This window comes from Isoptericola sp. NPDC055881, from assembly GCF_053615895.1.
In genome coordinates this window covers 1-48,325 of sequence record NZ_JBSHCR010000032.1, presented here as the reverse complement: position 1 = coordinate 48,325, position 48,325 = coordinate 1, and the positions used below count along the sequence as shown (strand labels likewise).

Annotated in this window: 40 protein-coding genes and 1 tRNA gene; 6 read left to right on the top strand and 35 right to left on the bottom strand. The window is 72.4% G+C overall.

What is annotated here, in order from left to right; translation table 11 throughout:
- Positions 1-70: 70 nt before the first annotated feature.
- The 10 genes from nrdF to ACWGKI_RS11630 form a co-directional block, all read right to left on the bottom strand.
- Complete coding sequence (nrdF, locus tag ACWGKI_RS11675) at positions 71-1,051, bottom strand: class 1b ribonucleoside-diphosphate reductase subunit beta (protein WP_380245519.1); 981 nt, start codon at positions 1,049-1,051, stop codon at positions 71-73.
- Between the two features lie 41 nt (positions 1,052-1,092).
- Positions 1,093-3,225 (bottom strand): class 1b ribonucleoside-diphosphate reductase subunit alpha, encoded by a 2,133-nt coding sequence (nrdE, locus tag ACWGKI_RS11670; protein ID WP_452187123.1) that lies wholly within the window; start codon positions 3,223-3,225, stop codon positions 1,093-1,095.
- Positions 3,226-3,257: 32 nt separating this feature from the next.
- Positions 3,258-3,689: a class Ib ribonucleoside-diphosphate reductase assembly flavoprotein NrdI gene (gene nrdI / locus ACWGKI_RS11665; RefSeq protein ID WP_380245521.1), complete on the bottom strand. Its 432-nt coding sequence runs from the start codon at positions 3,687-3,689 to the stop codon at positions 3,258-3,260.
- Positions 3,690-3,834: 145 nt separating this feature from the next.
- Complete coding sequence (nrdH, locus tag ACWGKI_RS11660) at positions 3,835-4,077, bottom strand: glutaredoxin-like protein NrdH (protein WP_380243423.1); 243 nt, start codon at positions 4,075-4,077, stop codon at positions 3,835-3,837.
- Between the two features lie 583 nt (positions 4,078-4,660).
- The gene (locus ACWGKI_RS11655; protein ID WP_452187118.1) at positions 4,661-6,100 is read right to left on the bottom strand and encodes a serine hydrolase domain-containing protein; all 1,440 of its coding nucleotides are present in this window, start codon (positions 6,098-6,100) and stop codon (positions 4,661-4,663) included.
- A 9-nt stretch (positions 6,101-6,109) separates the two neighbouring features.
- Positions 6,110-7,555, bottom strand: a complete 1,446-nt coding sequence (locus ACWGKI_RS11650; protein WP_452187116.1) for a GH1 family beta-glucosidase — start codon at positions 7,553-7,555, stop codon at positions 6,110-6,112.
- Positions 7,552-9,858 carry an alpha-xylosidase gene (yicI, locus tag ACWGKI_RS11645; RefSeq protein WP_452187115.1) on the bottom strand — a complete coding sequence of 769 codons (2,307 nt, stop codon included), beginning with the start codon at positions 9,856-9,858 and terminating at the stop codon, positions 7,552-7,554. Before yicI ends, ACWGKI_RS11650 begins: the two co-directional genes overlap by 4 nt.
- Positions 9,859-9,937: 79 nt before the next feature.
- Positions 9,938-10,846: a carbohydrate ABC transporter permease gene (locus ACWGKI_RS11640; protein ID WP_380243427.1), complete on the bottom strand. Its 909-nt coding sequence runs from the start codon at positions 10,844-10,846 to the stop codon at positions 9,938-9,940.
- A complete protein-coding gene (locus ACWGKI_RS11635; RefSeq protein ID WP_380243428.1) occupies positions 10,846-11,802 on the bottom strand; it encodes a carbohydrate ABC transporter permease in 957 nt (318 codons plus the stop codon). Before ACWGKI_RS11635 ends, ACWGKI_RS11640 begins: the two co-directional genes overlap by 1 nt.
- Before the next feature lie 4 nt (positions 11,803-11,806).
- Positions 11,807-13,135: an ABC transporter substrate-binding protein gene (locus ACWGKI_RS11630; protein WP_380243429.1), complete on the bottom strand. Its 1,329-nt coding sequence runs from the start codon at positions 13,133-13,135 to the stop codon at positions 11,807-11,809.
- A gap of 222 nt (positions 13,136-13,357) precedes the next feature.
- On the opposite strand from ACWGKI_RS11630, the gene ACWGKI_RS11625 reads away from it, so the two are divergent.
- The 5 genes from ACWGKI_RS11625 (at position 13,358) to ACWGKI_RS11605 (ending at position 20,820) form a co-directional block, all read left to right on the top strand.
- Positions 13,358-15,856, top strand: coding sequence for a glycosyl hydrolase family 95 catalytic domain-containing protein (locus ACWGKI_RS11625; RefSeq protein ID WP_452187112.1), 2,499 nt, complete (start codon positions 13,358-13,360; stop codon positions 15,854-15,856).
- Positions 15,857-15,858: 2 nt separating this feature from the next.
- On the top strand, positions 15,859-16,869 hold the full coding sequence (locus tag ACWGKI_RS11620) for a LacI family DNA-binding transcriptional regulator (RefSeq protein ID WP_380243431.1): 1,011 nt from the start codon (positions 15,859-15,861) through the stop codon (positions 16,867-16,869).
- A 215-nt stretch (positions 16,870-17,084) separates the two neighbouring features.
- A complete protein-coding gene (locus tag ACWGKI_RS11615) occupies positions 17,085-18,104 on the top strand; it encodes an ABC transporter permease (RefSeq protein ID WP_380243432.1) in 1,020 nt (339 codons plus the stop codon).
- 14 nt (positions 18,105-18,118) lie between these two features.
- Entirely contained in the window at positions 18,119-19,036 is a 918-nt protein-coding gene (locus ACWGKI_RS11610) for a carbohydrate ABC transporter permease (RefSeq protein ID WP_380243433.1), read from the top strand.
- Positions 19,037-19,065: 29 nt separating this feature from the next.
- Positions 19,066-20,820 carry an ABC transporter substrate-binding protein gene (locus ACWGKI_RS11605; RefSeq protein ID WP_452187109.1) on the top strand — a complete coding sequence of 585 codons (1,755 nt, stop codon included), beginning with the start codon at positions 19,066-19,068 and terminating at the stop codon, positions 20,818-20,820.
- Between the two features lie 83 nt (positions 20,821-20,903).
- On the opposite strand, the gene ACWGKI_RS11600 is transcribed toward ACWGKI_RS11605, so the two are convergent.
- The 25 genes from ACWGKI_RS11600 to argS all read right to left on the bottom strand — a co-directional run bounded on the left by ACWGKI_RS11600 (position 20,904) and on the right by argS (position 48,052).
- Positions 20,904-21,551, bottom strand: coding sequence for a DUF624 domain-containing protein (locus tag ACWGKI_RS11600; protein WP_452187107.1), 648 nt, complete (start codon positions 21,549-21,551; stop codon positions 20,904-20,906).
- Entirely contained in the window at positions 21,548-24,064 is a 2,517-nt protein-coding gene (locus ACWGKI_RS11595; protein ID WP_452187105.1) for a beta-glucosidase, read from the bottom strand. Before ACWGKI_RS11595 ends, ACWGKI_RS11600 begins: the two co-directional genes overlap by 4 nt.
- Positions 24,065-24,186: 122 nt before the next feature.
- Positions 24,187-25,470, bottom strand: coding sequence for an N-acetylglucosamine-6-phosphate deacetylase (locus ACWGKI_RS11590; RefSeq protein ID WP_452187103.1), 1,284 nt, complete (start codon positions 25,468-25,470; stop codon positions 24,187-24,189).
- Positions 25,471-25,535: 65 nt separating this feature from the next.
- A complete protein-coding gene (gene nucS, locus ACWGKI_RS11585) occupies positions 25,536-26,231 on the bottom strand; it encodes an endonuclease NucS (RefSeq protein ID WP_380243439.1) in 696 nt (231 codons plus the stop codon).
- Between the two features lie 42 nt (positions 26,232-26,273).
- The gene (locus tag ACWGKI_RS11580) at positions 26,274-26,693 is read right to left on the bottom strand and encodes a DUF2550 domain-containing protein (protein ID WP_452187101.1); all 420 of its coding nucleotides are present in this window, start codon (positions 26,691-26,693) and stop codon (positions 26,274-26,276) included.
- Positions 26,694-26,704: 11 nt separating this feature from the next.
- A complete protein-coding gene (locus ACWGKI_RS11575; protein WP_380243441.1) occupies positions 26,705-26,989 on the bottom strand; it encodes a F0F1 ATP synthase subunit epsilon in 285 nt (94 codons plus the stop codon).
- A 100-nt stretch (positions 26,990-27,089) separates the two neighbouring features.
- Complete coding sequence (gene atpD / locus ACWGKI_RS11570) at positions 27,090-28,571, bottom strand: F0F1 ATP synthase subunit beta (RefSeq protein WP_452187098.1); 1,482 nt, start codon at positions 28,569-28,571, stop codon at positions 27,090-27,092.
- A 79-nt stretch (positions 28,572-28,650) separates the two neighbouring features.
- Entirely contained in the window at positions 28,651-29,550 is a 900-nt protein-coding gene (locus ACWGKI_RS11565; protein ID WP_380244595.1) for a F0F1 ATP synthase subunit gamma, read from the bottom strand.
- Between the two features lie 2 nt (positions 29,551-29,552).
- Positions 29,553-31,181 (bottom strand): F0F1 ATP synthase subunit alpha, encoded by a 1,629-nt coding sequence (gene atpA, locus ACWGKI_RS11560; RefSeq protein WP_380244594.1) that lies wholly within the window; start codon positions 31,179-31,181, stop codon positions 29,553-29,555.
- A gap of 82 nt (positions 31,182-31,263) precedes the next feature.
- Positions 31,264-32,079 carry a F0F1 ATP synthase subunit delta gene (locus tag ACWGKI_RS11555; protein ID WP_452187096.1) on the bottom strand — a complete coding sequence of 272 codons (816 nt, stop codon included), beginning with the start codon at positions 32,077-32,079 and terminating at the stop codon, positions 31,264-31,266.
- Complete coding sequence (locus ACWGKI_RS11550) at positions 32,079-32,675, bottom strand: F0F1 ATP synthase subunit B (protein WP_380244598.1); 597 nt, start codon at positions 32,673-32,675, stop codon at positions 32,079-32,081. Before ACWGKI_RS11550 ends, ACWGKI_RS11555 begins: the two co-directional genes overlap by 1 nt.
- A 2-nt stretch (positions 32,676-32,677) precedes the next feature.
- The gene (locus ACWGKI_RS11545; protein ID WP_452187094.1) at positions 32,678-32,908 is read right to left on the bottom strand and encodes an ATP synthase F0 subunit C; all 231 of its coding nucleotides are present in this window, start codon (positions 32,906-32,908) and stop codon (positions 32,678-32,680) included.
- Between the two features lie 104 nt (positions 32,909-33,012).
- Positions 33,013-33,882: a F0F1 ATP synthase subunit A gene (atpB, locus tag ACWGKI_RS11540; protein ID WP_452187092.1), complete on the bottom strand. Its 870-nt coding sequence runs from the start codon at positions 33,880-33,882 to the stop codon at positions 33,013-33,015.
- A gap of 168 nt (positions 33,883-34,050) precedes the next feature.
- Complete coding sequence (locus tag ACWGKI_RS11535) at positions 34,051-34,536, bottom strand: hypothetical protein (RefSeq protein WP_452187090.1); 486 nt, start codon at positions 34,534-34,536, stop codon at positions 34,051-34,053.
- Positions 34,533-35,795: a glycosyltransferase family 4 protein gene (locus ACWGKI_RS11530; protein WP_452187088.1), complete on the bottom strand. Its 1,263-nt coding sequence runs from the start codon at positions 35,793-35,795 to the stop codon at positions 34,533-34,535. Before ACWGKI_RS11530 ends, ACWGKI_RS11535 begins: the two co-directional genes overlap by 4 nt.
- Complete coding sequence (locus ACWGKI_RS11525; RefSeq protein WP_452187121.1) at positions 35,792-36,586, bottom strand: L-threonylcarbamoyladenylate synthase; 795 nt, start codon at positions 36,584-36,586, stop codon at positions 35,792-35,794. Before ACWGKI_RS11525 ends, ACWGKI_RS11530 begins: the two co-directional genes overlap by 4 nt.
- 13 nt (positions 36,587-36,599) lie before the next feature.
- The gene (prmC, locus tag ACWGKI_RS11520) at positions 36,600-37,568 is read right to left on the bottom strand and encodes a peptide chain release factor N(5)-glutamine methyltransferase (protein WP_452187086.1); all 969 of its coding nucleotides are present in this window, start codon (positions 37,566-37,568) and stop codon (positions 36,600-36,602) included.
- Positions 37,561-38,652, bottom strand: coding sequence for a peptide chain release factor 1 (prfA, locus tag ACWGKI_RS11515; protein ID WP_380244588.1), 1,092 nt, complete (start codon positions 38,650-38,652; stop codon positions 37,561-37,563). The genes prmC and prfA overlap by 8 nt, the downstream gene beginning before the upstream one ends.
- A 126-nt stretch (positions 38,653-38,778) precedes the next feature.
- Positions 38,779-38,988 carry a 50S ribosomal protein L31 gene (gene rpmE / locus ACWGKI_RS11510; RefSeq protein WP_380244846.1) on the bottom strand — a complete coding sequence of 70 codons (210 nt, stop codon included), beginning with the start codon at positions 38,986-38,988 and terminating at the stop codon, positions 38,779-38,781.
- A 164-nt stretch (positions 38,989-39,152) separates the two neighbouring features.
- A complete protein-coding gene (rho, locus tag ACWGKI_RS11505) occupies positions 39,153-41,183 on the bottom strand; it encodes a transcription termination factor Rho (protein ID WP_380244845.1) in 2,031 nt (676 codons plus the stop codon).
- A gap of 281 nt (positions 41,184-41,464) precedes the next feature.
- The gene (thrB, locus tag ACWGKI_RS11500; protein WP_380244844.1) at positions 41,465-42,436 is read right to left on the bottom strand and encodes a homoserine kinase; all 972 of its coding nucleotides are present in this window, start codon (positions 42,434-42,436) and stop codon (positions 41,465-41,467) included.
- Positions 42,437-42,469: 33 nt separating this feature from the next.
- Positions 42,470-43,576, bottom strand: a complete 1,107-nt coding sequence (thrC, locus tag ACWGKI_RS11495; RefSeq protein ID WP_452187082.1) for a threonine synthase — start codon at positions 43,574-43,576, stop codon at positions 42,470-42,472.
- 1 nt (position 43,577) lies between these two features.
- Positions 43,578-44,930 (bottom strand): homoserine dehydrogenase, encoded by a 1,353-nt coding sequence (locus ACWGKI_RS11490; protein ID WP_380244842.1) that lies wholly within the window; start codon positions 44,928-44,930, stop codon positions 43,578-43,580.
- 93 nt (positions 44,931-45,023) lie between these two features.
- Positions 45,024-46,388, bottom strand: a complete 1,365-nt coding sequence (gene lysA / locus ACWGKI_RS11485; RefSeq protein WP_452187080.1) for a diaminopimelate decarboxylase — start codon at positions 46,386-46,388, stop codon at positions 45,024-45,026.
- Positions 46,385-48,052, bottom strand: coding sequence for an arginine--tRNA ligase (argS, locus tag ACWGKI_RS11480; protein WP_452187078.1), 1,668 nt, complete (start codon positions 48,050-48,052; stop codon positions 46,385-46,387). Before argS ends, lysA begins: the two co-directional genes overlap by 4 nt.
- Before the next feature lie 120 nt (positions 48,053-48,172).
- Here argS and ACWGKI_RS11475 point away from each other — a divergent pair.
- A tRNA-Arg gene (locus ACWGKI_RS11475) sits at positions 48,173-48,245 on the top strand.
- Positions 48,246-48,325 lie beyond the last annotated feature (80 nt).

Below are 48,325 nucleotides of genomic sequence, written 5' to 3'. Positions count from 1 at the left end.
CAACGGGGGGTGCCCCCGGTTCTTCGTAATCTTTTGGGCCCAACCCGCCTGTTCGGCAGCGCCGGGTGGGTCAGAAGTCCCAGTCGTCGTCCTCGGTGGCCACGGCCTTGCCGATGACGTAGGACGAGCCCGAGCCGGAGAAGAAGTCGTGGTTCTCGTCGGCGTTCGGGGACAGCGCGGCGAGGATGGCCGGGTTGACCGCCGTGTCCTCCTTGGGGAACAGCGCCTCGTAGCCCAGGTTCATCAGGGCCTTGTTGGCGTTGTACCGCAGGAACGCCTTGACGTCCTCGGTGAGGCCGAGCTCGCCGTACAGGGCGTCGGTGTACTCGACCTCGTTCTCGTACAGCTCGAAGAGCAGCTCGAAGGTGTAGGCCTTGAGCTCGTCCTGCTCGGCCTGGCTAACCTGCGCCAGGCCCTTCTGGTACTTGTAGCCGATGTAGTACCCGTGCACGGCCTCGTCGCGGATGATGAGGCGGATCAGGTCGGCCGTGTTGGTGAGCTTGGCGCGGCTGGACCAGTACATCGGCGCGTAGAAGCCGGAGTAGAACAGGAACGACTCGAGCATCGTCGAGGCGACCTTGCGCTTCAGCGGGTCGTCGCCCCGGTAGTAGTCGAGCACGATCTCGGCCTTGCGCTGGAGGTTCGCGTTCTCCTCCGACCAGGCGAAGGCGTCGTCGATCTCCCGCGTCGAGATCAGCGTCGAGAAGATCGACGAGTAGCTCTTGGCGTGCACCGACTCCATGAACGCGATGTTGGTGTACACCGCCTCCTCGTGCGGCGTCAGCGCGTCCGGGATCAGCGACACCGCGCCGACGGTGCCCTGGATCGTGTCCAGCAGCGTGAGGCCGGTGAAGACGCGGGTGGTCATCAGCCGCTCGGCGTCGTTGAGCGTGTGCCACGACTGGATGTCGTTCGAGACCGGCACCTTCTCCGGCAGCCAGAAGTTGCCGACCAGACGGTCCCAGACCTCGAGGTCCTTCTCGTCCTGCAGCCGGTTCCAGTTGATCGCGGTCACGCGATCGATGAGCTTGAGCTTCCCCGTGGGCGCCATCTTCTTCTCTTCCCCGAATTCCCGATAATTGCTCAGAGCACTCACAGCATGCAGCTGACGCAGCCCTCGATCTCCGTGCCCTCGAGGGCCATCTGGCGGAGACGGATGTAGTACAGCGTCTTGATCCCCTTGCGCCAGGCGTAGATCTGCGCGCGGTTGACGTCGCGCGTCGTCACGGTGTCGGGGAAGAACAGCGTCAGGGACAGGCCCTGGTCGACGTGCTGCGTGGCCGCGGCGTACGTGTCGATGATCTTCTCGTAGCCGATCTCGTACGCGTCCTGGTAGTAGTCCAGGTTGTCGTTCGTCATGTACGGCGCCGGGTAGTACACGCGGCCGAGCTTGCCCTCCTTGCGGATCTCGATCTTGGCGGGCACGGGGTGGATCGACGACGTCGAGTTGTTGATATAGCTGATCGACCCGGTGGGCGGCACGGCCTGCAGGTTCTGGTTGTAGATGCCGTGCTCCATGACCGAGGCCTTGAGCGCGCGCCAGTCGTCCTGCGTCGGGATGGCGACGCCGGCCTCCGCGAAGAGCTGCGCGACACGCTCGGTCGCCGGCTTCCACTCGCCGTCGGTGTACTTGTCGAAGTACTCGCCGGTGGCGTACTTGGAGTCCTCGAACCCGCCGAACGCCTTGCCCCGCTCGATCGCGAGGCGGTTCGACGCCGCGATCGCGTGGTAGGCGACGGTGTAGAAGTACAGGTTCGTGAAGTCGACGCCCTCGTCGGAGCCGTAGTAGATCCGCTCGCGGGCGAGGTAGCCGTGCAGGTTCATCTGCCCGAGACCGATGGCGTGGCCGAGCTCGTTGGCGTGCCGGATCGACGGGACCGACTCGATGCTGGTCTGGTCGGAGACGGCGGTCAGCGCCCGGATCGCGGTGTCGATCGTCTTGGCGAAGTCCGGCGAGTCCATCGTCTTCGCGATGTTCAGCGAGCCGAGGTTGCAGGAGATGTCCCGGCCGACGTGGTCGTAGGACAGGTCCTCGTGGAACGTCGACGGCGTCGAGACCTGGAGGATCTCCGAGCAGAGGTTCGAGTGGGTGATGCGGCCCTTGATCGGGTTGGCCTTGTTGACCGTGTCCTCGAACATCACGTACGGGTACCCGGACTCGAACTGCAGCTCGGCGATCGTCTGGAAGAAGTCGCGGGCCTTGATCGTGGTCTTCGTGATGCGGTCGTCGGCGACCAGCTCGTCGTACTTCTCCGAGATGGAGACGTCGGCGAACGGCTTGCCGTAGACACGCTCGACGTCGTACGGGCTGAAGAGGTGCATGTCCGCGTTCTGCTTGGCCAGCTCGAACGTGATGTCCGGGATCACGACGCCCAGCGAGAGGGTCTTGATGCGGATCTTCTCGTCCGCGTTCTCCCGCTTGGTGTCGAGGAACCGCATGATGTCCGGGTGGTGCGCGTGCAGGTACACCGCGCCCGCGCCCTGGCGCGCGCCGAGCTGGTTCGCGTACGAGAACGAGTCCTCGAGCAGCTTCATCACGGGGATGACGCCGGACGACTGGTTCTGGATGTGCTTGATCGGCGCGCCGTGCTCGCGGATGTTGCTCAGCAGCAGCGCCACGCCGCCCCCGCGCTTCGACAGCTGCAGGGCCGAGTTGATGCCGCGCGCGATGGACTCCATGTTGTCCTCGATGCGCAGCAGGAAGCAGGAGACGGGCTCGCCGCGCTGCGCCTTGCCCACGTTGAGGAACGTCGGCGTCGCGGGCTGGAAGCGGCCCGAGACGACCTCGTCGACGATGTCGCGCGCGACCTGCTCGTCGCCGTCGGCGAGCCCGAGCGCGACCATCGACACGCGGTCCTCGAAGCGCTCGAGGTACTTCTTCCCGTCGAACGTCTTCAGCGTGTACGACGTGTAGTACTTGAACGCGCCGAGGAACGACTCGAACTGGAAGTCCTTCGAGTACGCGAGCTGGAACAGCTCCTTGACGAACGTCCGCGAGTACTTCTCCAGGACCGTCGGGTCGTAGTACTTGTTCTCGACCAGGTAGTCGAGCTTCGCGTCGAGCGTCTCGAACTGGATCGTGTTCGGCACCACGTGCTGCTGGAAGTAGGCCGTGGTGGCCTCGCGGTCCTTGTCGAACTGGATCTTGCCGTCCGGTCCGTACAGGTTCAGCATCGCGTTGAGCGCGTGGTAGTCCAGCTGCACGCCCTGCAGCGGCACGGGGATGGCCCCCGCGACCTCCGGGGCGGCCGTCGAGCTCACGCCGAGATCAGTGACTGTCGTTGCCAAAATCGTCCCAATCCGTCACGGACGCGCGCGGCGTCCTCAGCCGTCCCCAGGAGTTCGAAGGCGTACAGGTAGGGCACCTGGCACTTCGCGGAGATGATGTCGCCGGCGATGCAGTACGCAGCGCCGAAGTTGGTGTTCCCCGCGGCGATGACGCCGCGGACGAGCGACCGGTTGTGCGGGTCGTTGAGGAACTCGCGCACGCGCCGTGGCACGGCGCCTCCCTCGTTGCCCCCGCCGTAGGTCGGGACCATGAGCACGTAGGGCTCGGTCACCGTGAGAAATCCGTCCGACTTGTGCACCGGGATCCGGTGCACGGACATGCCGAGCTCCTCGAGCTCGAGGCGTCGGACGAACCGGTGGGTGTTCTCCGACACGCTCGAGAAGTAGACGAGAGAACTCATGGTCAGCCTCCCCCCGGATGCTGCTGCCCGACCGGTGCGCTGCGGCGTCGAAGACGCACGGCGCCCCGGGTCGGGATCGAAGCCCGGGGCGCCGGCCGTGTGTGGGGTGCGGGCCGCGAGCGGCCCGCGAGTGTCGAGACCGGCGTCAGGCCGAGACGGCCTGCTGCGCCGCGACCGCGGCGATCTGGTCGGGGCGGAAACCCGACCAGTGCGTGTCGCCGGCGACGACGACCGGGGCCTGCAGGTAGCCGAGCCCACGCACCATCTCGAGCGCCTCGGCGTCCTGCGTGATGTCGACCACCGTGTACTCGACGCCCTTGCGGTCGAGGGCGCGGTAGGTCGCGTCGCACTGCACGCAGGCCGGCTTGCTGTAGACCGTGATGCTCATGTGTCTCTCCCTCTCTGCGCTCCCCCGCCGGGGGGCTTGGTCCGACCCGTGCTGCGGCCCTGCGAGCCGGTCCCCTCGGTGGGCCCGAGAGGGGCCTGGACCAGGGATGACGCCCGCGGAACTACGCCCGTGTGCTTTGTTCGAAGGGCTGTGCGCCCCGCGTGCTCCAAACACTACACCTAGTGGTTGGGGCGCGCGCGGGACCGACATCTTGTGGTTGACATCCGTGTCATTCATCGAACGCCCCTCGTCCGGCGACCCTGTCGACAGCCTTCCACGAGGGTCTGACATCCCTCGTCCACAGGGTCCCGGGGTCTCCGTCCCCACCGCCTGTGCGCCTCCGTCCGCAGCACCGTGCGGTTCCCGCCCCGATGTCCACAGGCGGTGGGCGACGGGTGTCCACAGCATGTGCGCGACGCGGTCGCGCACCGCGTGCCGGCCGACGCCAGGGCACCGGCCCATCCCGCACCCGCCGCGGGCCGGGCAGAACGGACATTCGAGGCTCGGATCGGGTCGCGAACTCGCCCGGATCGTCGGCGTGTCGCGTGTGGTGGCGTGTCCCACAGCGGACGGGCAGCCGCCGTCACCCGCGGCCGGTCTCCCGCCCCGGCGCCTGCCAGCCCCGCGGGTCGAGACCGCCCGGCACCGCGGTGGCGGGGGCGTACGGCGCGCGGGTGAGGTGGAACGTGCCGACGTCGAGGGCCTCCGCGGGAGTGCCCGGCGCCACGACGCGCAGCCGCTCCCCCAGCCAGTAGCCACCCTCCACGCCCGTCCAGCCGCCGTCCTGCGTCCGCCCGAAGACGGTGCTGCGGCCGCCGTCGGCGCTCAGCTCCAGGCGCCCGTCGCCACGCCTCGCCAGGGTGTAGGCCATCGGGCCCCAGTACCAGGTGCCCGTGAGCGCGAGCACGGCCGGGTCGTCCACCGGCTCGACCCGCGGGCCGACCGCGGGGGCGGGCAGGTCGCCGAGCAGCTCCTCCAGGAAGGAGGCGTCCCCGAACCCCGCCGTCGAGCTGCCGCACACGGCGACGACGTCCCCCGTCGCAGGGTCTGCGCGCACCGTGGCGGTGAACCCCGGCACGCTCCCGCCGTGGCCGACCGTCCGCCGCCCGGCCCCGGCGCCGGTGTGGTGCACGGAGACCCCCAGCCCCCAGGCGGCGGTGAACGGCCGCCCGTCGTCGTCGACCACGGCGCGCGGGGTCGTCATGCGCCGTCGCCACTCCCGCGAGAGCACGCCGTCCCCGGCACCCTCGGCTCCCTCCCCCCGGCCGGCACCGACCAGCCACGACCCGAAGCGCACCAGGTCGGCCGGGGTCGACCACACCTCCCCGGCCGGGCCCATCGCGCCGTAGGTCGCGACCGGCTCGACGAGCACGGCGTCCGCGTGCGGGTGCACCGCGTACCCGACGGCCGCGTCCGGGGCGGGCGTACGTCCGGTGCGGTCCATGCCCAGCGGCGCCCAGACCTCGTCGCGCAGCACCGCGTCCCACGGGCGGCCGTGCGCCAGCTCGAGGAGCCTGCCCAGCACGGCGTAGCCCACGTTGGAGTAGTGGAACCGCTCGCCCGGCTCTCGCTGCGGCTCCGGGCCGGACGCGACCAGCTCGTCCCAGGTTCCCGCGCCGTGCCGCTCCCACCAGGGCCCGGGCGGCTCGGCGGGCAGCCCGGAGGTGTGCGTGAGCAGGTGCGCGACGGTGGCGTCGGGGACGGGCGCGTCCGGCACGTGCCGCCCCACCGGGTCGTTCAGCCCCAGCCGGCCCGCGGCGGCCAGCCGCAGCACGGCCACCGCCGTCATCGGCTTGCTGATCGACCCGACGCGGAACACCGTGGCCGGGCCGGCAGGCGCCCACCCCGCGGTGCCGGCCCACACGAGCTCGCCGGCCCGGCCCACCGCGGCGGACAGGGCTGGCACCCGGGCCTCCTGGGCGCGGCGCCGGAGGGCGTCGTCGAACCGGGTGAGGTCGGAGCGGGCAGCGTCGGACGAGTCGGGTACGGGGACGGACGAGGAGACGGGTGGCCGGGCGGTCATGCCCGCACGCTAGCGCCCGGGCGACCAGGGGGCGACGGCGTCGACCGGCGGCAGCTCGCCGGACGTCACGAGCCGGCGGTACCAGTGAGCCGAGTCCTTCCACGTGCGCTCCCCGGTCGGGTAGTCCACGTGCAGGATGCCGAACCGGCGGGAGTAGCCGTAGCCCCACTCGAAGTTGTCCATGAGCGACCAGGCGAAGTACCCGCGCACGTCCGCGCCCGCGTCCCGGGCCACGCCGAGGGCCTCGACGTGGTCGTGCAGGTAGGCGACGCGACGGTCGTCGTGCACGCGGCGCACGCCGCCGTCGAGGACGAGCTCGTCGTCGAACGCCGCGCCGTTCTCGGTGACGGCGAGCGGCAGGTCCGGGTAGGTGCGGTGCAGCCCGACCAGCAGGTCGGTGAGCCCCGACGGCTCGATGTTCCAGCCCATCGCGGTGTACGGGCCGGGCTGCTCGACGAACTCGACGTCGGTGACGCCGATCCACGGGCTGTGGCCGGACGCGCCGTGCCCGTCGTTCTCGGACCGTTCGCCGTCGCCCGCGAAGTGCCGCACCGTGACGGTGGAGTAGTAGTTGACGCCGAGCACGTCCAGGGGCTGGCGGACCAGCTCGAGGTCGCCGTCGTGCACGAACGACCAGTCGGAGACGTGGGCCGTGCCCGCCAGCAGGTCCTGCGGGTACGCGCCGTCGAGCATCGGGCCGAGGAACGCGCGGTTGGCGAGCGCGTCGATGGTCCGGACGGCCTCGGCGTCGGCCGCGGACGACGCGTCGGCCGGCCGGATCGCGTGCAGGTTCAGCGTGACCGACACCTGGGCGCCCGGCAGCACCTCGCGGATCGCCCGCGCGGCCAGGCCGTGCGCGAGGTTGAGGTGGTGCACGGCGGCGAGCGCCGCGGCGGGCTCGGTGCGCCCGGGCGCGTGCACGCCCGAGCCGTAGCCGAGGTAGGCCGAGCACCAGGGCTCGTTGAGGGTGGTCCAGGCGTCGACGAGGTCACCGAGCTCGGTCGCCATGTGCCGGGCGTACTTCGCGAACGCCTCCGACGTGCGCCGGTCCGTCCAGCCCCCGGCGTCCTCGAGCTCCTGCGGCAGGTCCCAGTGGTACAGCGTGACGTACGGGCGGATGCCACGGTCGCGCAGGGCCTGCAGGAGACGCCGGTAGAACGCGACGCCCTCGGGGTTGAGCGGCCCGCTGCCGCCCGGCTGCACCCGCGGCCACGAGATCGACAGCCGGTACGCGTCCACACCGAGCCGGTCGAGGTGGTCCACGTCCTCGGCCCAGCGGTGGTAGTGGTCGCACGCGACGTCTCCGGTGTCACCGCCCTGGGTGCGGCCCGGTGTGTGGGAGTAGGTGTCCCAGATCGACGGCCCGCGGCCACCCTCGGTCGCGGCACCCTCGATCTGGTAGGCGGCCGTGGCCGTGCCCCACAGGAAGTCGGCAGGAAAGGTCCGTGCGTTCACAGCGTGATCCTCAGCTCTCCGGGTCCGGTGGAGGTGGCGACGCGGCCGTCGACCCGGGCGCTCCAGCCGCCGGGCGCGTCGTCGGTCGTGACGACGATCTCGTCGCCGGTCCGGCGCACGCGGAACCGGGCCGCCGCGCCGTCGGGGCCGCCGGTCGGCACGGCCGTGACCTCGTCGTAGCCGTCGGGCAGCTGGACGAGGCGCAGCTCGACGTCGTCGGCCCAGGCGTAGTCGGGGCGGTCCGTGCGCGCGCCCACGGGCAGGACGGTGCCGGGCCGCACGAGCACGGGCAGCGAGTCGACGCCGTGGGTCTCGGTGACCCAGCGCGGCCCGGTCACCGTGGCGTCGTGCCCGCCGTCCGCGCCGTCGAGCAGCCTGGTCCACGTCCCTTCGGGCACGTAGTACTCGACGGTGCCGTCCGCGGTGAACACGGGGGCCACGAGGAGCGAGCCACCGAGCATGTACTGCATGTCCACGCCGTAGGTGCCCCGGTCGGCGGGGAACTCCAGCACCATCGGCCGCATGATCGGCGTGCCGTCGGTGTGCGCCTGCTCCCCGGCCGCGGCGAGGTAGGGCATGAGCGACATCTTGAGGTGGCTGAAGCGGCGCGCGACGTCCACCGCCTCGTCGTCGAAGGCCCACGGCACCCGGTACGACGACGAGCCGTGGAAGCGGGAGTGGCTGGACAGCAGCCCGAAGGCGAGCCACCGCTTGAACACCGCGGCGTCGGGCGTGCCCTCGAACCCGCCGATGTCGTGGCTCCAGTAGCCGAAGCCCGACAGGGCGAGGGAGAGGCCGCCGCGCAGGGACTCCGCCATCGAGGCGTAGGTCGAGTCGCAGTCCCCGCCCCAGTGCACGGGGAACTGCTGGCCGCCGGCCGTCGCCGACCGGGCGAAGACCACGGCCTCGCCGCGCCCGCGGCGGCGCTCCAGCAGGCCGAACACGGCCTCGTTGTAGAGCTCGGCGTAGTAGTTGTGCATCTTGCGGGGGTCGGACCCGTCGTGCCAGACGACGCCGTCGACGGGGATGCGCTCGCCGAAGTCGGTCTTGAACGCGTCGACGCCCTGGTCGAGGAGCCGCTCGAGGTGACCGAGGTACCAGGCGGTCGCCTCGGGGTTGGTGAAGTCGACCAGCGCCATGCCCGCCTGCCACAGGTCCCACTGCCAGACGCCGCCGTCGGTGGTGCGCAGCAGGTAGCCCTTGGCCCGGCCCTCCGCGAACAGGGGCGACCGCTGCCCGATGTAGGGGTTGATCCAGACGCTCACCTTGAGGCCGCGCTCGTGGAGGCGGGCGAGCATGCCCTCCGGGTCGGGGAAGACGCGGGGGTCCCACTCGAAGTCGCACCACTGGTACTCGCGCATCCAGAAGCAGTCGAAGTGGAAGACGCTGAGCGGCAGCCCGCGCTCGGCCATCCCGTCGACGAAGCCGGTCACGGTGGCCTCGTCGTAGTCCGTGGTGAACGACGTCGACAGCCACGGCCCGTAGGACCAGGCGGGCACGCGTGCCGGCCGGCCGGTGAGGGCGGTGTACCGGCGCAGCACATCCTTCGGCGTCGGGCCGGCGATGACGTAGTACTCCAGCGCCTGGCCCTCCACCGAGAGCTGGACGCGGGTGTTCACCTCGGAGGCGACCTCGAGCGACACCCGCTCCGGGTGCGCGACGAACACCCCGTACCCCTTGCTGGTGAGGTACAGCGGGACGTTCTTGTACGCCTGCTCGCTGGACGTGCCGCCGTCCTCGTTCCAGACGTCGACCGACTGGCCGTTCTTCACGAACGGTCCGAACCGCTCCCCCAGCCCGTAGACGTGCTCCCCCGGGTCGAGCGTGAGCTGCTCGTGCACCCAGGCGCCGCCCGCGTCCGGGCCGGACGTCGCGGTCATCGCGCCCACCGACTTCGGCAGGCTGGAGGTGAGCACCCGCCCGTCGTGCTCGAAGTCGACGTGCCAGCCGGCGCCGCGGTGCACCCGCACCGACAGCCCGCCCGTCTCCAGCACCCCGGTGGTGTCGTCGACCTTCACCACGGGCCGGAAGCCCGGCTCGGGCGTGACGGCGAACTCCGGCCCGCGGTGCGCCGCGCCCGCGAAGTGCTCCACCCGGACCTTGACCACCCCGGGGGCGGGCGAGGAGTACGTGACGGTGAGCATCGGCCGGTTGAGGGTGTCCCCCCGGCGGCGGACGGGCGCGGTCGGCGCGTAGACGGTCATGCTTCCGGTGGCCTCGTCGACGCGGACGTCGTCGACCTCGACCGCGTACAACGGCTCGATGCCGCGGCGGGTCTGCCAGTAGCCGTCGGTGAACTTCATCAGGGCTGCACCCACTTCGTGCTGTCGGGTTCGATGATGGCGGACGGCCCGGGGGCTCGCCGCACGAGGGTCGGGGCGCTCACTTGACCGCGCCGGCGGTGACGCCGCGGGTGAGGGTGCGCTGGAAGATCAGGAAGAAGACGAGGGCAGGGACGAGCGAGACGAGCGCGCCCGCGTTGGTCGTCGGGGCGTCCATCATCCGGTCGCCCTGGAGCGACGCGAGCGCGATCGGGACCGTCTGCGTGTCGTGCGTGGTGAGCATGACCAGCGGGATGAAGAACTCGTTCCACGTCCAGATGAAGAAGAAGATCATCAGCACCATGAGGGTGGGGCGCACGATCGGGAACACCACCTGCCACAGGATCCGCCAGCGACCCGCCCCGTCGAGCGCCGCGGCCTCGAGCAGCGCCGGCGGGAACGTGCCGAGCACCGAGGCGAGCAGGTACGTGCCGAAGGCGGACTGGATCACCGTGAAGATGATGATCACCGACCACTGCGAGTTCGACAGCCCCACCTGCCGGGCCATGTCGAAGAGCGGGTAGACGAGCGCCTCCTGCGGCAGCATGTTCGCCAGCAGGAAGAGCAGCACGACGACCATGCGGCCGCGGATCCGGCCGACGCCGATCGCGTACGCGTTGAGCAGCGACAGCACGCACCCGGCCACCGCCACCACGGCCGAGATGAAGAACGAGTTCCACAGCTTCACCGGGAACTCGGTGCGCTGCCAGAAGTTCACGAGGCCGTCGAGGTAGAGGCTGCTCGGCAGGCTGAGCGGCCCGTGCTGCGTGTAGTCCTCGGGGGACTTGAACGCGTTGAGCAGCATGACGAGCAACGGAGCCAGCACGAGCAGGGCGACGACGACGGCGCCGGCCAGCACGAACCAGCGCGCGGCACCTCGGCGGTGCCGGCTGCGCTCGCGCGGCGTCGGCGGTCGTGGCCCCTGGCTCGTGGCACGGCCGGACGGCGGTGCCTGGACGGTCGCGGCCATCAGCGCCCCACCTCCTCGGCCCGCTCGGCGCGCGACTGCAGCGCGAGGATGACGACGGCCACCACGACGATCACCACCGTGAGCACGGTCGCGACGGCTGCGCCGTAGCCGACCCGCGACTTGTCGAAGAAGTTGAGGTACGAGTAGTAGCTGGGCACCAGCGTGGAGCTCTCCGGTCCGCCGCGCGTGAGCACGTAGATCGGCCCGAACACCTTGAGCGCCGCGACCGTGCAGGTCAGCGTCACGACGAACGTCTCGGGGCGGATCTGCGGGATCGTGATGGCGCGGAACCGCCGCCACCAGCCGGCGCCGTCCAGCTCCGCGGCCTCGTAGAGCTCGGGGTCCACCCGCTGGAGCGCGGCCATGAAGATCACGACGGGGTAGCCGATCTGCACCCAGATCAGCACGAGCATGACGCTGGGCAGGGCGGTGCTCGGGTCGCCCAGCCAGTTGGGCGGGTCCGCCACGCCGAGGGAGCGCAGGATCTCGTTGAGCGCGCCCGTCTGAGCGTTGAGGATCCAGTTCCACAGCACGCCCGCGACCGCGACGGGCAGGATCTGCGGCAGGTAGTACGTGGCGCGCAGGACGGCGGCCGTCCGGGCGCCGAAGCGGCGTCCGAGGTAGTCGAACAGCACCGCCGCGAGCAGCAGGCCGATCGCCGTCGGCACCAGCACCATCGCGACGATCATCGCGATCGAGTTCTCGAACGACGTCCAGAAGGCGGCGTCGTGCCAGAGCTCGGCGTAGTTGTCGAGGCCCACCCAGGTGAGCGGGGCCAGCCCGCCGCGCCAGGAGAAGAGGCTGATGTACACGTTGGTCACCAGGGGGTACCCGATGACGAGGACGAAGAGCGCCGCACCGGGCAGCAGGTAGACCAGGTAGGGCAGGGAGGTGCCGCGCCGGCGGCGGGCGCGCGCGGGGCGGCGCGCCGCCGGGGCGGTCGTGGTGGCCGTCATGTCGTCACTCGCCGAGCAGGTCGGCCTTGCCGTCCGTGTAGGCCGACTCGAGACCGTCGAGCACCTGGTCGGGGGTCTTCGACTGGTTCACCAGCGACTGCAGCTGGCTGACGATCGTGTCGTAGTAGCCCGGCACCGGCCAGTCGGGGTAGAAGGCCAGGCCGTCGTCGTCGAGGATCGTCTGGAAGTTCTCGGTGAGCTCGCGCGTGCGCTCGTCCGTGATGGTCGACGCGTCGCCGGCGACCGGCAGCCCGCCGGCCTGCGCGAGCACGTCCTGCACCTCGGGTCGCAGCGTCGTGTCGATGAACTCGGTGGCGAGGGACGGCGAGTCGGCGTTCGTCGGGACCACCCACAGGTTGCCGGACGAGCCGACCTGCAGCGTGTTGCCCGGGAAGTTGAACTGTCCCCAGTCGTCCTTCATCTCGGCGGCGACCCGGCCGAACCACCAGGACCCGGAGACCATCATCGGGTAGTCGCCCTTCATGAACGCGACGCCCATGTCCTCGGCGGTGAGCCCGGCGGAGTCGGACGCGACGTAGCCGTCCTTGATCCACTCGTCGAGCTGCTGGGTGGCGGCCGTCATCTCGGGTCCGTGGAAGTCGACGTCGCCGTCGAAGAGCTGGTACTGGTCGACCAGGTCGCGGTCGGCGTTCGCGAGCACGAGCTCGTACCAGAGCTGGCCCAGCGGGTACTCCGCACCGGCCTCGGCGAGCGGCGTGACGCCGTCGTCCTTGAACGCCTTCATGACGTCCTCGAGCTCGTCGAGCGTGGTCGGCACCTCGAGGCCCGCCTTCTCGAACATCTTCTTGTTGTAGTAGACGCCGACGAACTCGCCGTAGTTGGGCACCCCGTACCAGTCGCCGGAGCCCATGAGGCCGTTCTTGTCGTAGCGCGCCGTCGTCTGCAGCGAGCCGGAGAGCTTGTCCGCCCAGCCGTCCTCCTCCGCGGCGTCGGTGAGCGGGGCGATCAGGCCCTGGGCCGCGAGCTGGCCCGCCGTCGCGTTGCCCTTGTTGTACTCCATGACGTCCGGGACGTCGTCCCCGGTGAGGACGATCTTCGCGTTCTTCTGGATCTGCTCGAACGTCTGCTTCTCGACGTCGACCGTGACGTCGGGGTGCTCGTCCTCGAAGATCTCGATCGCCTTGGCCCAGGCCTGCCCCATGGCAGAGTCGTCGTTCTCGTAGTGCCAGATGGTCAGGGTCTTGTCGTCGGTGTCGCCACCGCCGGAGGCGGTCCCGCCCCCGGCTCCCCCGCCGCCGACGCAGGCGGTCAGCGTCAGGGTCGACGCGGCGATCAGGGCGACCGCCTGGGCGGTGCGCGCGCGGTGCAGCATGGGGTCCTCCTCGTCGAGATCCTTCGCCGCGGCTCCGGTGGTCGTGCCCGCCGCGACGAGGCGCCGTCGACGATCCGTCGATGGATCATCGAAGCGCTTCGACGGTGAGTATCGTCCCCGGGCCCGGCGAACGTCAAGGCCACCGCTCACCGCCTGGCAGACGCGGCCTCGCGCTCACCTCTGCGCTGTCGAAACGTTTCTCGCGCCCACTACTCTCCTCCCATGGAGGACCTCCCTGCGACGACGCACGTCCTGCACGACGACCGCAGCGCGACCCGGTGGGTCGAGGCCTATCCGGTGGGCAACGGGCACCGCGGCGCGATGTGCGCGGGGCGGGCGGGCGTCGAGCACCTGTGGCTCAACGACGGGACGGCGTGGTCCGGGACCGCCCCCGCCGACCCGCTGGCCGGCGCCCGCGCCCGCGGTCCCGAGCACCTCGCCCGCGTGCGTGCGGCCGTCGCCGCCGGCGACGTGCGCACCGCCGAGGCGCTGCTCGCCGACACCCAGACCCCGTGGGCGCAGGCGTACCTCCCGCTCGCCGAGGCGGACGTCGCGGTCACGTCCGACGACGAGGGGCCGGGCGACGGGCCGACCCCGCGCGCCCGCTCCGCCGGCCGACGGGAGCTGGACCTGCGCACGGGCGTCGCGACCCACACGTGGGAGCACCCGGTCGCGGGCACCGTCGTCCAGGAGACCTGGGCGGACTCCCGCGGCGGACCGCTGGTGCACACCGTCCGCGCCGAGCGGCCCGTACGCCTCGCCGTCCGCGTCGACAGCCTGCTGCGGGCGTCCTCCGCCCCGGCCCCGGCCGCCCCTGCGACGCTCGTCCGCGCGGTCGACCTGCCGGTCGACGTCCCGCCGACGCACCACCCGGAAGGCACGATCCGCTACGCCGCGGACGGCCGGACGGGCCTCGTCGCCGTGGCCGCCCCCGCGGACCCCGACGCGACGGTCGTCGACGGCACGCTGCGCACCGGCGCCGCGCGCACCCACGTGCTGCTGGTCGCGACCGCGACGACCGACCCGCCCACCGACCCGGGCGGCGAGTCGGGGGCGCCCGCCACCCAGCGGCTCTCGGCGCAGCTCGACCTCGCCGCGGACGATGGCGGCCCCGCGGACGCCGGCGCGCTCCGCGAGCGCCTCCGGGCCTCCCACGTCGCCGAGCACGCACGGCTCTACGGACGCGTGCACCTCGACCTGCCCTCGCCCGCCGGCGCGGCGACGCTGCCCGCCGCCCGCCGCGTGACCGCCGCCCTCGACCGCCCCGACCCGGGGCTCGCGGCCCTCGCGTTCCATCACGGGCGTTACCTGCTGCTGTCGTCGTCGCGCCCAGGGGGCCTCCCCGCCACCCTGCAGGGCCTGTGGAACCCCTGGCTGCCGGGCCCGTGGAGCAGCGCGTACACCCTGAACATCAACCTGCAGATGGCGTACTGGGCGGCCGGGACGACCGGGCTGGCGGAGTGCCAGGAGCCGCTGCTGGACTTCGTGCGACGGCTGGCGGCGGGGCCTGGCGCCGCGGTCGCGCGAGACCTGTACGGCGCCGCCGGCTGGGTGGCGCACCACAACTCGGACGCCTGGGGCCACGCCGCGCCGGTGGGCCACGGCCAGGGCGCGGCCCAGTGGTCCGCGTGGGCGCTGGGCGGCACGTGGCTCGCCGAGCACGTCGTGGAGCACCACCGGTTCACGGGGGACTACGAGGCACTGCGGGCCGCCTGGCCGGCGCTGCGCGGGGCGGGCGAGTTCGCGCTCGACTGGGTGCAGACCGCAAGGAGCAGCACCCGGGTACGCGCCTGGACCAGCCCGTCCACGTCCCCGGAGAACCGGTACGTCGCGCCGGACGGCGACCCGGCCGCGGTCGCGACCAGCACGGCCATGGACGTCGCGCTCCTGCGCGCGCTCGCCTCCGGCTGCCGAGAGGCGGCGGCCGCGCTGGGGCTCGCCGACGCGGACGCACCGTGGCTCGCGCCCCTCGAGGCGGCCGTGGCCGCGCTGCCCGACCCGGCCGTCGGGTCCCGCGGCGAGCTCCTGGAGTGGGACCGCGAGGTTGTCGAGGCGGAGCCGGAGCACCGGCACCTGTCCCACCTCGTGGGGCTGTTCCCGCTCGGCACGCTCGACCCGGTCACGACTCCTGGCCTGGCGCGCGCCGCCGCCCGCAGCCTGGAGCTGCGCGGCCGGGAGTCGACCGGCTGGTCGCTCGCCTGGCGCATCGCCCTGTGGGCCCGGCTGGGGCAGGGCGGGCGCGCCCACGACCAGGTCCTGCTGGCCCTGCGGCCGGCCGACGACTCCGGCGGACGGCACCGCGGCGGTCTCTACCCCAACCTGTTCAGCGCTCACCCGCCGTTCCAGCTGGACGGCAACCTCGGCCTCACGGCGGGCGTGGCGGAGATGCTGCTGCAGTCGCACCGGCGCGCGGACGGGCGGGTCCGGCTGGACCTCCTGCCCGCCCTGCCCGCCGCATGGCCCGACGGCGCAGTCACCGGCCTGCGCGCCCGGGGCGGGGCGGAGGTCGACCTCGACTGGCGCGACGGCGTGCTCACCGGGGCGCACCTGCGTGCGCCCGCCGGTCGCGCCCTGGACGTCGTCGTGCACCGGGGCGACACGGAGGGCGCCGACGGCACCGGTGTCCTCGTGCGGGTCCGCGCGGGCGCTACCGTGATCCTCGACGTGGCCCGCGACCTGCCGGTCGCGGGCGCTGCCGTCCCTACCGCACCCAGGAGCTAGCCGTGGCCACCATCGAGGACGTCGCGAAGGCGGCGGGAGTCTCGGCGTCGACCGTCTCGTACGTGCTCTCGGGCAAGCGCTCGATCTCCGCACCGACGCGCCGCCGGGTCGAGCAGGCGATCGCGACCCTCGGCTACCGCCCGCACGCCGGGGCGCGCGCGCTCGCGTCGTCCCGCACCAACGTCATCGGGCTCGTGGCGCCGCTGCGCTCGGGCGTCGACGTGTCCGTCATCATGCAGTTCGTCACCGGCGTCGCCACGCATGCCCGCGACGTGGACCACGACGTGCTGCTGCTGACCCAGGACGACTCCGGCGGCATCGAGCGGGTGGCTGCCGGCTCCATGGTCGACGCCATCATCGTCATGGACGTCGAGGCCGACGACCCGCGACTGACGGTCCTGCAGTCGCTGCGGCAGCCGACGGTGCTCATCGGGCTCCCGCGCGACCCGGCGGGGCTGAGCTGCGTGGACCTGGACTTCGAGGCGGTCGGCCGGCTCGGCGCCCGTCGGCTCGCTGACGACGGCCACCGTCAGGTGGCGCTCATCGGCTCGCCGCCGGAGGTCCTCGACCGGCACACGTCGTACGCCGACCGCGTGGTGCGCGGCTTCCGCAGCGCGTGCACGGAGGCGGGGCTGGCCCACGACGTGGTGCCCTGCGAGCCCACGCCGGACGGGGCGCGCCGCGCCGTGGACGCGGTGCTCGACGACGCCCCCCGGACCACCGGCCTGGTGGTCCACAACGAGCGCGCGCTCCCCCACGTCCTCGCCCGCCTGGCCGAGCGGGGGCGGGACGTGCCGGGCGACGTCGCCGTCGTGGCCATCTGCCCGACGGACGTGGCTGTCGCCCAGCGCATCCCGCTGACCAGCATCGACATCCCCGGCGAGCTCATCGGCGGGGTGGCCGTGGACATGGTCGTGGCACGTCTCGACGGCGGTCAGCCGGCCGAGACGCGGCTCATCGCCCCCGTGCTGACCCCGCGCGCCAGCACCGCTCCGCGCCCGACCGCCGCCTGAGCCCCGGGCGCCTGGCGCCCGTCCACCGCACCCTCACCTCCGCCCCCGCGGCACGGTGTCGTCGAATCGCATCGACTCGGTACGCGTCGAATCTCCGTGCACTCATCGACGGACAACCATTGCGCCGCGCCCGCTCGGAATGATATTTATTCGAAGCGCTTCGACGTGGCCTGCGCCACACCGGGAAGCGCGAGACCATCACGAGGGAGTGACAGGTGAGCCTCACCCAGGGAGCGCCGCTGCTCGACGGCGCCGCCGCCACCGCAGCACCGGACCCAGACCGGCAGCCAGGGCGCGACGACGAGGGGCGGCCCGCGGGGCCCGTGCGACGGGCGGGCACCAAGCCCTCCCGGACGATGTTCCTCGTCATCCTCCCGTTCCTGCTCCTCGTCCTCGTGTTCTCGTACCTGCCGCTCGCCGGCTGGGCGACCGCCTTCTTCGACTACAAGCCCGCGCTGGGCCTCGGGGGCAGCGAGTTCGTCGGGCTGCAGTGGTTCCGGATGCTCGTGTCCTCCCCCACGCAGCTCCAGCAGATCGGGCAGGTCATGGCGAACACGCTCGCCATGAGCTTCCTGGGCATCGCCACCTCCCTGCTGCCGGTGTTCTTCGCGATGCTCCTCAACGAGATCCGCGCCCCGTGGTTCAAGAACGCCGTGCAGACCCTGACGACGCTCCCGAACTTCATCTCGTGGGTGCTCGTCTACATGATCGCGTTCTCGCTGTTCTCCACCTCGGGCCTCGTCAACTCGGTGCTGCACGACTGGGGCCTGATCACCACGCCGATCAAGTTCCTCGACACGGGCGAGCACGTGTGGCTCACGATGCTGCTCTGGAGCCTGTGGAAGGGGCTCGGGTGGGGCGCGATCATGTACCTCGCCGCCATCTCGTCGATCGACCCCGCGTTGTACGAGTCCGCCCGCATCGACGGCGCCGGACGGTTCCAGCTGATGCGGTACATCACCTTCCCGCAGCTCATGCCCACGTACGTGGTCCTGCTCGTGCTGTCCGTGGCGAACATGCTCAACAACGGGATGGAGCAGTACTACGTGTTCCAGAACGCCTTCAACAAGGAGCACATCCAGGTGCTGGACCTGTACGTCTACAACATCGGGATCACGGGCAACAGCCTGTCCATGGCGACGGCGCTGGGCATGCTCAAGAGCGTGGTGTCCGTCCTGCTCCTCGTCACCGCCAACGCGATCGCCAAGCGCGCCCGCGGCACGTCGATCATCTGACCGGAGGACGTGACATGCCGACCACCAGCCCTGTCTTCCGGCGCACCCGAGGGGACATCCCCTTCGCGGTCGTGAACTACGCCGGGTTCCTGCTCTTCGCACTCCTGTGCGCCTACCCGTTCTACTTCCTGATCATCAACTCGATCAGCGCCAACGACGTGAGCGCCCTGGGCGACGTCCGGCTGTGGCCCGAGGGGCTGCACCTGTCGAACTACACCCAGATCCTGCAGCTGAACGGCCTCACCGCGGCCACCGTCGTGTCGGTGGCGCGCACCGTCATCGGCACGGGGTGCACGGTCCTGGCCTCGGCGTTCCTGGGCTTCATGTTCACGCAGGAGCGGATGTGGAAGCGCTCCCTGTGGTACCGCCTCGTCATCTTCACGATGTACTTCAGCGCGGGTCTCATCCCCATGTACATCACGATGAAGACGCTGGGGCTCACCAACTCGTTCTGGGTGTACATCCTCCCGGCGATCGTGCAGCCGTTCAACATCATCCTCGTCAAGACGTACGTCGAGTCGATGCCGCGGTCGCTGCAGGAGGCGGCCGAGATCGACGGCGCCGGCACCATCCGGATCTTCTTCCGGATCATCCTGCCGAACATGACGCCGATCCTCGCCACCGTGGCGATCTTCACGGCCGTGGCCCAGTGGAACTCGTTCCAGGACACGCTGCTGTACATCACCGACCAGAAGCTCTACTCGCTGCAGTACCTGCTCTACACGTACACGAACCAGGCGAGCAGCCTGGCGCAGGCCGCGCAGAACGCCCAGGGAAACCTCGGGGCCATCGCGTCGGCCGCCACCACGCAGACGCCGACGTCGATCCGCATGACGGTCGCGGTGCTCGTGGTGCTGCCGATCGTCTTCATCTACCCGCTGTTCCAGCGGTACTTCGTCAAGGGAATCATGCTCGGCGCGGTCAAGGGCTGACCGCGTCTCGTCGCGCACGAAGGGGTGTCATGAAACTCAGGAGATCCGTCGCCATGGTGGTGGTCCCGGTCCTCGGGGCGCTGTCGCTGGCGGCCTGCACGGCCTCAGGGACCGACGACACGTCGGGCCCGGTCAGCATCGACCAGGACTGGTCGAAGGCCGACCCGATCACCGTGGACGTCTACGACGGCCTGGCCAACTACATGGGGATCCAGGGCGGGTGGTTCGGCAAGATCGTCAAGGACAAGTTCAACATGGAGCTCAACATCATCGCTCCCAACGTCGCGGGCGGCGGTGACACCCTCTACAACACCCGCGTCTCGGGCGGAGAGCTGGGTGACCTCGTCGTCGTCGACAAGGGTCAGCAGATGGACGAGCTCGTCGAGGGCGGCCTGCTGCTGGACGCCTCCGACTACTACGGGTCGATGAAGAACGTCGCGACGTACGACCCTGCGGTCCAGCACCTCAACGAGGGCAAGGACGGCGTCTACGGATTCCCGACGTCGGTCTCCTCCCTCAAGCCGACGGAGTCGTCCGAGGGCATCGACCCCACGTTCGGCCCGTACCTGCGCTGGGACCTGTACGCCGACGCCGGCTACCCCGAGATCGGCACGCTCGAGGACCTCCTGCCGGTGCTGAAGACCATGCAGGACGCGCACCCGCAGACCGAGGACGGCAAGCCCGTCCACGCCATCTCGCTCTTCAAGGACTGGGACGGCAACATGATGGTCACGGCGAAGCAGCCCGCGACCCTCTACGGGTACGACGAGATGGGCTTCGTCCTCGCGAAGGCCGACGGCTCCGACTACCAGAGCATCGTGGACAGCGACTCGCAGTACGTGCGGGCGCTGAAGTTCTACTTCGACGCCAACCAGCTCGGCCTCGTGGACCCGGAGTCCACCACGCAGAACTACGACACGATGTTCTCGAAGTACCAGAACGGCCAGGTGCTGCTGTCGTGGTGGCCGTGGCTCGGCCAGTCCGCGTACAACACCGAGCAGAACATGGCGGACGGCAAGGGCTTCGAGCTCGCCCCGATGGCCGACCAGCGGATCTTCTCCTACGGCGCCGAGGTGTACGGCGGCAAGCAGATCATCGGCATCGGCTCCAAGGCGGAGGACCCGGCCCGCCTGGCCGCGTTCGTCGACTGGTTGTACTCCCCCGAGGGTGTCCTGGCCAGCGCGTCGGAGACCCAGGGCGCCGCGGGCCCGGAGGGCCTCACCTGGGAGAAGGGCGACGACGGCGCCCCCGTGCTCACCGACTTCGGCACCAAGGCGATCCTCGAGGGCGGTGCCGACGTGCCCGCCGAGTGGGGCGGCGGCACGTACAAGGACGGCGTCTCCACGCTGAACGTCTCCACGGTGCTCCCGATCGACGAGAACCCCGACACGGGCTACCCGTACAGCTACAAGTACTGGCCGAGCTACCAGAAGACGACCAGCAACCCGGTGACCGACGACTGGTCGTCGCACATGGGCGACCCGACCTCGACCATGGACTACCTGCAGAAGAACGACCAGGTCGTCGTGGCCCCGGGCTCGAGCTTCGCCGCCCCGGCGGACAGCTCCGAGATCGAGGCGATCCGCAGCCAGGTCAAGGCAGCCATCATCGAGCACTCGTGGAAGATGGTCTTCGCCAAGGATCAGGCGGAGTTCGACTCGCTGCTCCAGGGGATGCAGCAGACGGTGGAGGGTCTCGGGTACGCCAAGGTCCTCGAGTTCGACATGGCGAACGCCAAGGCGCAGGACGACGCTCGTGCCGCCGTCGCGAAGGAGTTCGGGTGACCCACCGTCAGCAGTGACGGCTGAGCAGTGACGGCGAAGGGCTCGGGCAGCACGCCCGAGCCCTTCGTCGTGCCTGCCCAGGGTCACTGCCCCGAGTGCGGGCTCACCGGCTCGAGCTCGGCGGGATGGGCCTGCCGGCGGCGGAACACCCCGTGCAGCAGGAACGCGCAGACGTAGGCCCCGAAGGAGAACCCGATCGTGCCGGCGAGGAAGAGCGTCTGGGGCAGCACGGCGGCGACGCAGGCCGCGCCCACCGGCAGGAGCACGAGACCCAGCGTGCGTGCCGGCTCCGCCAGCGGCAGCAGGAGAGCGTTGCGCAGGGTGCGGCGCAGAGGCGCGTCGAACCAGGCCACGAGGGCGAGCGCGTACAGCAGGGCCGCCAGCAGGTAGCAGGCGCCCAGGAGCGCGAACGCCCCGGCCACGGCGCTGGGCACGCCGGTCATGGAGAGCCAGAAGACGCCGCTGAAGACGAGCATGGCCGCCGGGAGCCCGAGCGCCGCGAGCGCCGCCGTCCCGCGCCAGGCGTTGCGTCGCAGGGCGACGACGAACCCGCGCACGAGATGGCCGCGCTCGTCGTCGGCGTACCGGAGCGTCACCTCGAGCAGGGCGCTCGTCGCCGCACCGACGGTCACCACCGGCAGGCACGCCAGGAGGTACAGGACGTTGAGGACCACGAACAGGATGAACGTGGTCAGGCCCTGCACCCCGCGGCTGTCGGGGTCGATCCTCATGGCGCGACCTCCTCGTCCGGTGCCTCGACCGTGAGCCGGTGCCGGGCCGGAAGGTCGACGCTCGACGGCCCGGCCGCCAGCGTGTACGCGCCCGGCGGGACGCGCAGGACGCCGTCGAGCATCCCCGCCGTGGCGCCCTGCTCCCACACGGCCAGGCGGGAGACGTCGAAGGGGACGTCGACGGCGGCCTCCTCGCCCGGGGCGACCCGCACGCGCCGGTAGCCGAGCAGCAGCCGGACCGGCGTGGCAGCCGGGCCGCCGAGGGAGTAGACCTGCACGAGCTCGTCGGCCGGACGGTCGCCGTCGTTGCGCACGCTCACGCGGGCGGTGACCACGTCCGGGCCCGCGGGGTCGGACGGGTGCAGGGGCGGGTGGTCGCGCGTCGGCTCCGGAGCGGGCACGGCGCGGTGCGTCAGGTCGAGGCCCGTGTAGGTCACGGGGGCGTAGGTCAGGCCGTGGCCGAAGGCGAACGCGGGCGCGCCGCTCTCGCCTTCCGGCAGGTGGCGGTAGGTGACCTGCTGGCGGCGCGTGTCGTAGTCGAAGAGGTCGCCCGCCTGCTCGGGCCGTGCCGGCCAGGTCTGCGCCAGCCGGCCCGTCGGCTCGACCGCGCCGGTCAGCACGTCGGCCAGTCCGTGGCCGAGCTCCTGACCGCCGTGGCTGCTCCAGACCACCGTGCCGGCGTCCTGTGATCCGGGCCCGAGCACGTAGGGGTAGCTCGACACGATCGTCAGGACGGCGCGCGGGTTGGCGCCCACGGCGGCCCGCCACACCTCGACGGCGGCCTCGGGGAGCAGCAGGTGCGGGCGGTCCTGCGTCTCCCGGCCGCCCAGGTGGGGGTCGTTCCCGACGGCGACCACGACGGCGTCGCACCGCCCGGCCACCTCGGCCACGCGCGCGAGCCCCGCGTCCAGCACGCGCGGCACGAACCGGGCGGCGTCCTCGGCCGTGCGCCCCTCGGCGCAGAGCACGCCGGTGTCCCGCTGCACCCGCACCCAGCGGCCGGACCCCAGGTGCAGCAGCGACCACGAGCCGTCCGGGTGCACCAGCCGGCGGAAGCTCTCCTGCACCTCCCAGCCGCCCACGCGGTCGGCGTCGGCCCGCAGCGGCCACGCCGCACCGGTCAGCAGCCGGCCGGACGCCGTCGAGCGCAACGTCAGCACGCCGTCGCCCCAGTCGGTGACCTCCAGGCGGGTGTCCTTGCCCGCCTCCTCGGCGGACGCGGCGACCCTCGTCCCGTCCGCCGAGACGGTGACGTAGCGCCCGGTGCCGACGGCTCGCAGGGCCACCACGTCGGCCCCGGTCGCGACCTCCACCCGGTCGGCGCCGAGCGCGTCGCGGAGCCCGTCCGCAGGCGTGACCGCGTAGGGCGGCGTGCCGGAGTACCAGTCCGTCAGGACGGGGTCCGCGAGCGGGCCGACGACGGCGACCGAGCCCGGTGCCGCGAGCGGCAGCACCGCGGCGTCGTTGCGCAGGACGACGACCGCTCGGGCCGCCGCCTCCCGGGCCAGCCGCCGGTGCTCGGGCGGGTCGATCTCCCCGGTCCCGGCGTACGGGTCGTGCGGGCCGTCCAGCTCGCCCGTGCACACGCGGAGCTCGAGGATCCGCAGGACGGCGCGGTCGACGTCGTCCATGGCGAGCAGCCCCCGGGCCAATGCCTCCTCGATCCGCCGGACGGTGGGCGCGCGGTCGGCGTCGTCGTCCGTGAACGAGTCGACGCCGGCGCGCACCATCGCCGCGTCGCCCGCCGCCCGGTCGGTGGCGGCCTGCTGCAGGGTCACGAGGAACGCGGGCGCCGCGGCGTCCGAGACGAGGGCGACGGAGCCGGGCGCCCAGGACCGCAGCTCGTCGAAGAGCTCCGCCTGCAGGTGCGCGGGAACGCCGTTGACCTGGTTGTAGGAGGGCATCACCGCTCCGGCGACGCCCGCCTCGACCGGCCCGCGGAAGGCGGGGAGCTCCTCCTCGTGCAGGGTGCGAGGGGTGAGGTTCGAGCTGGTCGACGAGCGGTCCGTCTCGTTGTTGTAGGCGAGGAAGTGCTTGAGCGTCGGGACCGTCTTCCACACCCGCTCGTGCTCGCCGCGCAGCCCCGCGGCGTACGCGGTCGCCAGGTGGGCGGTGAGGTGCGGGTCCTCGGAGAACCCCTCCTCGTTGCGACCCCAGCCGGGGTGCCGCAGCGTGTTCACCACGGGTGCCCACACGTTGAGGCTCACCGACGGGTCGTCGCGGTGCTTGGCGCGCACCTCGCTCGCGACGGCGTCCCCGACCCGCCGCAGCAGGTCGGCGTCCCACGTGGCGGCGAGCCCCACGGGCTGCGGGAAGACGGTCGCCCTGCCGAGCCAGGCGACGCCGTGCAGCGCCTCGCACCCCGTGTGGAACGGCGCCAGGCCGAGCCGGTCGACCGCGGGGGCGTGCTGGTGGAGCATCGCGACCCGCTCGTCGGCCGTGAGCCGGGTCAGCAGGTCCCGGGCGCGCTCGTGCGCGGGCAGGCGGGGGTCACGGAAGGCAGGCACGTCCACGGGTCCTCCTCGGGGCGCCGCGGCGGTGCGGCACGAACGGGCGCCCCGGCGTCGAAGCGCTTCGACAACGCTAGCGACAGGAGCCCCGGAGTGCAAAGACCCTCCGGCCCTCGGGCCAGGTGTCAGGCGACGGGCAGCCCGGCCCGCAGCACGCGGCGCACGCGCAGGTCGCCGTCGGTCTCGAGGACGTCGGCGCGCCGGCCGACCACGAGGCCGCCGACGTCGGGGAGCCCGAGGACGCGTGCGGGCACCCACGAGGCCGAGCGCACCGCGTCGACCAGCGGGACGCCCGCCGCGACCGTCGAGCGCACCACGTCGACCAGGTGTGCCGTGCCGCCCGCGATCGACCCGCCCTCCGGGAGCTCCGGGTCGGCCAGCCGGGCGACGCCGTCGCGCACGGTGACCGCCATCGGCCCGAGCTCGTAGGAGCCGTCCGCCATGCCCGCGGCCGCCATCGCGTCCGTGACCAGCGCGACGCGGTCGGCGCCGACCGTCTCGACCACGCTGCGGACGGTGGCCGGGGCGAGGTGGACGCCGTCCGCGACCAGCTCCACGACCAGGTCGCCGCGGGCGGCGGCGGCCAGGCAGGCGGCGATCGGGCCCGGCGCGCGGTGGTGCAGGGGCCGCATCCCGTTGAACAGGTGGGTCGCGGTCATCTCCCGGGCGGGCGCGTCACCCTCCGCGGCGTGCGCCCGCAGCCCCGCGGCCACCTGCGCGACGAGCGCCTCGGCCTGCTCGGTGGTGGCGTCCGTGTGCCCCAGCGACGGCACGACCCCCGCCTCGACGAGCGCCTCGGCCGCACCCCCCGGCCCGGCGACACCGGGCACCTCCGGGGCGACCGTCATCGTGCGCAGGTGCCCGCGCGACGCCTCGACGAGGTCACGGACCAGCGCGACGTCCCCGGGCACGAGGTCGTCCGGGCTCTGGGCGCCACGGCGCTCGTGAGACAGGAACGGGCCCTCGGCGTGGATGCCCGCGATCTCCCCCGCCTCCGCGAGGTCGGCCAGCATCGCCGCACGGGTCAGGAGCGTCTCCCGGTCGGCCGTCACGAGCGAGGCGAGCATCGTGGTCGTGCCGTGCCGTCGGTGCTCGAGCACGGCGACCATCGCCTCCTCGACGCTGGTCGCGTCGGGGAAGCCGACCCCGCCGCCGCCGTGGTCGTGCAGGTCCACGAGCCCGGGCAGCAGCAGCGTGCCGGGGTCCGGGACGGGGGCGTCGAGGACGGCCGCCGCCACCGCCGGGTCGGCGTGCTCCGCCGCCGCGACGGGCCCGACCCAGCGGACGACGCCGTCGACCACGACCACCGCGCCGTCGTCGACGACGTCGCGGGGAGTCACGACCCGGCCACGCAGCGCGACCGGCGTGCCGGGCGCAGGGACGGGGACGTCGTGGGGCGCATCACTCATGCGGCTCATCCTGCCGCACCCCGGCACGGGCGGAGAAACCGCCGGGCACGTCCCGGCCGTGCCGGTCAGAACAGGCGGGAGTCGACGTCGTCGACGCCGCGCATCGCGTCGTAGTCGAGGATCAGGCAGCCGATCCCCCGGTCCGTGGCGAGCACGCGCGCCTGCGGCTTGATCTCCTGCGCGGCGAAGATGCCACGCACCGGCGCCAGCAGGGGGTCGCGGTTCATGAGCTCGAGGTAGCGCGTCAGCTGCTCGACGCCGTCGATGTCGCCGCGTCGCTTGATCTCGACCGCCACCGACCCGCCCGCACCGTCGCGGGCGAGGATGTCGACCGGGCCGATCGCCGTCATGTACTCCCGGCGGACGAGCGTGTGCCCCGCGCCGAGCCGCTCGATCTGCGCGGCGAGAAGCTCCTGCAGGTGCGCCTCGACACCGTCCTTGACCAGCCCGGGGTCGACGCCGAGGTCATGGGCGGAGTCGTGCTCCACCTCGTGCAGCTCGATCTCCAGCCGGTCGTCCGACTTCTGGTGCTGCACGGTCCACACCTGGGTGACGCCGCGCTCCCGGGCCTCGTCGTCCGGGTCGGCGACCGACGTCGCGCACGGGGGGCTCATCCAGTTCAGCGGCTTGTACGAGCCGCCGTCGGAGTGCAGCAGCACGCTCCCGTCCGCCTTGACGACGAGCAGACGCGTGGCGAGGGGCAGGTGAGCGGTGAGCCGGCCGGTGTACCGGGCCGAGCAGCGGGCGACGACGAGACGCACGGTCCCCCTCTTCGTTCGTGGCGGGTGCGCCGTGGCGGCGCTCTACAGGACCAGGTCGCGGCGGCCGGGGGGCGCGGACTCCAGCCACGAGGCCAGGCCGGCGTACGCGCCCGACGACATCAGCAGCTCGAAGTCCGTGCCGTCGTACCGGCAGCGCACCAGCACCTGGTCGGGCTGGCCCGCCTGGTCGAGCGGGGCCCGGCCGGTGATCGACAACCGGTCCCGGTGCCAGACGCGCGCGGGGCGCGGGGCCAGGGACCAGCCGCGCCACCAGTCGATACGGCCCACGGCGTAGTGGGCGATCCCCACCATCCACGCGGCCTGCGGATCGTCCGCGGGCCGGGCGTGGCAGGGGAAGGAGCCGACCCTCCGGGAGAGGGTCCGCAGGCGAGAGGCACCGGCGGCGAGCACCAGTCCGAGCGCGACGACGAGAGCGATCGCGATCCAGACGACGTACGCCACCGGCACCTGCCTCAGCGGAGCGCCGGCTCGCGGCCGGACAGCTCCGAGACCTCGTCCACGACGACCGTGACGAGGTTGCCGTCGACGGAGACGAAGCCGCCGGTGACGTGCGCCTCGACCGCGGTCCCGTGGGCGGTCGACACCTTGACCGTGCCCGGCCGCAGCACCGCGAGGAGCGGGGCGTGGCCGGCGAGGATGCCGACCTGGCCGTCGACGGACGGGGCGCTGACCTCGCGCGCCGCGCCGGACCAGACCTTGCGGTCGGCCGCGACGAGGTCCACGTTCAGCTCTGCCATCTCCATGTCCTCTTTCCGATCGTGCGGGGTTCCTCAGGTGGTCGCGTCGTCCCGCCGGGAGGGCGGCCTCCTGGCGGGACGACGCGGCGGGGCGAGACCGTCAGGCCCCGTACTCCTTCTGGATCCGAGCCCAGTTCTCCTCGAGCATCTCGAGGCCGCCGATGTTGTAGAACGCCTGCTCGGCGATGTGGTCGAACTCGCCCTCGGCGATCTTCTTGAACGCCTCGATGGTCTCGCTCAGCGGCACGGTGGAACCCTCCACGCCGGTGAACTTCTTGGCCATGTAGGTGTTCTGGGAGAGGAACTGCTGGATGCGGCGCGCACGCGCGACGACCGTCTTGTCCTCCTCCGAGAGCTCGTCCACACCGAGGATCGCGATGATGTCCTGCAGCTCCTTGTTCCGCTGCAGGATCGACTTCACCTGGGTCGCGACGTCGTAGTGCTCCTGGCCCACGTAGCGCGGGTCGAGGATGCGGGACGTCGAGGTCAGCGGGTCGATCGCCGGGTACAGACCCTTCGACGCGATCTCGCGCGAGAGCTCGGTGGTCGCGTCCAGGTGGGCGAACGTGGTCGCCGGCGCCGGGTCGGTGTAGTCGTCCGCCGGAACGTAGATCGCCTGCAGCGAGGTGATCGAGTGACCGCGCGTCGAGGTGATGCGCTCCTGCAGGAGGCCCATCTCGTCGGCCAGGTTCGGCTGGTAGCCCACCGCGGACGGCATGCGGCCCAGCAGGGTCGACACCTCGGAGCCGGCCTGCGTGAACCGGAAGATGTTGTCGATGAAGAGCAGCACGTCCTGCTTGCGGACGTCGCGGAAGTACTCCGCCATCGTCAGGGCCGACAGGGCGACGCGCAGACGCGTGCCCGGCGGCTCGTCCATCTGGCCGAAGACCAGGGCCGTCTTGTCGAAGACGCCGGCCTCCTCCATCTCGGCGATGAGGTCGTTGCCCTCACGGGTCCGCTCGCCGACGCCGGCGAACACGGACACACCGCCGTGGTCCTGCGCGACGCGCTGGATCATCTCCTGGATGAGGACCGTCTTGCCGACGCCCGCACCACCGAAGAGACCGATCTTCCCGCCCTGCACGTACGGGGTGAGGAGGTCGATCGACTTGATGCCGGTCTCGAACATCTCGGTCTTCGACTCGAGCTGGTCGAAGGCCGGCGGCTTGCGGTGGATCGGCCAACGCTCGGTGACCTCGAGCCTCTCCCCCTCAGCGAGGTTGAGGACGTCACCGGTCACGTTGAAGACCTTGCCCTTGGTGATGTCGCCCACGGGCACGCTGATCGGCGCGCCCGTGTCGGTGACGACGGCACCGCGCACGAGGCCGTCGGTCGGCTTCAGCGCGATCGCACGGACCAGGGCGTCGCCGAGGTGCTGGGCGACCTCGAGCATGAGGGTGAAGGACTTCTCGCCCTCGCCCTGCGACGACAGGTCGATCTCGACCGTCAGGGCGTTGTAGATGTCGGGGATCGCGTCCTCGGGGAACTCGATGTCGACGACGGGGCCGATCACGCGCGCGACACGGCCCACGCCGGGTCCGCTCTGGTGCTCGACCGGGGCTTCCACGGTGGTGGCGGTCATTGCTTGCCTCGCTTCGAAAGGAACGTTGCGGATGTCAGGACGGTCGTCAGAGCCGGCTCAGCTGCTGCCAGGGCCGGCGTCATGACGCCGCGAGGGCGTCGGCACCCGAGACGATCTCGCTGATCTCCTGGGTGATGTCCGCCTGGCGGGCCTGGTTCGCCAGGCGGGTGTAGGTACGGATCAGGTCCTCGGCGTTGTCCGTCGCCGTGTGCATCGCCCGCTGGCGCGCGGCCAGCTCGGACGCCGCGGCGTCGAGCATGAAGCTGAAGATGCGGCTGCGGACGTAGCGCGGCAGGAGCGCGTCGAGGACGCTCTCCGGCGACGGCTCGAAGTCGTACAGCGGGAACGCGTCGTGCTCACCGGGCACGGCCACGCCCTCGACGACCTCGAGCGGCAGCATCCGCACCACGCGCGGGCGCTGCGTGACCATGTTGACGAACTGCGTGTACACGACGTGCAGCTCGCCGACGCCGCCCTCCTCCGCCGGAGCGAGGAACGACCCGAGCAGCGTCTCGGCGATCTCCGCCGCGACGTCCGCGTCCGGGCTGTCCGAGCCGTACGACCACTGCCCCGCGATCTCGCGCCCGCGGTAGCGGTAGAACGAGACGGCGCGACGGCCGGCGGCGTAGAGGTCGACGGACTTCCCGGCCTCCTGGAGCTGCGCGACGAGCCGCTCGCCCTCGCGGATGATCGACGCCGAGTAGGCGCCGGCCATGCCGCGGTCGGACGCGATCACGAGGACCGCGACCCGGTCGGTGTCGTGCCGCTCGCTCGTGAGCGGGTGCTTGGTCGACGTGTGCGTGGCCACGGCGGACACCGCGCGGGTGATGGCCCGCTCGTACGGTGCCGCCGCGGCGGTGCGCGCACGCGCCTTGCCGATGCGGGACGCAGCGATCAGCTCCTGCGCGCGGAACATCTTCTTCAGCGACTGCGTCGACTTGATCCGCTGCTTGTAGATGCGCTGGGATCCACCGGCCATGCTCAGGCCTTCTTCTGCACGACGAGCTGCTCCTGCTCGACGTCGGTGGCCTCGCCGTCGGCGTCGCCGCCGACCAGCGGGGTGCCGTCGCCCTTGAGGAAGCCGTTGCGGACGTCCTCCACGGCGGCGGCCAGCGAGTCCTCGGTGTCCTTCTCGAGCTTGCCGGTCTCGGCGATCGTCGAGAGCACCGAGGTGTGGCGGCGCAGGTGGTCGAGCATCTCGGACTCGAACCGCTTGACGTCGTCCACGGGGACGTCGTCCAGCTTGCCCTTGACGCCCGCCCAGACGGACGCGACCTGGTCCTCGACCGCGTACGGCGTGTACTGGGGCTGCTTGAGCAGCTCCATGAGCACGGCACCGCGGGCGAGCTGGCCGCGCGACGCGGCATCCAGGTCCGACGCGAACATCGCGAACGCCTCGAGCGAGCGGAACTGCGCCAGCTCGAGCTTCAGCGTGCCGGAGACCTTCTTCATGGCCTTGATCTGCGCGTCGCCACCGACTCGGGAGACGGAGATACCGACGTCGACGGCCGGGCGCTGGTCGGCGTTGAAGAGGTCCGACTGCAGGAAGATCTGGCCGTCGGTGATGGAGATGACGTTGGTCGGGATGTACGCCGACACGTCGTTCGCCTTGGTCTCGATGATCGGCAGACCGGTCATCGAGCCCGCGCCCAGCTCGTCCGAGAGCTTCGCGCAACGCTCGAGCAGGCGGGAGTGCAGGTAGAACACGTCACCGGGGTACGCCTCGCGGCCCGGCGGGCGGCGCAGCAGCAGCGACACGGCACGGTAGGCCTCGGCCTGCTTCGACAGGTCGTCGAAGATCACCAGCACGTGCTTGCCCTGGTACATCCAGTGCTGGCCGATGGCCGAGCCGGTGTAGGGCGCGATGTACTTGAAGCCCGCGGGGTCGGACGCCGGGGCCGCGACGATCGTCGTGTACTCCAGCGCGCCGGCCTCCTCGAGGGCCCCGCGCACGGACGCGATCGTCGAGCCCTTCTGGCCGATGGCGACGTAGATGCAGCGGACCTGCTTCTCCGGGTCGCCCGACTCCCAGTTGGCCTTCTGGTTGATGATCGTGTCGATCGCGATCGCGGTCTTGCCGGTCTGCCGGTCGCCGATGATCAGCTGGCGCTGGCCGCGGCCGATCGGGATCATCGAGTCGATCGCCTTGATGCCGGTCTGCAGCGGCTCGTGCACCGACTTGCGCTGCATGACGCCGGGCGCCTGGAGCTCGAGGGCGCGGCGGCCCTCGCTCTCGACCTCGCCCAGACCGTCGATCGGGTTGCCCAGCGGGTCGACCACGCGGCCGAGGTAGCCCTCGCCCACGGGGACGGACAGGACCTCGCCGGTGCGGCGAACCTCCTGCCCCTCCTCGATGCCCGTGAACTCGCCGAGGACGACGACGCCGATCTCCCGGACGTCCAGGTTCAGGGCGAGGCCGAGCGTGCCGTCCTCGAAGCGCAGCAGCTCGTTCGCCATCGCGCCGGGGAGGCCCTCGACGTAGGCGATGCCGTCAGCGGCGACGGTGACGCGGCCGACCTCCTCGCTGACCGCGCCCTCGGGCTCGTACGACTTCACGAAGCTGTCCAGAGCGGCGCGGATCTCCTCCGGCCGGATCGTCAGCTCAGCCATTGCTCTCTCCTGTCGTGGCCGCGACATGCGCGGCCTCACGTTCTGCGTAGCCGACCGGGGGCCGGCGCTGGGCCTGAAGGTTTCAGCCGGCCAGCCGGCGACGGGCGTCGGCCAGGCGGGACAGCACGGTGGAGTCGACGACATCAGCGCCGACCTGGATACGCAGGCCTCCGATCACGGACGGGTCGACCGTGACGTTGAGCTGGACGGCACGCCCGTAGGCGCGCTCGAGCAGCCCGGCGAGCCGGTCCTGCTGGGACTGGCTGAGCACGGTGCCGCTGGTGACCGTGGCCACGAGGCGGCGGCGACGCTCGGCGGCGATCTCGCCGTACCACAGCAGGGTCGCCACGAAGCGGCGGCCGCGCAGGGCGGTGGTCGCCCGGCGCGCGAGCGCCAGAGTGACGACGTCCACCTTGCCCGTGAGCAGGGTCTCGACCAGCTGTGCCCGACGCTCGGGGTCGGTCGTGCCGTCCGAGAGCACCTGCCGCGCCTCGCGCTGGCCGACGAGCGCCCGGGTCAGCCGGAACAGCTCGTCCTCGACCGTCTCGAGAGCACCCCGCGACTCGGCGGACGCCAGCATGGCGTCGAGCCCGAGGCGGTCCACGGCGTCCACGAGGTCCCGGTCGCCGGACCAGCGCGACCGCGCCAGGCCGGTGACGAGCTCCACGACACGCTCGTCGAAGCCACCGGCCAGCACGCGGCCGGCGAGGGCCGCACGGTCCTCCGGGTCCCGCGACGGGTCGGCGAGCGACCGGCGCAGCGGACCGGACTCGTCCAGGGCTCCGACGACGACGAAGAGCTGCTCGCCGAGCGCCTGCGCGTCAGCCCCCGCGGACCGCAGGACCGGCTCGAACCGCTCCTGCGCCGCGCTGAGGGATGCTCCGCTGGTGCCCCGCATCAGCCCTCCTTGCCGACCGGCGCCGGCTGCGCCGCCGCGGACTCGCCGCCCGCGGCCTCGAGCTCGTCGAGGAAGCGGTCGACGACGCGCGACTGCCGTGCGGAGTCCTGCAGGGACTCGCCGACGATCTTGGACGCCAGCTCCGTGGCCAGCTCGCCGACCTCGTTGCGGAGGGACACGGCCGCCGTCTGGCGCTCGGCCTCGATCTGACGGTGCGCGGTCTCGACGATGCGCGAGGCCTCCTCGTGCGCCTTGGTGCGCAGCTCCGCGACGATGGCGGTGCCCTCGGCACGCGCCTCCTCACGGGTCTTCGCGGCGTCCGCACGAGCCTCGGCGAGCTGCTGGTGGTACTCCGCCAGCGCCGCCGCGGCCTCCTCCTGCGCCTGCTCGGCCTTGGCCATGCCGCCCTCGATCTTCGCGGTGCGCTCGTCCAGGACAGCCTGGAACTTGGGCAGAGCGTACTTGTAGAAGACGAACCCGATGATCACGACGATCACCAGCGACCAGATGATGTCCGGCCAGTGCGGGATGAGGATGTTCGGCTCGGACTCCTCCGCGGCGAGCACGGTGGCGTCGAGGTTCAGGGGGGAGATCATCATCACGGGACGATGAAGCCGGCCACCAGGCCGAGGAGGGCGAGCACCTCGACGAAGGCGATACCGATGAACATCGTGGTACGGAGCTGGCTCGAGACCTCGGGCTGGCGAGCCATGCCCTCGATCGTCTTGCCGATGAGGATGCCGAGGCCGATGCCGGGGCCGACCGCCGCGAGGCCGTAACCGACGGTGCCGATGTTTCCGGTGACCTCGGCGAGGGTGGTGACGTCCACTGGGTTTCCTTCCGGTTGGGCGCCGGGCCTCGGTGGCCCGGCGTCGCTTTCGTGGGGTGCAGTTGGTAGAGCTGGTCCGGCTCAGGCCGGGTACCGCGAGACGGTCAGTGCTCCGCCTCGACGGACATGTTGAGGTAGACGGCGGTCAGGATCGCGAAGACGTAGGCCTGCAGCGCCGCCACGAAGATCTCGAAGAGGAAGAACGCGAACCCGGCCACGAACGTGCCCGCGCCGAACAGCTTCATCGCGCCGGCCGAGTCGAAGAGGAAGAACGACGTGGCGGTGAAGCAGATCGCGAGCATGAGGTGCCCCGCGACCATGTTGGCCAGAAGTCGGATGACGAGGGTCGCCGGCCGCAGGATGAAGACCTGGAGGAACTCGATCGGCACGAGCAGCAGGTAGAGCGGCTTCGGCACACCCGGCGGGAAGAGGGAGTTCTTGAGGTAGCCGCCCACGCCGTGCGCCTTGACGCCCGCGCTCAGGTACATCACGTAGGTCCACGCGGCGAGCACGATCGGCAGCCCGATCACGGAGGTGCCGGCGATGTTGAGGAACGGCACGACGCTCGTGATGTTCATGACCAGCACGGTGCAGAAGATCGTGGCGATCAGCTTGAAGTACTTGCGGCCGTTCTCCTGGCCCAGCACCTCGATCGCGATCGAGTTGCGCACGAAGTCCAGGATCATCTCGACGATGTTCTGGAACCGGCCGGGGACGACCTTCGCCCGGCGCGCAGCGATGACGAAGACCGTCAGCAGGAAGATGGCGGCGATGACGCGGACCAGCATGATCCGGTTGAACTCGAAGGGCGTCCCCTCGAAGAAGATCGCCGGGGGGAAGAAGTCCGCGACCGTCGGCGCGTGGAACTCGCCGTCACCTTCGGCGGCGAGCAGCAGGGGGATCGCTGGCGTAGACAGGGGGTTCTCCCGGAGGTCGTACGGTCCGGACGCTCCACCGCTGGGCGGGCACGCCATCGGACCTGGCCGTCATGGATTCGCGGACAGCCTACCGGATGTTCACCCGTGCTCCGACATCTCGGAGGAGAATTACCGGCCAGATCCCGCGGCTTGTGAAGAAGCGCACGATGTTGCCCCCGGCGACCGACCGTCGCCCGGCGCAAGCACCCTGGTCAGAGGGCGCCGTCACGGCTGCACGTAGGGCACCCGGCCGGCGCTCACCGCGCGGTAGTCGAGCAGGGCCGAGCCGATCGCTCCCACGGCGAGCACCGCGATGAGCACCCACGGGTCGTAGAACGTCGCGTTCTTGAGCAGCGCGAGCACCACGATCAGGACGACGATCTTCGCGACCCAGGCGCCCATGACGAACGCCGCCATCCGGGCGGGGCTCGACCCGACCGTGCGCAGCATCGACCAGATCGTCGTCGCGCAGAAGAACGCCGCGATCCCCGCGCCCACGAGGGCGCCCCAGAGCCCGGGCAGGCCCGCGACCAGCAGGCCGATCCCCCCGCCCAGCACCACCAGGGCGCCGACCAGCAGCAGCGTGTCCCGCAGCGCGGCGCGCAGCACGGCTCGCTCGGCGGTGGTCGCGTGCTCGCCGGCGGGCGCGTCCGCCGCCACGGCGTCCTGAGCAGGGTCGGGCGTCGGGCCGGGGGTGTCGGGCGTCGTCATCGCGGGCGTCCTTCGTGCGTCGTCAGGGTGGGGGCGACCGGGGTCGCGGAGGTCGTGGGAGCCGTGGAGGTCGTCGCCACCTGCGGGGCGGCGTGCGCACCCGACGCGACGGCGACGGCCGGGTGGCTCCCGGTGGCGACGTCGTCGTCGAGGAACCGCCCGCGGGTGCGCAGCGGGCCGAGCGTGAGCAGCAGCGCCACGACGACGGCGATCCCGAGGCCGACGAGCACGACCTGCCACTCCCACATCACCAGGGCGGCGGCGCCGAACGAGAAGACGGCGGCCCAGACGTACAGGATCAGCACCGCGCGACGGTGGGAGTGCCCCAGGGCCAGCATGCGGTGGTGCAGGTGCATGCGGTCGGGGTGGAACGGCGACTTGCCCGCCGCGAGACGGCGCACCACCGCCATGCCCATGTCGAGCAGCGGCAGCAGCACCACCGCCACCGGCAGCAGCAGGGGGATGAACAGCGGCACGCGCTGCGCGCCGGAGAGCGTGTCGCCCGCCGAGACCGGGTCGATGTTTCCCGTGATGGTGATCGCCGCCCCGGCGAACACCAGGCCGAGCACCATCGACCCCGAGTCGCCCATGAAGATGTGCGACGGGAAGAAGTTGTGCGGCAGGAAGCCGAGGCACGCGCCGACGAGCACCGCCATCATCAGGGTCGCCAGGTTGGCGTAGTTCTCCGGCGTCGCCTGCTGCGTGAGCCCGTAGGTGTAGAGGAGGAAGGCGGCGCCGCCGATGGCGATCAGCCCTGCGGCCAGCCCGTCCAGGCCGTCGACGAAGTTCACGGCGTTCATCGCCACCACGACCACGAGGATCGTCGCGAACAGCGACAGCCGGGACGAGGTGATGTAGAGCCCGTCAGGCGTCGGGAGCGACGTGAGCTGCACCTGCTGCCACGCCATGAAGCCGGCGGCGAGGGCCTGCCCCGCGAGCTTCGTCATCCAGTCGAGGTCCCACACGTCGTCGGCCCAGCCGAGCAGGCACACGATCGTCGCGCCGCCGACGATCCCCCACGCCTGGGGCCCCGTGGCGAACACTCCGGCGAGGAACGGCATCTGCGAGGCCAGGACCACCGCGACGACGATGCCGAGCAGCATCGCGAGGCCGCCCAGCCGCGGCGTGGGCCGCAGGTGCACGTCCCGCTCCCGCACCGCCGAGATCGCGCCCGTGCGACGCGCGACCCACCGCGCGCCCGGGGTGGCGAGGTACGTGACCGCCGCCGAGACCAGCATCAGGAGCAGGTACGCCCTCACCCGGCCGGCTCCTCCGCAGGCGCGCCGGCCGCCGGGCCGTCCTCGGAGCTGCGCCCCGAGTCGCCCACCGAGTCGCCCACCTGGTCGACCACCGAGTCGACCACCGAGTCACCCTCCAGGTCGGCCCCGGGCTCGTCCCCAGGCTCGTCCTCAGGCTCGTCGACGCCACGCACGCGCGCGACCTCGTTGAGCGCCTCGAGCGTGATCGCCCCCTGCCGCACCACGCGCAGGTGCGCGCCGGTAGCGTCCACGATGGTCGACGCGACGCCACCGGGCGCGTCGCCCCCGTCGAGGTAGGTGCTGACCGAGTCGCCGAGCTGCTCGCGGGCGTCCGTGACGTCGAGCGCCGCGGGGCTGCCGGAGGCGTTGGCGCTGGAGACCGCGAGCGGGCCGGTGCGGCGCAGCAGCGCGAGCGCGGCCGGGTGGTCGGGCATGCGCAGCGCGACCGTCCCGTGCGTCTCGCCGAGGTCCCACTGCAGCGACGGCTGCGCCTGCAGGATGATCGTGAAACCGCCGGGCCAGAACGCCTCGACGAGCTTGCGCGCGTCGTCCGGGACCTCGGTCGCGAGCCCGTCGAGGGTGCGCACGTCGGGGACCAGGACGGGGGGCGGCATCTGCCTGCCGCGGCCCTTGGCCGCGAGCAGGGCCGCGACGGCCTCCGCGTCGAAGGCGTCGGCGCCGATGCCGTAGACGGTGTCGGTCGGCAGGACCACCAGGCCGCCGCGCGAGACCGTGTTCACCGCCTCGTCGATCGCAGGGCCCCAGGTGTTCGGGTCGGTGACGTCGTGCACGCTGCTCACGGGCTCAGTCTGTCACGGTTCGCCCGGCGCCCTGCCGCACGTCCGGGACGGCGGGCCCCGCACCGAGGCGCCGAGCCACCACCATCCGCGGCCGTCCGGTCAGGTCGTCGCGGGTCTCGGCGGGCCCGAACCCGCGCACGGCCGCGACCATCGCCCTCGCCTGCGCCGCCTGCACCTCCGCGTGCTCCATCACGTAGAGGCCGCCGGGCCGCAGCAGACGCGCCGCCGCGGCCGTGACGCCACGCGGCACCTCGAGCCCGTCCTCCCCCAGCCCGTACAGGGCCACGCCCGGGTCGTGCTCGGCGACCTCGGGGTCGCGCGGCACCGCGCCGGGCGGGACGTACGGGGGGTTGGAGACGACGACGTCGACCGTGCCGTCCAGGTCGCGCAGCGCGGTGCGGGCGTCGCCGCGCACCAGCCGGACGACGGCTCCCGCGGAGTCGCTCCCGCCGTCCGCGGCCGCTGCCGCGACGTTGCGCGCCGCCCAGCCGTGCGCCGCGGCGTCGAGCTCGACCGCGTGGACGCGGGCTCCGGGGACCTCGGTGGCGACGGCGAGGGCGATCGCGCCGGAGCCGGTGCACAGGTCGACCACGACCGCCGCACCGTCGCGGGCCACGACCCGCGCCGCCTCGTCGATCGCGACCTGCGCCACCTGCTCCGTCTCCGGCCGCGGGACGAAGACCCCCGGCCCGACGGCGAGCTCCAGGTGCCGGAACGGCGCGACGCCGGTGAGGTGCTGGAGCGGTTCCCGCGCCGCCCGCCGCGCGACGTCCGCCGCGAACCGCGTGGCGACGTCGCCGGACAGGTCCCGGTCGAGCACCGCGAGGCGTCGCAGCTCTGCCCGGTCGACGCCGAGGCCGTGCGCGAGCAGCACCTCCGCGTCCACGCGCGGGCTGGGCACCCCGGCAGCGGCGAGGCGCGCCGCCGCCCAGCGGACCCCGGCGCCCACCGTCCCCGGCGCGACGTCAGGCATCGGAGCCCGCCGCCGCCAGGCGCGCGGCCTCGTCCGCCTCCACCGCGGACCGCACCACCGGGTCCAGGTCGCCCGCGAGGACGTGGTCGAGGTTGTACGCCTTGTACCCGGTGCGGTGGTCCGCGATCCGGTTCTCCGGGAAGTTGTAGGTGCGGATCCGCTCGCTGCGGTCCACGGTGCGCACCTGCGAGCGGCGCACGTCGGCTGCGGCGGCGGCCGCGGCCTCCTGCCGTGCTGCCAGCAGCCGGGCGCGCAGCACGCGCATCGCCTGCTCCTTGTTCTGCAGCTGCGACTTCTCGTTCTGCATCGAGACCACGATGCCCGTCGGGACGTGGGTGATGCGGACGGCCGAGTCCGTCGTGTTGACCGACTGCCCGCCCGGGCCCGAGGACCGGTACACGTCGATGCGCAGGTCGTTCTGGTCGATCTCCACCTCGCCCGGGTCGTCGACCTCGGGAAGCACCAGCACCCCCGCCGCGGACGTGTGGATGCGGCCCTGCGACTCGGTGACCGGGACGCGCTGCACGCGGTGCACGCCACCCTCGTACTTGAGGCTCGCCCACACGCCCTCGGCCGGGTCCGACAGGTGGCGGGCCTTGACGGCGACCTGCACGTCCTTGTACCCGCCGAGCTCGGTCTCGGTCGCGTCGAGCACCTGGGTCGCCCACCCGCGCCGCTCGGCGTACCGCAGGTACATGCGCAGCAGGTCGCCCGCGAAGAGGGCGGACTCGTCGCCGCCCTCCCCCGCCTTGATCTCGAGGATGACGTCGCGGGCGTCGTCGGGGTCACGCGGCACGAGGACGCGGCGCAGCCGCTCGGCGGCCGCGTCCTCCGTGGCGCGCAGGTCGGGCAGCTCGGCCGCGAACGCCTCGTCCTCAGCGGCGAGCTCCGCGGCAGCCTCCGCGTCGTCACGGGCCTGCTCCCACGCCCGGAACGCGGCGGCGACCTGGTTGAGCTCGGCGTACCGGCGTCCGAGCGAGCGGGCACGACCCGCGTCGGCGTGGACGGCCGGGTCGGCGAGCTCCCGCTCGATCTCGGCGTGCTCGGCGAGCAGCGGCCGCGCGGCGGCGAACGGGTCGGTCATGGCGTCTCCCGGTGGACGTGCATGGTCCCGTGGGCCCAGCCCCCGGGCAAAGCAACAGCGCCGGCGGTCCGTCGTCCGACTGCCCCTGGAGAGGTTGTCGGGCGGACCGCCGGCGCTGCGAGGGCGCTAGTTCTTCTTGCCGTAGCGCGCCTGGAAGCGGGCGACGCGGCCACCGGTGTCGAGGATCTTCTGCTTGCCCGTGTAGAACGGGTGGCAGGCGCTGCAGACCTCGGCGCTGATCTTGCCGGAGGTCGCGGTGCTGCGGGTCGTGAACGTGTTACCGCAGGTGCAGGTCACCTCGGTGAGGACGTACTCGGGGTGAATACCGGACTTCATGATGCTCCTTGGTGAGATGCCACCGGGTCGCCCCGCAGGACAGCGGGCCGTGAACCGGAAGGCCGACGAACCATTGTGCCAGAACGCAGAGCGCCTGGAGAAATTCCTCGGGTCGGTCCCGTCGGGACCCGGTGCGGGTCCCGACGGGATCGGACGGCGAGGTGTCAGATCGTCTCGCCCGGGTTCTCGTCCGAGAGCCCGGCCGGCGTCGTCTTCTGCACGTGCAGCAGGAACTCGACGTTCGACTTGGTCTTCTTGAGCTGGCCGAGCAGCAGCTCGATCGCCTGCTGCTGGTCCAGCGCGCCCATCACGCGACGCAGCTTGTAGACGATGCCCAGCTCGTCCTTCGCCATGAGGATCTCCTCGCGGCGCGTGCCCGACGCGTTGACGTCCACCGCCGGGAAGATCCGCTTGTCCGCGAGGTTCCGGGACAGGCGCAGCTCCATGTTGCCCGTGCCCTTGAACTCCTCGAAGATCACCTCGTCCATCTTGGAGCCCGTCTCCACGAGCGCCGAGGCGAGGATGGTCAGCGAGCCGCCGTTCTCGATGTTGCGCGCCGCGCCGAAGAACTTCTTGGGCGGGTAGAGCGCCGCGGCGTCCACACCACCGGACAGGATGCGGCCCGACGCCGGCGCCGCGAGGTTGTAGGCGCGCGACAGACGGGTGAGCGAGTCGAGCAGCACCACGACGTCCTGGCCCAGCTCGACCAGGCGCTTGGCCCGCTCGATGGCGAGCTCCGCGACGATCGTGTGGTCCGAGGCCGGGCGGTCGAACGTCGAGGCGATGACCTCGCCCTTGACCGTCCGCTCCATGTCGGTGACCTCTTCAGGCCGCTCGTCCACGAGCACCACCATGAGGTGGACCTCGGGGTTGTTCGCCGTGATCGCGTTGGCGATCTGCTGCATGATGATCGTCTTGCCGGCCTTGGGGGGCGCGACGATGAGGCCGCGCTGGCCCTTGCCGATCGGGGCGACGATGTCGATCACGCGCGGCGTGAGACGCGTGGCCTCCGGGTTCTCCAGGCGGAGCCGCTCCTGCGGGTACAGCGGCGTCAGCTTGGTGAACTCGGGGCGCTGGTGCGCCTCCTCGATCGACATGCCGTTGACCGAGTCGAGCCGCACCAGGGCGTTGAACTTGCTGCGGACGTTCTTGCCGGCCGGCTGCTCGTCGCCCTCCCGGGGCTGGCGGATGGCGCCGACGATCGCGTCGCCGCGGCGCAGACCGGCCTTCTTGACCTGGTTGAGCGACACGTAGACGTCGCCCGCGCCGGGCAGGTAGCCGCTGGTGCGCACGAACGCGTAGTTGTCGAGGATGTCGAGCACGCCGGCGACGGGCAGCAGCACGTCGTCCTCGCGCACCTCGACGTCGTCGAGACCGGCCACGTCGGGGGCGTTCGTCCGGCCGCTGCGGTTGCGCTTGCGGTCGCGACCACGGTCCCGGCCGCGGCGGCGGCGCGAGCCGCGCTCGTCGTCGTCGTCGCGGCGCTGCCGCTCGTCACGCTGGCCACCGCCCTGCGCGCCGGAGCGCTGCGGGGCGGAGCCGTCGGTGGCGCGGCCCTGGCCGGAGCGCTGGCCGTCGCCGTCGCTCTGACCCGCGGCCTGACCGCCCTGGCCCGCGGCCTGGCCGCCCTGGCCAGCGTTCTGACCCGCGTTCTGACCGCCGGAGCGTCGGGCACCCCGCTCGCGGGGCGCAGCCACGGCCTCGGCCAGCTGCGCGAGACGCGCCTCGCGGTCGGCGTCGGAGCGCTGGTCACCGCGCTGCTCGCCACGCTGCTCGCCACGTTGCTCACCCTGGCGGGCGGGCTGGGCGGCAGGGGCGTCGTCGGCGCCGGAGCGCTGCTGCGGCGCGGCGTCGCTCTCGGCGGAGCCGGTCGAGCGCGTGGCGCGGCGCGAACGACGGGGCGCCTCGGCGCCCTCGGCGCGCGTCGCGCGGGCGTCGGACGTCTTGGGCTGGTCGGCCGGGGCGTCGCTGCGGACCGTGGGTGCCACGGCGGTCGCCGCGGCGACCGGGGCAGCGGCGGTGCGCGCGCCCTGGCCGCCAGCGGCCCGGATCGCGTCCTGCAGGTCGCTCTTGCGCATGCGGGACGTGCCCTTCACGCCCATGCCGGAGGCCATCGCCTGCAGCTCGGCAAGACGCATCGAGCTCAGGTTTCCGGATGCGGCGGAGCCGTTCCGGCTGTCGGTGGTGTTCGTCACGAAGGACCCTTCCCCCTCGTATGCGGCCCTCAGATGTCACGGGCCGGGGTGGCTGCCGTCCAGGCGCGGGGAGCGCCGAGACGCGTGGAACCTCGCATCAGTGGTACGACGACGTCGGCTGGCGGGGTTGGTGTTTCGCCTTCTGCCGGGACTGCCGCGGCGGGTCGTGCACCGCATCGCAACCGCCAGGCACCTGGCTCCGACCGGGCACGCGAGCGTGCCGTGCGGTGGGAGGGAGTGCCCTCGCGATCGATCCCGAAGGCTCAACGCATCATATCACCTCATGCTCGTCCGGAGGCCGACACGCCGCCTCCTTCGAAACCCGGCCCGGCGGTCACGCGCCGCGCGACCGCGCCGTCCGTGTCGATGCCCAGGCGGAGCGCCCGCCAGCCCGCCACGTCGTCGACGAGCTCGGCCAGGATCCCGTCGAGCCGGGTCGTCCCCTCCCCCGACGTGAGCACGAGCACGGTCGGCCCCGCGCCGGAGATCGTGGCCGCGAGGCCCTCGGCCCGCAGCGCGCGCAGCAGCTCTGCCGACCCCGCCATGACGGCCGCCCGGTAGTCCTGGTGCAGGCGGTCCTCGGTCGCGTCGAGCAGCAGCTCGGGGCGCCGCGCCAACGCCTCGACCAGGAGGCCGGCGCGGCCCGCCGTGAAGGCTGCGTCTCCGTGCGGCACCTCGGCCGGCAGCACCCCGCGGGCCCGGCTCGTGGCGAGGCGGTGGTCGGGCACGAGCACGGTGGCCTCGATGCGCTCGTCCACGTCCAGGTCGACGGCGCGCGGGCCGTCCGCCGTCCGCCAGGCGAGGGTGGCGCCACCGCGGATCGCGGGCGCCGCGTTGTCCGGGTGCCCCTCGAACTCGGTAGCGATCCGCAGCACCGCGTTCGCGTCGAGCACGTGCGGGTCTGCCAGCAGGGCCCGGGCCGCGACGATGCCCGCGACCACGGCCGCCGACGACGAGCCCAGCCCCCGCGCGTGCGGGATGCGGTTCAGGCACCGCAGCCGCAGCCCGGTCCGGGGCGCGCCCGCGAGGTCCAGCGTGTGGCGCAGGGCGCGCACCACGAGGTGGTCCTCCCCCGCCGGCACCTCGCCGGCGCCCTCGCCCTCGACCTCGATCTCGACGTCGCCGCTCGCGAGGAGCTCGACCTCCAGCTCGTCGTGCAGGGCGAGGGCCAGCCCCATCGCATCGAAACCGGGGCCGAGGTTCGCGCTGGTGGCGGGGACGCGGACGAGGACGTGGTCGGCGCCGAGCTGCATGGGGTTCCCCTCCCGGGGCCGTGAGGAGTGGACTCAGTCGAGGCCGAGCGCGTCCGCGATGGACACGACGTCGGCGCTCACGCGAAGGGGAGCGACCTCGCCGCCGTCGGGCGTGCGCAGCGCCCACTGGGGGTCCTTGAGGCCGTGCCCCGTGACGGTCACGACGACGCGCGCGCCGGCGGGGACCAGGCCGCGCTCGGCGCGGGCGAGGAGCCCCGCGACACCGGCCGCGGACGCCGGCTCGACGAAGACGCCGACCTCGGCGGACAGCACGCGGTGCGCCGCGAGGATCTGCTCGTCCGTCACCGCCTCGATGACGCCCCCGGACCCGTCGCGGGCGGCCTCGGCCTGCTCCCACGAGGCGGGGTTGCCGATGCGGATCGCCGTGGCGATCGTCTCCGGCTGGTCGACGGGGTGACCATGCACGATCGGCGCGGCGCCCGCGGCCTGGAAGCCCCACATCTGCGGCGTCCGCGTGGCGACGGCGCCCGCCGCCTCGCCGGCGTCCAGGCCCGCGTACTCCCGGAAGCCCTTCCAGTACGCGGTGATGTTGCCCGCGTTGCCCACCGGCAGGCAGTGGATGTCGGGGGCGTCGCCCAGGGCGTCGACGATCTCGAAGGCCGCCGTCTTCTGGCCCTCGATGCGGTCGGGGTTGACGGAGTTCACCAGCTCGACCGGGTACACCTCGGCGAGCTTGCGGGCCGCCACGAGGCAGTCGTCGAAGTTGCCGTCGACCTGCAGCAGGCGTGCGCCGTGCGCGACCGCCTGGCTGAGCTTGCCCATCGCGATCTTGCCGTCGGGCACCAGCACCGCGCACGTCATGCCGGCGCGGGTCGCGTAGGCCGCGGCCGACGCGGACGTGTTGCCCGTCGACGCGCACACGACGGCCTTGGCGCCGCGTCCGGCCGCCGCCGAGATGGCTGCCGTCATCCCCCGGTCCTTGAACGACCCGGTCGGGTTCATCCCCTCGACCTTGACGTAGACGTCGGCACCGGTGCGCTGCGACAGCGCGGGCGCGGGCACCAGCGGCGTGCCGCCCTCGCCGAGCGTCACGACACGCTCGCTCAGGTGGGCGGGCAGCCGGTGGGCGTACTCGGTGATGACACCGCGCCACTGGTGGGCAGGCTGTGGCGTGGACATGTCAGGCTCCCTCGACTCGCAGGACGGACGTGATCTCGTGCACCGCGTCGAGGCGGCGCACGGCCGCGACCGTGGCGGCGAGCGACGCCTCGCGCGCGGCGTGCGTGGTGAGCAGCAGCGCGGCGGTGCCCTCGGTGCCCACGACGTACGGCTCGTTCGGGGCCTGCCGCACGGTGTCGATCGACACGCCGTGGTCGGCGAGGACCTGGGCCACCTGCGCCAGCACGCCGGGCCGGTCCGCCACGACGAGGCGCACCTGGTAGCGGGTGACCGCGGCGTCGTGCGGCAGCACCGGCAGCGACGCGTAGGCCGACTCGCGGGGCCCCCGGCCACCGGCGACCCGGTCGCGGGCGACCGACACGACGTCGCCCAGCACCGCCGACGACGTCGGCCGCCCGCCCGCGCCCTGGCCGTAGAACATCAGCGGGCCGGCGTCGTCGGCCTCGACGAACACCGCGTTGAACGCCCCGCGCACCGCGGCGAGCGGGTGCGTGGACGGCACGAGCGCGGGGTGCACGCGCACCGAGACCCCCTCGGCGGTCTGCTCGGCGATGGCGAGCAGCTTCACCACGTGCCCGGTCTGCTGCGCCGCGGCGACGTCGGCCGCCGAGACGCCGGTGATGCCCTCGCACGCGACCTGGGCCAGCGAGACGCGCGTGTGGAACGCCAGGGAGGCGAGGATCGCGGCCTTGGCGGCCGCGTCGTGGCCCTCGACGTCGGCGGTCGGGTCGGCCTCCGCGTAGCCGAGCGCCTGCGCCTCCTTGAGGGCGGCGGCGAGGTCCAGCCCGTGCGTCGCCATCTGGTCGAGCACGTAGTTCGTGGTGCCGTTGACGATCCCGAGCACGCGCCGCACGTGGTCGCCCGCGAGCGACTCGCGCACCGGGCGGACGATCGGGATCGCGCCCGCCACGGCAGCCTCGAACGACAGGTCCACGCCTGCCGCGTCGGCGGCCTCGAACAGCTCCGGGCCGTGCGCCGCGAGCAGCGCCTTGTTGGCCGTGACGACGCTCGCGCCACCGGCGATCGCCCGGTGGATGAGGCCGCGCGCGGGCTCGATGCCGCCCATGAGCTCGACGACGAGGTCGGCCCGGTCCACGAGGGCGTCCGCGTCCTCGGTGAGCAGCTCGCGCGGCACGACCGTGCCCACGCCCTCCCGGGGCCGGCTCGCGTCGCGCACGGCGATGCCCACGAGCTCGAGGCGCGCTCCCGCCCGGGCCGCGAGGTCGTCGGCGCGGGCGACCAGGGTCTGCGCGACCTGCGTCCCGACGACGCCGCAGCCCAGCAGGGCGACGCGCAGCACGCCGGGTTCGGGGCGCGGTGCGGCCGGAGGCACGGGGACGGAGGCTGCAGGCACGGGGAAACCTTCGGAACGGGTGGCCGGGACGGTGGTCAGGATAGCCGCGCCGCGCGGTCGACGGGCTGACCGTCCACAGGCGCCCTCTCCTCGTCAGCCGAGGTCGAGCGCCAGCAGGTCGTCGACCGTCTCCCGCCGCACGAGGACGCGCGAGGCGCCCTCGGCGACGGCCACCACCGGCGGCCGCGTGAGCAGGTTGTAGTTGGACGCCATCGACCGCCCGTACGCGCCGGTCGCGGCGACGGCGAGCAGGTCGCCCGCGCGCACGTCGCCGGGCAGGAGCACCTCGTGCACGACGATGTCGCCGCTCTCGCAGTGCTTGCCCACGACGCGCGCCAGCACGGGCTCGGCGTCCGACGTCCGGCCCACCAGCTCCGCGTGGTACCGCGCGTCGTAGAGCGCCGGACGGATGTTGTCGCTCATGCCGCCGTCGACGGACACGTACGTGCGCACCCGGCCGTCGTCGAGCGCGACCGGCTTGACCGTGCCGACCGTGTAGAGCGTCAGGCCCGCCGGGCCGACGATCGCACGCCCCGGCTCGATCGAGATGCGGGGCAGCGTCGTGCCGAGCTCCGCACAGACGGCGGACACCGCGCTCGCCACGTCCTTGGCGATGCGGTCCGGGTCGAGCGGTACCTCGCCCGGCAGGTACGCGATGCCGTAGCCGCCGCCGAGGTCCACCTCGTCCACCAGCACGCCGGTGCGCTCCGCGAGCTCCGCCCGCAGCCGCAGCACCACCCGCGCCGCCGCCTCGAAGCCCGCCGGGTCCAGGATCTGCGAGCCGATGTGGGAGTGGATGCCGAGCAGCCGCAGCTCCGGCCGGGCGACCACGGCGAGCAGGGCCCGCATCGCGGGCGGGTCTCCCCCGTCGGCGCCGGCGTTCACCGACAGCCCGAACTTCTGGTCCTCGTGCGCGGTCGAGATGTACTCGTGGCCGCCGGCGTGCACGCCGGTCGTGACCCGCACCATGACGGGCGCGACCACACCGCGGGAGGCCGCGAGGGCAGCGACCCGGTCCACCTCCACCAGCGAGTCGACGATGATCCGGCCGACGCCGGCGTCGAGGGCGGCGAGGACCTCCTCGTCCGACTTGTTGTTGCCGTGCAGGCCGATCTCGGCGCCGGGCACGCCGGCCCGGAGCGCGACGGCGAGCTCGCCGCCGGACGCCGTGTCGACGCGCAGCCCCTCCTCGCGGGCCCAGCGCGCCACCGCGACGGTCAGCAGCGCCTTGCCCGCGTAGTAGACGTCCACGCCCGTGCCGACCTCGGCGAACGCCGTCGCGAACGCCGTCCGGTAGCCCCGGGCCCGGGAGCGGAAGTCCGCCTCGTCGAGCACGTACACCGGGGTGCCGTGCGTGGCCGCGAGGTCACCCACGGCGACGCCCGCGACCTCGACCGCGCCGTCCGCGCGCCGCTGGACGCCGCTCGCCCAGGGGACGCCGAGGACGCCCGCGGTCACATCCGCTCCGGGGCGGAGACGCCGAGCAGCTCCAGACCGTTGGCGAGCACCTGGCGCACGGCGTCGTTGAGCCACAGGCGCGTGCGGTGCGTGTCCGTGACCTCCTCGTCCGGGTACGGCGTCACGCGGCACTCCTGGTACCACTTGTGGTAGTCGGCGGCCAGCGACTCGAGGTAGCGCGCGACGCGGTGCGGCTCCCGCAGCTCCGCGGCCTGGGACACGATCCGCGGGAACTCGGTGAGCGAGCCCACGAGCGCGGCCTCGGTCCCGTGCGTGAGCAGCGCCGGGTCGAACGCGTCCGCCCCGTCCGGGCGGGTGCGCACCACGTCGCGGTCGGCCGCGTTCCGGTCGACGGCGCAGGTGCGCGAGTGGGCGTACTGCACGTAGTAGACGGGGTTGTCGTTGCTCTGCTTGAGCATCTCCTCGCCCGACAGCGACAACGGCGAGTCGGCCGGGTAGCGCGCGAGCGAGTAGCGCAGCGGGTCCGAGCCGAGCCACTCGATGAGGTCGTCCATGTACAGGGCGTTGCCCCGGCGCTTGCCCATCCGCTCGCCGCCGATGTTGACGAGCTGGCCGATGAGCACCTCGATGTTCGCCTCCGGGTCGTCGCCCGCGCACGCGGCGATGGCCTTGAGGCGGTTGATGTACCCGTGGTGGTCGGCGCCGAGCAGGTAGATCTTGCCCGGGAAGCCGCGGTCCTTCTTCGACAGGTAGTACGCGGCGTCGGCGGCGAAGTACGTGGGCTCGCCGTTCGCGCGGATCATCACGCGGTCCTTGTCGTCGCCGAAGTCCGTGGTGCGCAGCCACACCGCGCCGTCGACGTCGAACACGTGACCCTGCTCGCGCAGGCGCTCGACGGCCTGCTCCACCGCGCCCGACTCGTGCAGGGTGCGCTCCGAGAACCAGACGTCGAAGTGCACGCCGAAGGCGTCGAGCGTGCGGCGGATCGCCTCGAGCTGCGCCTGGTAGCCGAGCTCGCGCGCGGCCGTGGCGGCCGCGTCGGCGGGGAGGTCGAGCAGGTCGGGCTCCTGCGCCAGCACCTCGGCGGCGCGCTCCGTGACGTACTCGCCCGGGTACCCGCCCTCGGGCACGTCCTCGCCCTTGGCGCGAGCGACGATGGACGCGCCGAACTTGTCCATCTGCGCGCCGGCGTCGTTGATGTAGTACTCCGCGGTCACGTCGGCGCCGGCGGCGCGCATGATCCGCACGAGGGCGTCACCCAGGGCTGCCCAGCGGGTGTGCCCGATGTGCAGCGGGCCCGTCGGGTTCGCCGAGATGTACTCGAGGTTGTGGACCTGCCCCGCGAGGGTGTCGGTGCGGCCGTACTGCTCGCCCGCGGTGACGATCGACCGGGCGAGCTCGCCCGCCGCGCCCGCCTCGAGCGTGATGTTGAGGAAGCCCGGCCCGGCGACGTCGGCCGCCTTCACGCCCGGCGTCGCCACGAGGCGCGCCGCCAGGTCCTCGGCGAGGGCCCGCGGCGTCGTGCCCGCCTTCTTCGCGAGCTGGAGGGCCACGTTGGTGGCCCAGTCCCCGTGCTCGCGCTGCCGCGGTCGCTCCACGTGGACCGAGGCCGGGACGGCGTCGGCGGGCAGGGCGAGGGTGCCGTCGGCCACGGCCGAGGCGAGGGCAGCGCTGAGTGCTCCGGAGAGCTCGTCGGGGGTCACCGGGCGATTCTACAAAGGTGCGGCACGGGTCCGTGCGCTCGGTTGCCACCCGGACCCCGAGGTGCTGGTAGTCTCGTGCACCGTGCCGACGGCTTCGCGTTGTCGATCGTGTCGGCGCCCGCGCCTGTAGCTCAGTGGATAGAGCGTCTGCCTCCGGAGCAGAAGGTCGGGGGTTCGAATCCCTTCAGGCGCACCGACGAAGAGCGGCCCTGGTCATCGACCAGGGCCGCTCTTCTGTGTTGACCCCGGAAAGCACCCCAGACGTCGCGGTTG

Bases quoted from the DNA above. Each gene is read 5' to 3' on its own strand.
- ACWGKI_RS11630 (WP_380243429.1), bottom strand. From the start codon at position 13,135: ATGCTGCACCGCGCGCGCACCGCCCAGGCGGTCGCCCTGATCGCCGCG.
- nrdI (WP_380245521.1), bottom strand. From the start codon at position 3,689: ATGAGTTCTCTCGTCTACTTCTCGAGCGTGTCGGAGAACACCCACCGG.
- prfA (WP_380244588.1), bottom strand. From the start codon at position 38,652: ATGACCGACCCGTTCGCCGCCGCGCGGCCGCTGCTCGCCGAGCACGCC.
- ACWGKI_RS11600 (WP_452187107.1), bottom strand. From the start codon at position 21,551: ATGAGGATCGACCCCGACAGCCGCGGGGTGCAGGGCCTGACCACGTTC.
- thrC (WP_452187082.1), bottom strand. From the start codon at position 43,576: ATGTCCACGCCACAGCCTGCCCACCAGTGGCGCGGTGTCATCACCGAG.
- ACWGKI_RS11535 (WP_452187090.1), bottom strand. From the start codon at position 34,536: ATGACGACGCCCGACACCCCCGGCCCGACGCCCGACCCTGCTCAGGAC.
- rpmE (WP_380244846.1), bottom strand. From the start codon at position 38,988: ATGAAGTCCGGTATTCACCCCGAGTACGTCCTCACCGAGGTGACCTGC.
- ACWGKI_RS11605 (WP_452187109.1), top strand. From the start codon at position 19,066: ATGAAACTCAGGAGATCCGTCGCCATGGTGGTGGTCCCGGTCCTCGGG.
- thrB (WP_380244844.1), bottom strand. From the start codon at position 42,436: ATGCAGCTCGGCGCCGACCACGTCCTCGTCCGCGTCCCCGCCACCAGC.
- ACWGKI_RS11655 (WP_452187118.1), bottom strand. From the start codon at position 6,100: ATGACCGCCCGGCCACCCGTCTCCTCGTCCGTCCCCGTACCCGACTCG.
- ACWGKI_RS11565 (WP_380244595.1), bottom strand. From the start codon at position 29,550: ATGGCCGGTGGATCCCAGCGCATCTACAAGCAGCGGATCAAGTCGACG.
- nrdF (WP_380245519.1), bottom strand. From the start codon at position 1,051: ATGGCGCCCACGGGGAAGCTCAAGCTCATCGATCGCGTGACCGCGATC.
- atpA (WP_380244594.1), bottom strand. From the start codon at position 31,181: ATGGCTGAGCTGACGATCCGGCCGGAGGAGATCCGCGCCGCTCTGGAC.
- ACWGKI_RS11625 (WP_452187112.1), top strand. From the start codon at position 13,358: ATGGAGGACCTCCCTGCGACGACGCACGTCCTGCACGACGACCGCAGC.
- atpD (WP_452187098.1), bottom strand. From the start codon at position 28,571: ATGACCGCCACCACCGTGGAAGCCCCGGTCGAGCACCAGAGCGGACCC.
- nrdH (WP_380243423.1), bottom strand. From the start codon at position 4,077: ATGAGCATCACGGTCTACAGCAAGCCGGCCTGCGTGCAGTGCGACGCG.
- ACWGKI_RS11640 (WP_380243427.1), bottom strand. From the start codon at position 10,846: ATGGCCGCGACCGTCCAGGCACCGCCGTCCGGCCGTGCCACGAGCCAG.
- prmC (WP_452187086.1), bottom strand. From the start codon at position 37,568: ATGCCTGACGTCGCGCCGGGGACGGTGGGCGCCGGGGTCCGCTGGGCG.
- yicI (WP_452187115.1), bottom strand. From the start codon at position 9,858: ATGAAGTTCACCGACGGCTACTGGCAGACCCGCCGCGGCATCGAGCCG.
- ACWGKI_RS11555 (WP_452187096.1), bottom strand. From the start codon at position 32,079: ATGCGGGGCACCAGCGGAGCATCCCTCAGCGCGGCGCAGGAGCGGTTC.
- ACWGKI_RS11610 (WP_380243433.1), top strand. From the start codon at position 18,119: ATGCCGACCACCAGCCCTGTCTTCCGGCGCACCCGAGGGGACATCCCC.
- ACWGKI_RS11635 (WP_380243428.1), bottom strand. From the start codon at position 11,802: ATGACGGCCACCACGACCGCCCCGGCGGCGCGCCGCCCCGCGCGCGCC.
- ACWGKI_RS11550 (WP_380244598.1), bottom strand. From the start codon at position 32,675: ATGATCTCCCCCCTGAACCTCGACGCCACCGTGCTCGCCGCGGAGGAG.
- atpB (WP_452187092.1), bottom strand. From the start codon at position 33,882: ATGGCGTGCCCGCCCAGCGGTGGAGCGTCCGGACCGTACGACCTCCGG.
- ACWGKI_RS11590 (WP_452187103.1), bottom strand. From the start codon at position 25,470: ATGAGTGATGCGCCCCACGACGTCCCCGTCCCTGCGCCCGGCACGCCG.
- ACWGKI_RS11575 (WP_380243441.1), bottom strand. From the start codon at position 26,989: ATGGCAGAGCTGAACGTGGACCTCGTCGCGGCCGACCGCAAGGTCTGG.